At 59.3% G+C, this 57671-nt stretch carries 50 protein-coding genes, 1 tRNA gene and 1 pseudogene (2 of these 52 only partly in view); 12 read left to right on the forward strand and 40 right to left on the reverse strand.

The annotated features are described in order from the left end of the window. Positions 1-425 carry the 5' portion of a cytochrome c biogenesis heme-transporting ATPase CcmA gene (gene ccmA / locus BVH74_RS16180; RefSeq protein WP_080051102.1) on the reverse strand. The gene continues 214 nt to the left of window position 1, outside the view, so only the first 425 of its 639 coding nucleotides appear in the window; the start codon lies at positions 423-425; its stop codon lies beyond the left edge, outside the window. A gap of 228 nt (positions 426-653) precedes the next feature. Here ccmA and fliK point away from each other — a divergent pair, with 228 nt between their 5' ends. Both fliK and BVH74_RS16190 read left to right on the forward strand, forming a co-directional pair. Continuing rightward, positions 654-2168 carry a flagellar hook-length control protein FliK gene (gene fliK, locus BVH74_RS16185; protein ID WP_165443826.1) on the forward strand — a complete coding sequence of 505 codons (1515 nt, stop codon included), beginning with the start codon at positions 654-656 and terminating at the stop codon, positions 2166-2168. Then, complete coding sequence (locus tag BVH74_RS16190; protein WP_080051104.1) at positions 2168-2464, forward strand: EscU/YscU/HrcU family type III secretion system export apparatus switch protein; 297 nt, start codon at positions 2168-2170, stop codon at positions 2462-2464. The genes fliK and BVH74_RS16190 overlap by 1 nt, the downstream gene beginning before the upstream one ends. Before the next feature lie 23 nt (positions 2465-2487). Here the strand turns inward: BVH74_RS16190 and BVH74_RS16195 are convergent, their stop codons facing one another. The 14 genes from BVH74_RS16195 to flhA all read right to left on the reverse strand — a co-directional run bounded on the left by BVH74_RS16195 (position 2488) and on the right by flhA (position 16588). After that, on the reverse strand, positions 2488-2889 hold the full coding sequence (locus BVH74_RS16195) for a DUF2802 domain-containing protein (protein WP_080051105.1): 402 nt from the start codon (positions 2887-2889) through the stop codon (positions 2488-2490). Between the two features lie 5 nt (positions 2890-2894). Continuing rightward, entirely contained in the window at positions 2895-3374 is a 480-nt protein-coding gene (locus BVH74_RS16200; protein ID WP_080051106.1) for a chemotaxis protein CheW, read from the reverse strand. 86 nt (positions 3375-3460) lie between these two features. Then, on the reverse strand, positions 3461-4186 hold the full coding sequence (locus BVH74_RS16205; protein WP_080051769.1) for a CheW domain-containing protein: 726 nt from the start codon (positions 4184-4186) through the stop codon (positions 3461-3463). A gap of 63 nt (positions 4187-4249) precedes the next feature. Beyond that, on the reverse strand, positions 4250-5044 hold the full coding sequence (locus tag BVH74_RS16210) for a ParA family protein (protein ID WP_080051107.1): 795 nt from the start codon (positions 5042-5044) through the stop codon (positions 4250-4252). A gap of 85 nt (positions 5045-5129) precedes the next feature. Further along, positions 5130-5945, reverse strand: coding sequence for a flagellar motor protein MotD (motD, locus tag BVH74_RS16215; RefSeq protein WP_080051108.1), 816 nt, complete (start codon positions 5943-5945; stop codon positions 5130-5132). A gap of 4 nt (positions 5946-5949) precedes the next feature. Then, entirely contained in the window at positions 5950-6690 is a 741-nt protein-coding gene (locus BVH74_RS16220; RefSeq protein ID WP_080051109.1) for a flagellar motor protein, read from the reverse strand. Next, positions 6690-7784 carry a protein-glutamate methylesterase/protein-glutamine glutaminase gene (locus tag BVH74_RS16225; protein WP_080051110.1) on the reverse strand — a complete coding sequence of 365 codons (1095 nt, stop codon included), beginning with the start codon at positions 7782-7784 and terminating at the stop codon, positions 6690-6692. The genes BVH74_RS16220 and BVH74_RS16225 overlap by 1 nt, the downstream gene beginning before the upstream one ends. 59 nt (positions 7785-7843) lie before the next feature. Then, entirely contained in the window at positions 7844-10111 is a 2268-nt protein-coding gene (locus BVH74_RS16230) for a chemotaxis protein CheA (RefSeq protein ID WP_080051111.1), read from the reverse strand. Positions 10112-10125: 14 nt separating this feature from the next. Then, complete coding sequence (locus tag BVH74_RS16235) at positions 10126-10920, reverse strand: protein phosphatase CheZ (RefSeq protein WP_080051112.1); 795 nt, start codon at positions 10918-10920, stop codon at positions 10126-10128. Positions 10921-10940: 20 nt separating this feature from the next. Beyond that, complete coding sequence (locus BVH74_RS16240; protein ID WP_095624626.1) at positions 10941-11318, reverse strand: chemotaxis response regulator CheY; 378 nt, start codon at positions 11316-11318, stop codon at positions 10941-10943. A 177-nt stretch (positions 11319-11495) separates the two neighbouring features. Next, on the reverse strand, positions 11496-12233 hold the full coding sequence (locus tag BVH74_RS16245; protein ID WP_080051114.1) for an RNA polymerase sigma factor FliA: 738 nt from the start codon (positions 12231-12233) through the stop codon (positions 11496-11498). Beyond that, positions 12230-13057, reverse strand: a complete 828-nt coding sequence (fleN, locus tag BVH74_RS16250) for a flagellar synthesis regulator FleN (protein ID WP_080051115.1) — start codon at positions 13055-13057, stop codon at positions 12230-12232. The genes BVH74_RS16245 and fleN overlap by 4 nt, the downstream gene beginning before the upstream one ends. A 29-nt stretch (positions 13058-13086) precedes the next feature. Continuing rightward, complete coding sequence (gene flhF / locus BVH74_RS16255) at positions 13087-14439, reverse strand: flagellar biosynthesis GTPase FlhF (protein WP_080051116.1); 1353 nt, start codon at positions 14437-14439, stop codon at positions 13087-13089. Between the two features lie 22 nt (positions 14440-14461). Then, entirely contained in the window at positions 14462-16588 is a 2127-nt protein-coding gene (gene flhA / locus BVH74_RS16260) for a flagellar biosynthesis protein FlhA (protein ID WP_080051117.1), read from the reverse strand. A gap of 167 nt (positions 16589-16755) precedes the next feature. Here flhA and BVH74_RS16265 point away from each other — a divergent pair, with 167 nt between their 5' ends. Further along, complete coding sequence (locus BVH74_RS16265) at positions 16756-17958, forward strand: tetratricopeptide repeat protein (RefSeq protein ID WP_177344544.1); 1203 nt, start codon at positions 16756-16758, stop codon at positions 17956-17958. A gap of 2 nt (positions 17959-17960) precedes the next feature. Continuing rightward, the gene (locus BVH74_RS16270) at positions 17961-20294 is read left to right on the forward strand and encodes an EAL domain-containing protein (RefSeq protein WP_080051119.1); all 2334 of its coding nucleotides are present in this window, start codon (positions 17961-17963) and stop codon (positions 20292-20294) included. A gap of 1 nt (position 20295) precedes the next feature. Here the strand turns inward: BVH74_RS16270 and BVH74_RS16275 are convergent, their stop codons facing one another. Next, complete coding sequence (locus BVH74_RS16275) at positions 20296-20739, reverse strand: group I truncated hemoglobin (RefSeq protein WP_080051120.1); 444 nt, start codon at positions 20737-20739, stop codon at positions 20296-20298. 87 nt (positions 20740-20826) lie between these two features. Here BVH74_RS16275 and BVH74_RS16280 point away from each other — a divergent pair, with 87 nt between their 5' ends. The 5 genes from BVH74_RS16280 (at position 20827) to secD (ending at position 25922) form a co-directional block, all read left to right on the forward strand. Beyond that, positions 20827-21825 (forward strand): LLM class flavin-dependent oxidoreductase, encoded by a 999-nt coding sequence (locus BVH74_RS16280; protein WP_080051121.1) that lies wholly within the window; start codon positions 20827-20829, stop codon positions 21823-21825. Between the two features lie 68 nt (positions 21826-21893). Then, a tRNA-Gly gene (locus BVH74_RS16285) sits at positions 21894-21967 on the forward strand. A gap of 283 nt (positions 21968-22250) precedes the next feature. Beyond that, positions 22251-22988: a hypothetical protein gene (locus BVH74_RS16290; protein ID WP_080051122.1), complete on the forward strand. Its 738-nt coding sequence runs from the start codon at positions 22251-22253 to the stop codon at positions 22986-22988. Positions 22989-23192: 204 nt separating this feature from the next. Further along, complete coding sequence (locus BVH74_RS16295; protein ID WP_155121737.1) at positions 23193-23537, forward strand: hypothetical protein; 345 nt, start codon at positions 23193-23195, stop codon at positions 23535-23537. 57 nt (positions 23538-23594) lie between these two features. Beyond that, positions 23595-25922: a protein translocase subunit SecD gene (secD, locus tag BVH74_RS16300; RefSeq protein WP_080051124.1), complete on the forward strand. Its 2328-nt coding sequence runs from the start codon at positions 23595-23597 to the stop codon at positions 25920-25922. A gap of 18 nt (positions 25923-25940) precedes the next feature. Here secD and BVH74_RS16305 read toward each other — a convergent pair whose 3' ends face one another. The 4 genes from BVH74_RS16305 to BVH74_RS16320 all read right to left on the reverse strand — a co-directional run bounded on the left by BVH74_RS16305 (position 25941) and on the right by BVH74_RS16320 (position 31770). Beyond that, positions 25941-27506 (reverse strand): methyl-accepting chemotaxis protein, encoded by a 1566-nt coding sequence (locus BVH74_RS16305; RefSeq protein WP_080051125.1) that lies wholly within the window; start codon positions 27504-27506, stop codon positions 25941-25943. Between the two features lie 69 nt (positions 27507-27575). After that, the gene (locus BVH74_RS16310; RefSeq protein WP_080051126.1) at positions 27576-28772 is read right to left on the reverse strand and encodes a YbfB/YjiJ family MFS transporter; all 1197 of its coding nucleotides are present in this window, start codon (positions 28770-28772) and stop codon (positions 27576-27578) included. A 241-nt stretch (positions 28773-29013) separates the two neighbouring features. Further along, positions 29014-30675, reverse strand: coding sequence for an arylsulfatase (locus BVH74_RS16315; RefSeq protein ID WP_080051127.1), 1662 nt, complete (start codon positions 30673-30675; stop codon positions 29014-29016). 27 nt (positions 30676-30702) lie between these two features. Further along, positions 30703-31770 carry an SMP-30/gluconolactonase/LRE family protein gene (locus BVH74_RS16320; RefSeq protein WP_177344545.1) on the reverse strand — a complete coding sequence of 356 codons (1068 nt, stop codon included), beginning with the start codon at positions 31768-31770 and terminating at the stop codon, positions 30703-30705. Positions 31771-31963: 193 nt separating this feature from the next. Between BVH74_RS16320 and BVH74_RS16325 the strand changes: the two genes are divergently transcribed. After that, on the forward strand, positions 31964-32911 hold the full coding sequence (locus tag BVH74_RS16325; RefSeq protein ID WP_080051129.1) for a p-hydroxyphenylacetate 3-hydroxylase reductase component: 948 nt from the start codon (positions 31964-31966) through the stop codon (positions 32909-32911). A gap of 51 nt (positions 32912-32962) precedes the next feature. On the opposite strand, the gene BVH74_RS16330 is transcribed toward BVH74_RS16325, so the two are convergent. From BVH74_RS16330 to BVH74_RS16395, 14 genes are all read right to left on the reverse strand, one after another. After that, entirely contained in the window at positions 32963-33826 is an 864-nt protein-coding gene (locus BVH74_RS16330; RefSeq protein WP_080051130.1) for a fumarylacetoacetate hydrolase family protein, read from the reverse strand. Between the two features lie 74 nt (positions 33827-33900). Further along, entirely contained in the window at positions 33901-34749 is an 849-nt protein-coding gene (locus BVH74_RS16335; protein WP_080051131.1) for an alpha/beta fold hydrolase, read from the reverse strand. A 41-nt stretch (positions 34750-34790) separates the two neighbouring features. Then, on the reverse strand, positions 34791-35819 hold the full coding sequence (dmpG, locus tag BVH74_RS16340; protein ID WP_080051132.1) for a 4-hydroxy-2-oxovalerate aldolase: 1029 nt from the start codon (positions 35817-35819) through the stop codon (positions 34791-34793). 10 nt (positions 35820-35829) lie between these two features. Then, complete coding sequence (locus tag BVH74_RS16345) at positions 35830-36768, reverse strand: acetaldehyde dehydrogenase (acetylating) (RefSeq protein WP_080051133.1); 939 nt, start codon at positions 36766-36768, stop codon at positions 35830-35832. Between the two features lie 271 nt (positions 36769-37039). Continuing rightward, positions 37040-37825 (reverse strand): 2-oxopent-4-enoate hydratase, encoded by a 786-nt coding sequence (gene dmpE, locus BVH74_RS16350; protein ID WP_231705531.1) that lies wholly within the window; start codon positions 37823-37825, stop codon positions 37040-37042. Beyond that, positions 37818-38306, reverse strand: a complete 489-nt coding sequence (locus BVH74_RS16355; protein ID WP_080051135.1) for a GlcG/HbpS family heme-binding protein — start codon at positions 38304-38306, stop codon at positions 37818-37820. Before BVH74_RS16355 ends, dmpE begins: the two co-directional genes overlap by 8 nt. Further along, entirely contained in the window at positions 38303-40798 is a 2496-nt protein-coding gene (locus BVH74_RS16360) for an efflux RND transporter permease subunit (RefSeq protein ID WP_080051136.1), read from the reverse strand. Before BVH74_RS16360 ends, BVH74_RS16355 begins: the two co-directional genes overlap by 4 nt. A gap of 30 nt (positions 40799-40828) precedes the next feature. Further along, positions 40829-41890, reverse strand: coding sequence for a WD40/YVTN/BNR-like repeat-containing protein (locus BVH74_RS16365; protein ID WP_155121738.1), 1062 nt, complete (start codon positions 41888-41890; stop codon positions 40829-40831). 75 nt (positions 41891-41965) lie between these two features. Further along, entirely contained in the window at positions 41966-43345 is a 1380-nt protein-coding gene (locus BVH74_RS16370; RefSeq protein ID WP_080051137.1) for a DUF1329 domain-containing protein, read from the reverse strand. Between the two features lie 10 nt (positions 43346-43355). Then, entirely contained in the window at positions 43356-45038 is a 1683-nt protein-coding gene (locus BVH74_RS16375) for a DUF1302 domain-containing protein (protein WP_080051138.1), read from the reverse strand. A gap of 105 nt (positions 45039-45143) precedes the next feature. Continuing rightward, positions 45144-46361 (reverse strand): acyl-CoA dehydrogenase family protein, encoded by a 1218-nt coding sequence (locus BVH74_RS16380; protein ID WP_080051139.1) that lies wholly within the window; start codon positions 46359-46361, stop codon positions 45144-45146. 51 nt (positions 46362-46412) lie between these two features. Beyond that, on the reverse strand, positions 46413-46946 hold the full coding sequence (locus BVH74_RS16385; protein ID WP_080051140.1) for a flavin reductase family protein: 534 nt from the start codon (positions 46944-46946) through the stop codon (positions 46413-46415). Beyond that, the gene (locus BVH74_RS16390) at positions 46943-47830 is read right to left on the reverse strand and encodes an alpha/beta fold hydrolase (protein WP_080051141.1); all 888 of its coding nucleotides are present in this window, start codon (positions 47828-47830) and stop codon (positions 46943-46945) included. Before BVH74_RS16390 ends, BVH74_RS16385 begins: the two co-directional genes overlap by 4 nt. Positions 47831-47854: 24 nt before the next feature. Further along, positions 47855-48757, reverse strand: a complete 903-nt coding sequence (locus tag BVH74_RS16395) for a VOC family protein (protein WP_080051142.1) — start codon at positions 48755-48757, stop codon at positions 47855-47857. Positions 48758-49166: 409 nt separating this feature from the next. Here BVH74_RS16395 and BVH74_RS16400 point away from each other — a divergent pair, with 409 nt between their 5' ends. Next, a complete protein-coding gene (locus BVH74_RS16400) occupies positions 49167-51002 on the forward strand; it encodes a sigma-54-dependent Fis family transcriptional regulator (protein ID WP_080051143.1) in 1836 nt (611 codons plus the stop codon). Between the two features lie 14 nt (positions 51003-51016). Here the strand turns inward: BVH74_RS16400 and BVH74_RS16405 are convergent, their stop codons facing one another. The 4 genes from BVH74_RS16405 to BVH74_RS16420 all read right to left on the reverse strand — a co-directional run bounded on the left by BVH74_RS16405 (position 51017) and on the right by BVH74_RS16420 (position 55253). Beyond that, positions 51017-52381, reverse strand: coding sequence for an MFS transporter (locus BVH74_RS16405; RefSeq protein ID WP_177344546.1), 1365 nt, complete (start codon positions 52379-52381; stop codon positions 51017-51019). A gap of 81 nt (positions 52382-52462) precedes the next feature. Next, positions 52463-53038, reverse strand: coding sequence for a cysteine hydrolase family protein (locus BVH74_RS16410; protein WP_080051145.1), 576 nt, complete (start codon positions 53036-53038; stop codon positions 52463-52465). 26 nt (positions 53039-53064) lie between these two features. Further along, the gene (locus BVH74_RS16415) at positions 53065-53808 is read right to left on the reverse strand and encodes an SDR family NAD(P)-dependent oxidoreductase (RefSeq protein WP_231705532.1); all 744 of its coding nucleotides are present in this window, start codon (positions 53806-53808) and stop codon (positions 53065-53067) included. Continuing rightward, positions 53805-55253 (reverse strand): FAD-dependent oxidoreductase, encoded by a 1449-nt coding sequence (locus BVH74_RS16420; protein WP_080051146.1) that lies wholly within the window; start codon positions 55251-55253, stop codon positions 53805-53807. Before BVH74_RS16420 ends, BVH74_RS16415 begins: the two co-directional genes overlap by 4 nt. Positions 55254-55352: 99 nt before the next feature. On the opposite strand from BVH74_RS16420, the gene BVH74_RS16425 reads away from it, so the two are divergent. Beyond that, entirely contained in the window at positions 55353-56294 is a 942-nt protein-coding gene (locus tag BVH74_RS16425; RefSeq protein ID WP_080051147.1) for a LysR family transcriptional regulator, read from the forward strand. Positions 56295-56445: 151 nt separating this feature from the next. On the opposite strand, the pseudogene BVH74_RS16430 reads toward BVH74_RS16425, so the two are convergent. Both BVH74_RS16430 and BVH74_RS16435 read right to left on the reverse strand, forming a co-directional pair. After that, positions 56446-57273 (reverse strand): annotated as a pseudogene (locus tag BVH74_RS16430) (electron transfer flavoprotein subunit alpha/FixB family protein); the annotation flags it as partial. Next, positions 57270-57671 carry the 3' portion of an electron transfer flavoprotein subunit beta/FixA family protein gene (locus BVH74_RS16435; RefSeq protein WP_080051148.1) on the reverse strand. It continues 387 nt past the right edge of the window, so 402 of the gene's 789 nt are visible here — the last part of the coding sequence; its start codon lies beyond the right edge, outside the window — the gene reads right to left on this strand; the stop codon is at positions 57270-57272. The pseudogene BVH74_RS16430 and the gene BVH74_RS16435, both read right to left, overlap by 4 nt.

Raw genomic sequence — 57671 nt, forward strand, 5'->3', positions numbered from 1 at the left:
TGCTGCCCGGCCGAGAGGTTGTGGCACAGCACATCCTCAAAGCCCTTGAGCCCGACCTGGGCCAGGGCCGCCCAAATCTGTTCACGGCTGGCCGGAGTGCCAAGAGCACACAGCCAGGCCAGGTTTTCCTCAGCGGTCAGACTGCCCTTGATCGCCGGGGCATGACCGATGTACAGCAAGTCCTGGCGCCAGCGCTCGCGGCCACGGCCGCTCAAAATCGACTCGCCGGCATAACGAATATCACCGGCTACCGGCGGCATCAGCCCGGCCAGAATCCGCAGCAGGCTGGTTTTGCCCGAACCGTTGGGTCCGGCCACCTGCAGCACCTCACCAGCGGCCAGTTCGAAACTCAGCCCGGCGAACAGCTCCCGATGGTCGCGTTCACACGTCAGTCGCTCTACCTGTATCGGCTGTGGTTTCACCATTACTCCGCATCGGCCCGGATAAACAGGACAACCCTAATGCTTGCCCCGCTGCAGCCGCTATACTGTCTACGGCCGCGTCAACGGGGGCCATTATACATACAGCCTCTCACCAGAGGCCTCTGATTTATATCAACATGTGGCAGCATGAGCCCTGACTTTCGTTTACCTCCAACGGTCGCAAGCCCGCTAACCAGCGGGCTAAGCGGACAAACCAGCAACCCGGGTGCAGTGCCTCTGGAACTGCTGCGTCCGATTGACGCACAAGGGTTGCCAAACGGCGTTGAACTTCAGGCCCAGGTACTCAAAAGCGAGGCCAAGGGGGCCCACTTCGAGCTGCTGTTGCGGCTGGCCGCGCTCGCCGGCCAGCCACCGCGCGAGATCCTGGCCAACAGTCGCCAGGCGCTGCCCGAAGGCGCCCAACTACTGATTCAGTTGATCAGCCAGACCCGCGCTACGGCCAGCCTGCTGCCAGCCCAGGTCACTGCGCCTCTGACCCGGCTTGATCCGGCGCTGTTTCCGGCCGGCAGTCTGATCCAGGCCCGGGTGCTGAGTCAGCAGCCACTACCGGCCCAAGCCGAGCAGGCCCGCTTCGCTCTGCTTGTGCGCCTGTTGCAGGGCGGTGCCAGCGGTGCCCTGCTGAGCCTGGTCAGCAGCCGCGCCCTGGAACCCGGCAGTCTGCTGACCGCCCAGGTTGGCGCCGCCGGGGAACTGCGGGTGGTCGGCAGCCAGACCCAGCAGCTTCAGCTCGGCCTGATGCAGGGGCTGCGCGACAGTTTCATGGCTCAGGGTTCAGCCGCGCCCCTGCTGCGCCTGCTCGAAAACCTGAGTGCCCAGCCGCCAGCCGCTGGCCGCGAGCTGCAACCGGCCATGCGCCAGGTGCTGGAGCAGATCAGCAACCTCTCCCAACTGAACAGCGAAGCCGGCGTGAACCGGGCCATCCGCCAAAGCGGGATCTTTCTCGAAGCCGATCTGGCCCGTCTGGCCACGGCTCTGGGCAGCAAGGGCGACAACCTCCCGCCGCTGAACAAACTGCTGCCCCTGCTGGCCAGCATGACTCCGGCCAGCGATGCACCCGCCCTGCCAGGCAGCGATCTGAAGCTGGCCCTGCTCAATCTGCTGACCCAAATCCAACGCCAGCTGCCCGGCGCACATCTGCCACCATTACTGCCGCCACCCGGGCCATGGCAAGCCCTGCCCGCAGTCAGACCTGGGCTGTTTCCACTCCCGAACCGGGTGCTGAGCAATCTGGCCGAAGCGCCTGATCTGGGCAGCCTGCTGCGCTTGACCGCAGCCCTATTGGCTCGCATCCAGCACCAGCAGTTCCAGAGCCTGGGGCAGACCCAGAGCTTTGCCGACGGCAGCAGCCAGACAGTCTGGCAGCTGGATATCCCGCTGCGCGACGGCCAGCAGTTCCAGCATGTGCAAGTACGTATCCAGCGAGACGACCCGGCGCCAAATCGCAAGGCTCAGGAGTTGCAGCCGCAATGGGAAATCCGGCTGGCCTTCGACCTGGATCAGCTCGGCCCCCTGCACTGCATCAGCCGCCTGAAGGCCGGGCGGGTCAGCAGTGAATTCTGGACCGAGCAACCGCTCACCCTGGCGCTGCTGGAGCAGGAGCTGGGCCATTTGCGTACCCGGCTGCTCGGCAAGGGCCTGGAAGTTGCCGAGCTGAGCTGTCATGCCGGCCTGCCGCCGGAGCCACGCCAAAGTCTGCAGCAACGTTGGATCGACGAGGTGACCTGATGCATGACCCCAAGGAAGCCATCGCCCTGCTCTACGACGGTGAACAAGCCCCGACGCTGACGGCCAAGGGCGAAGGCGAGCTGGCCGAGCAGATCGTGCAACTGGCCATGGACTACGAAGTGCCGATCTACCAGAACGCTGACCTGGTGCGAATCCTGGCACGCATGGATCTGGGCGAGCAAATTCCCGAGGAGCTGTACCGCACCATCGCCGAGATCATTGCCTTTGCCTGGCATCTCAAAGGGAAAGCTCCAGCAGGTTTTGTATTTCCCGATAGGGATGATGCTGAGGGGTAGCGCAGGGCGCGCAGTGCTGGCTTTCAGTGCCGCCGGGCGGCGTGCAATTTGACGACCAGTTCGGCCTCAGCCTTGGACAGACCACAGGATTGGGTCAGATCTTCGACACTGGCGCCCATGCTCACCAGCCGAGCGGCCTGGTTGTAGGGCATGGTGTGCGGGTCCTGCTGTTCAAACTTGAGCTGTTTGTCTTCCAGGCGCTTGAGCTGCTGACTGACCTCCTGCAAAGTCTCACCCATGCGGATGCTGCCCTGCTGGAAGCTGGCCAGATCACGCGCCAACTGCTCCTGACGTTGACGCAGCGCCTGCTCCTGCTCGGCCAGGCGCCGACCCTGACGCCGCAGCCCCCAGCCCAGAGCCAGCAGACCAGCCAGCAACAGGCCCAGCAACAGCCCAGCCAGCAGCGTCTCCCAGGAGGTCATCATCCCGATCAGAAGCCTTGCAGTTCGGCCCACTCATCCTCGGTCATCATCTTTTCCAGATCGACCAGAATCAGCAGCTCGTTGTTCTTGTTACACACGCCTTGAATAAACTTGGCCGACTCGTCGGTCCCGACATTAGGTGCGGTCTCGATCTCGGACTGGCGCAGGTAGACCACTTCGGCCACGCTGTCGACCAAAATGCCAACCACCTGCTTGTCGGCCTCAATGATGACGATCCGGGTGTTGTCGGTGATCGGCGCCGAGCCCAGACCAAAACGCTGGCGGGTATCGATCACGGTGACCACGTTGCCCCGCAGATTGATGATCCCCAGCACATAGGCCGGCGCACCCGGAACCGGGGCGATCTCGGTATGACGTAGTACTTCCTGCACCTGCATCACGTTGATGCCGTAGGTCTCGTTATCCAGGCGGAAAGTAACCCATTGCAGAATCGGATCCTCGGCACCCTGAGCGGCGGTATTCTTCATTGTCATGTATCCCGGTCTAGATTGATGTGAGATTCAGCCGCGCGACCATGCTCAGGCTGTAGTTGTCTGATGTCATCCTAATGTTCCTACCGGCTATTGGCCAGCGCACGCGTCCCTGGCGCACTAATCAGCGTGGCCAGGGCGGAAACGTCCAGCAGAGCGCACATGTGCTCAATCACCGTACCGGCCAACCAGGGTCGCTTGCCCTGCTGGGAGCGCCATTTGACCTGCTCGGGAGTCAGCCGGATCGACTTGCTAACGCCATGCACGGCCATACCCCAGTCATAGCCCTGCACCGAAATTACAAAGCGCAGGCCGTCGCGCAGCGCTGGATCGTAACGTTCGGGCATGACCCAACGGGCAGTATCCAGCACCTTGAGGTTGCCCGCCTGGGTCGGCAGGATGCCAAGGAACCAGTCCGGCTGGCCGAACAACGGAGTGATTTCATCCTCCAGCGGATAAATACTGCCGAGCGATACCAGCGGCACCGCCAGGGTCAAACCGCCAACATCGAACAGCAGCGCCTCGAACGGCTCTTCGCGCCAGGCAGCCTGCTCAAGCACTGGCGGCACATGCTCAGCATCAGTGCTGAGCTCTACCAGTGCTTCAACTTGCAGTTCCTGCTCAAGCTCAGGCTCCGGTTCGGCAGGCACCACCACCGGCGCGGCCTCAAGCTGGGCTGGCGGTGCCAGCTCCTGAGTCTGCTGTTCAGCCAGAGCCAGTTCCTGGGCAGCATCCTGCAACAGCGAATCCAGATAGCACTGGATCGTCTGCTCGGGAACGAACTGCTGCACCGGTAGGGGTTTAGTCATCTCTTGCGCCATGTCGATCATCGGGTCGGGTCACTTAGCATATCGGCCAGTATCGGCCCAACATTAGGCTACCTGTTCCTTGCGCGGCAGCGACTGCGCCAACAGATAGCGCAATAACGCCCGGTAGGCCAGCACTCCGCGACCGTTGGCATCCATCCGCGACGGCACCATCCCGGCCAGACTGGCGTCACGCAGTTTGGTATCGATAGGAATGAAGGCTTGCCATAGATGATCAGCGTAGTCGCGGCGCAGCAGTTTCAGGGTATTCAGCGAAGCCTGGGTACGCCGGTCGAACAGGGTCGGCACAATGGTATAGGGCAGTTCCTGTTTGCGCGAGCGATTGACCATATTCAGGGTATGGACCATCCGCTCCAGGCCCTTGAGTGCCAGAAACTCGGTCTGAACCGGGATCACCAACTGCTCACAGGCGGCCAGGGCATTGATCATCGACACCCCGAGCAAGGGTGGGCTGTCGATAATAGCGAACTGATAGTCACCCCAAAGCTGGGCCAGGGCCCGGGAGATGACCAGGCCAAAGCCACCCTGCCCGGCCGACTGGCGCTCCAGGGTCGCCAGCGAGGTGCTCGAGGGCATCAGGCGGATATTTTCGTGGGAGGTATTGAGCAACAGCGCCTCGGCCAAACCGTCAGGAACCTGACCATTGTGCTGAAACAGATTGAATACGCTGCTGGTGAGATTGTCCGGGTCATGACCAAAATAACTGGTCATCGAGCCGTGCGGGTCGAGATCGACCACCAGCACGCGCTGCCCCTGGTCTGCCAACAGGCCAGCCAACGCCACCGCCGAAGTGGTCTTGCCCACCCCGCCTTTCTGATTGGCCACGGCCCAAACTCTCATGCCTTTCCTCCCGGGGTAGCGGTACTGCCGATACCCGTGGTTACTGCAAATGACGATAGATTGACACCCAAGCGGGCGTTTCGGGCTACTGTGCAGTTCCCGTGCCAGCCTGGCTCCGAGCCTGGCGCATGGCGTCGGCATCCTGAGCATCACCCTGCCAAGACTGGTGACGCTGATCAAGATAGCGCGAAACCAGCAAGACCACCCGCCGGTTGGCTCGCCGGCCGGCAGCGGTGCCGTTGTCGGCAACCGGCTTGAATTCACCATAGCCTACTGCGGCCATCCGTTCCGGGTTTACTCCACCATTGCCGAGCATGCGCACCACGCTGGCGGCTCTGGCAGCGGACAGCTCCCAGTTGGTCGGATACAGGCGCGAGCGGATCGGCTGATTGTCGGTAAAGCCCTCGACATGAATCGGATTCTCATAGGGCGCAAGGATCTCAGCGATCCGCTCGATCAGACCAAAAGCTTCATCGGTCGGCAGTGCATCGCCACTAGGAAACAGCAAACTGGAGTTGAGTTCGATCTCGATCCACAGTTCGTTGCCACGCACTTCCAGATCACCAGCACGAATCAGATCACCGAAGGCCTGCTGCATGGCCGTGGTGATGTCCACCAACGGATCGACAAGATTGTCGGCATCGCCGCCACTGATACCCTGGGTATCGCTGCGTTGCAAGCCACGCGGAATTTCCTCACCGATCTGGATCGGTTCGATAGAGCGCTGCGGCTGATTGAAGGCACCCACCAGCGTGTCAGACAGCACCTTGTACTTGCCTTCATTGACCGAGGAAATCGAGTACATGACCACGAAAAAGGCGAACAGCAGGGTAATAAAGTCTGCGTACGAGACCAGCCAGCGCTCGTGGTTTTCGTGCTCCTGATGCTGTCGCCGGCGCATCGGGCTACTCCAGGAAGCCTTCCAGCTTCATTTCGATTGAGCGCGGATTTTCCCCTTCGGCGATCGATAGCAGCCCTTCGAGGATCATTTCCCGGTAGCGTGATTGCTGCATCACTACCGACTTGAGCTTGTTGGCCACCGGCAGCAGAAACAGGTTGGCCAGCGCCACCCCGTAGATGGTTGCGACAAAGGCCACAGCGATGCCGCTACCCAGCGCCGAAGGATCAGCCAGATTGCTCATCACATGGATCAGCCCCATGACCGCGCCAATGATACCGATGGTTGGCGAGTAGCCACCCATGCTCTCATACACCTTGGCAGCGGCCAGGTCGTGATTTTCCCGGGTGATCAGCTCAACTTCGAGAATGCTGCGCAGCGCCTCCGGCTCACTGCCGTCAACCAGCAGTTGCAAACCCTTGCGGGCGTACAGGTCGGGTTCGGTATCGGCCACCCCTTCCAGCCCCAGCAAGCCTTCCTTGCGGGCCACATTGCTCCAGTTGATGACCTGGGTAATCCCCTGCTGCAGGCGACTGGTCGGCGGAAAGAAGATCCAGCCGAGAATCGCCAGCGAGCGTTTGTACACTGGCAGTGGTGTCTGGATGAAGGCCGCGCCCAAGGTGCCGCCGATGACGATCAGCGCCGCCGGACCGTTGATCAGCGCCGCAGCATGCCCACCTTCCAGGTAGTTGCCGCCGATGATGGCGACAAAAGCCAGAATGACGCCAATGACGCTGAGAATATCCATTAGCCGATCTCTGCCAGATAACGACCGATGTCGTCGAGACTGTAGATACCGTCAGCCAGATTGGCCTTGGCCACGGCCATCGGCATGCCGTAGATAACACAACTGGCCTCGTCCTGGGCCCAGACCGAGCTGCCGGCCTGCTTGAGCATCCGTGCACCTTCTCGACCATCGGCGCCCATGCCAGTCAGGACCACGGCCAGCACCTTGTCGCCAAAGGCCTTGGCGGCAGACCCGAAGGTTACGTCGACACAGGGTTTGTAGTTGAGCCGTTCATCGCCGGGAAGGATTCGGATGGCGCCGCGGCCATCGACCATCATTTGCTTGCCGCCCGGCGCCAGCAACGCCAGCCCTGGGCGCAGGATGTCGCCATCTTCAGCTTCCTTGACACTGATACGGCAGAGCTTGTCGAGGCGCTCGGCAAACGCCTTGGTGAACGCTGCCGGCATGTGTTGAATCAGCACCAGCGGCGCCGGAAAACTGGCAGGCAACTGGGTCAGGACTTTTTGCAGGGCCACCGGCCCCCCCGTGGAAGTACCGATCGCCACCAGTTTGTAACTGCGCTTGCGCGGAGCCGGACTGCTGGAGCGCGGTGCTGGAGGTTCACTACTGCGAGGCGCCGAGGCACTGCCGGTCAATGGCCGACTGGAGACTGACGGCGCACTGACCGTCGCCGGAGCAATACCCAACGAACGCCGGTTGGTGCGCGCCAGGGCATGTACCCGCTCGCATAGCAGTTGCCGGACCTTGTCCGGGTTGCGCGAAATGTCTTCAAAATTTTTCGGCAGATAATCCGCCGCACCGGCGTCCAGCGCATCCAGGCTGACCCGTGCGCCCTCGTAGGTGAGCGAAGAAAACATCAGTACCGGCGTTGGGCAGCGCTGCATGATCTGCTTGACTGCGGAAATGCCATCCATGACCGGCATTTCATAATCCATAGTGATTACATCGGGGCGCAGCGCCTGGGTCTGCTCGATAGCCTCCTTGCCATTGGTGGCCGTGCCGACCACCTGGATCTGCGGGTCACCCGCAAGGATCTCCGTCACCCGGCGGCGAAAGAAGCCTGAATCGTCCACCACCAGAACCTTGACCGCCATACACTCTCCTGAAAACCTTTACACACCCGCAGGCGGCTGAAAGGGCCACCCGGGCGCTATTAGATCCGCCGCGCGTAACGCTTGAGTAAACTGGGAACATCGAGGATCAGGGCAATGCGTCCGTCACCGGTGATGGTTGCCCCGGCCATGCCGGCTGTGCCCTGGAGCATCCGTCCGAGCGGCTTGATCACCACCTCTTCCTGCCCGACCAGTTGATCGACCACGAAGCCGACCCGCTGAGTACCGACCGACACTATCACTACGCTGGCGGCAGTGTGATCACTGCTGTCCTCGACACCGGGCATCAACCAGCGCTTGAGATAAAACAACGGCAACGCCTTGTCGCGGACGATGATCACTTCCTGACCGTCAACGATGTTGGTGCGTGACAGATCCAGACTATAGATTTCGTTGACACTGACCAGCGGCAGGGCAAACGCCTGATTGCCCAGCATCACCATCAGGGTCGGCATGATCGCCAGTGTCAGCGGCACCTTGATCGCGATCCGCGAGCCCTGGCCCTTGGTCGACTCGATATTGATGGTGCCGTTGAGCTGGGAAATCTTGGTCTTGACCACATCCATGCCGACCCCACGGCCGGAAACGTCAGAAATTTCGGTTTTGGTCGAAAAGCCCGGCGCCAGGATCAGGTTGAAGCACTCGGTATCGCTTAGACGGTCGGCGGCATCCTTGTCCATCATGCCCTTCTCTACCGCCTTGGCCCGCAGCACTTCCGGGTCCATGCCCTTGCCATCATCGGTGATGGTCAACAGGATGTGGTCGCCTTCCTGTTCGGCCGCCAGCACTACCTTACCAGTGCGCGGCTTGCCGGCCTGTTCACGCTCATCGGGCGATTCGATCCCATGATCGACCGAGTTGCGCACCAGGTGCACCAGCGGGTCGGCCAGTGCTTCAACCAGGTTCTTGTCCAGATCGGTTTCTTCGCCGATCAGTTCAAGGTTGATCTCCTTCTTCAGGTTACGCGCCAGATCACGCACCACGCGAGGGAAGCGACCAAATACCTTCTTGATCGGCTGCATGCGAGTCTTCATCACCGACATCTGCAGATCGGCAGTGACTACGTCGAGGTTGCCGACAGCCTTGCTCAGCTCTTCATCACCACTGCTCAAACCCAGGCGTACCAGGCGGTTCCGCACCAGCACCAGCTCGCCGACCATGTTCATGATGTCATCAAGCCGGGCGGTATCGACCCGCACAGTGGTATCCACAGCAGCATCAGCAGGCGCCGGTGCGCTGGCCTTGGCGGCAGCTGCTGGCGGCTTTTCGGCTTTGGCAGCAGGCGCTTTGGCGACAGCTTTGGGTGCAGGCTGAGCCTTGGCCGCAGCTGGCTCGGACGCCTTCGGCGCCTTGTGCTCAATCGGCTTGTCAGTCGAACTTTCAGCCTTGGCCGGCGCTGCAGCAACACCGTTGGCGGCCTCCGACTTGCCGGGGGCTGCACCCTTGCCGTGTAACTGGTCGAGCAGTGCTTCGAATTCGTCGTCGCTGATTTCATCACTCTCGGCGCTCACCGCCGCTGTAGCAGCCGCCACCACGTCCGGCGCTGCAGCCGGCTCGGAACTCAGGCCCGGAGCCGCACCTTTGCCATGCAATTGATCCAGCAGCGCCTCGAACTCGTCATCACTGATCTCGTCATTTGCTACTTCAGCCTGGGCGCTCTGCGCGGCGGCCTGATCAATACCCGGCCCCTTGCCGGGACCATGAAGTTCATCCAGCAGGGCTTCGAATTCATCATCGGAAATATTGTCACCCTGACCTGAAACCGACGATTCGGTCTCCGACTCTTCAGGCGACTGCAAGGCGTCGAGCAACTGCTCGAACTCGTCATCGGTGATATCGCCATCGCTGTCGGCTCCGGCGCTCACGGTTTCAGTAATGGAGTACTCAACACTCGCGGGGGCAGCGACTGGCGCCGCGCTGGCCGGCTGCGCCAGCAGCGAGAGGGCTTCAAGCAACCCGGGGTCGGCAGGGCTTGGCTCATCACGCTCGCGCACCTGGGCAAACATCGCATTGACGGCATCCAGCGCCTGCAACACGACATCCATCAACTCAGCGTCGACCTGGCGCTCACCCTTGCGCAGGATGTCGAAAACATTTTCGGCGATATGACAACAGGCTACCAAGGGGTCGAGCTGGAGAAATCCGGCACCACCCTTGACGGTATGAAAGCCACGGAAAATGGCATTGAGCAGGTCCATGTCGTCTGGGCGGTTTTCCAGCTCGACCAACTGTTCGGACAACTGTTCGAGGATCTCGCCGGCCTCAACCAGAAAATCCTGGAGAATCTCTTCATCCGCATCGAAACTCATGCACCTACTCTCCCCTAGAAGCCAAGACTGGACAGAAGGTCGTCGACCTCATCCTGTCCAGACACCACGTCCTCCCTTTTATCGGCATGAATCTGCGGACCTTCACCCTTGGAGGATGTTTTTTTCGGTGTTGCCCGCGTTTCGCCGTGTTCAATACCGGCAATTCGATCAACCTGACCAGCCATGCGCACCAGGCTGACCAGACTTTCCTCGACATCATGAACCAGGGTAATGACCCGCTTGATCACCTGACCGGTCAGGTCCTGATAATCCTGGGCCAGCAGAATTTCGTTGAGCTGCGAGCTAACAGCACTGCTGGATTGCTCGGTCTTGGCCAGAAAATCGCCAATGCGTCGGTACAGGTCACGGAACTCGGTGGCGGCGATCTCGCGGCGCTGCAGGCGCTCCCAGTCGGCGCGCAGGGTTGCCGCTTCCTGGCCAAGCTCAGAAACAATCGGCGCGCTGCTCTCAACCAGATCCATGGTCCGGTTGGCGGCCTTGTCGGTCAGCTTGACCACATAGTCGAGATGGTCGGAAGCATCGGTGATCTTGGAGCTGTCGTTGCCTTCTTCGAGCGCATGGGTGGTGTCGATCTGAAAATTGACGATCGCACTGTGCAGCGCCCGGGTGAGCTTGCCGACCTCATGGTACAGACCGCGGTCACGGGCCTGATTGATGGCATGGATGACCAGTACGGCTTCGGCAAACTCGCCATTCTCCAGGTAGCTGACCAGCTGCCGCGCATTTTCCTTGAGGGAATGTTCGAATTCCTGGGCGGTTTCCTGACCGGGATCCTTACTTAACGCCATAACCTTTACCCCGGGTTGTGTTATTTGGCCTGAACGCGCTCGAAAATCTTCTCGATCTTCTCTTTCAAGGCTTGCGCGGTAAAAGGCTTGACCACGTAACCGTTGACCCCGGCCTGAGCCGCTTCAATGATCTGGTCGCGTTTGGCTTCAGCGGTAACCATCAGCACCGGCAGGTGCTTGAGGCGCTCGTCGGCCCGCACTGCGCGCAGCAGGTCAATGCCGCTCATGCCCGGCATATTCCAGTCGGTCACCAGAAAGTCGAAGTTGCCACTTTGCAGCATGGGCAACGCCGTGGTGCCATCATCGGCTTCAGCCGTGTTGGTAAACCCCAGGTCACGCAACAAATTCTTGATGATGCGCCTCATCGTCGAAAAATCGTCAACGATGAGAATTTTCATGTTCTTGTCCAAGTAGACCTCCGTACAAACCAGGGGAAATGCAGGCTCGCTCGCTGCTCACCCGTTGCCATGTTCAAGCCTGTCGAACCACCTAAGGAAACACTGAAAACCCATATTGCCAGCTATCATCCGCCTTGCGTCAGGCCCAGGCGCATTGTCCGGATGCTGGCGATAAAATCAATCGTCGCGCCAATCGGCCAGGCGGGCCCGCAGACGAGCGGCGCACTGGCTGTGCAACTGACTGACCCGTGATTCACTGACCCCCAGTACGGCGCCGATTTCCTTGAGGTTCAATTCCTCGTCGTAATACAGCGACAGCAATAGGCGCTCACGCTCGGGCAACCCCTCGATCGCATTACTCAAGGCGACCCGAAAGCGCTCATCCTGAAGCCCGCCCAGAGGCTCAGCCTCGGCCTGAACATCGGTCGGTGCTCCGGACTCAAGCAAATCATCAAAACTGAATAGCTTGCTGCCGGCGGTATCGTTGAGGATCGCGTAATATTCCTCAAGACTCATCTCAAGTTCGGCAGCAACTTCATTATCTTTAGCGTCACGCCCCAAACGAGCCTCAACCGAGCGGATCGCATCGCTGACCAGGCGTGTGTTGCGGTGTACTGAACGCGGAGCCCAGTCACCCTTGCGCACTTCATCCAGCATGGCCCCGCGAATGCGGATGCCGGCGTAGGTTTCAAAGCTGGCGCCCTTGCTGTTATCGAACTTGCGGGATGCTTCGAGCAAGCCGATCATACCGGCCTGCATCAAGTCTTCAACCTGCACGCTGGCCGGCAACCGACCGAGCAGGTGATAGGCAATACGTTTGACCAGAGGAGCAAATTGCTCGACCAGTCGATCCTGATATTCGGCTGTGCTCTGCGCGCGGGTATACATGCTCACTCCACCAGCCAGTGCCGTCATGCGTCGGATCCGACTTGCTGAACCAGACGCTCCACGAAAAATTCCAGATGGCCGCGCGGATTGGCGGGCAAAGGCCAGCCATCGACTTTCTGGGCAATCGCCCGAATCGCCATGGAGGCCTTGCTGCGGGGATACAGGTCATATACTGCGCGCTGCTTCTGCACCGCCTTGCGCACCATCTCGTCAAATGGCACCGCTCCCACATACTGCAGGGCTACATCCAGGAAGCGGTCAGTCACCTTGGTGAGTTTAGCAAACACCGTGCGACCTTCCTGTGGGGTATTGACCATATTGGCCAGAACCCGGAAACGGGTCATGCCAAAATCGCGGTTGAGCAGCTTGATCAGCGCATAGGCGTCGGTAATAGAGGTAGGCTCGTCACAGACCACCACCAGCACTTCCTGGGCGGCGCGCACGAAACTCAGTACCGAATCGCTGATACCGGCGGCGGTATCGACGATCAGCACATCCAGGTCATCGCCAATTTCGCTGAAGGCCTGGATCAAGCCAGCATGCTCCTGGGCATTGAGATGGACCATGTGCGACACGCCGGAAGCGGCCGGTACCACCCGTATTCCACCAGGACCGGAGATCATGACATCCCTGAGATCACAACTACCTTCCAGCACGTCAGCCAGGGTAGCTCGCGGCTTGAGCCCCAACAGCACATCGACATTGGCCAGGCCAAGGTCGGCATCCAGCAGGACCACACGTCGCCCGAGCTCGGCCAGGGCCAGGCTGAGGTTGACCGACACATTGGTCTTGCCGATCCCGCCCTTGCCGCCGGTGACTGCGATCACTTGAACCGGATGTTTGCTTCCCATCTCGTTGTATACCTTGCCTTAGTAAAATCTCAACTTGCGCGTTGTTTATGCAGTATACCGGCAAAAACGTCAGCCATAGCCTGATCTGCGGGTGCTTCGTTGCTGGCCAGGCTTACAGCCCGGCTGACCAGTTGGTGCCCCACGGCCCGGTTGAGGTCATCGGGGATGCGCTGGCCATCGGCCAGATAGGCTACCGGTAAACCGTGCTCCATCGCCAGCCCCAATGCTTCACCCAGAGTAGCCGCCTCGTCCACCTTGGTCAGAATACAGCCTGACAGCGCGCAACGCTTGTATGTGTGATAGGCAGCCTTGAGTACTCGGTGCTGGCTGGTTGCAGCCAGTACCAGCAGTGTGCGCACTTGGCTGCCCTGGGCTGCCAACTCACTGAGCTGATTGTTCAGGTGCGGATCATTGGCCTGCAGGCCGGCGGTGTCGATCAGCACCAGACGCTTGCCGGCAAATTCGTCGAGCACCTCGCTCAGACTGTTCTGCTCATCGACGACCCGCACCGGCACATTGAGAATCCGTCCCAGGGTGCGCAATTGCTCATGGGCGCCGATGCGATAGGTATCCATGGTTACCAAGGCGACATGCTGGCTGCCGTGCTTGAGCACATAACGCGCGGCCAATTTGCCCAGCGTGGTGGTTTTGCCGGCACCAGTCGGTCCGACCAGAGCAATGGCGCCGCCCTGCTCGATTAACTCGTCATGCACGACCGGAATGCTATGGGCCAGATGGGCCAGCAGCAGCCGCCAGGCCTGACGGTTATCCGCCACATCGGCAACTTTGTTCAGCAGACCCTGGCACAGCTCCGCCGGCAGCCCGATCTGGGTCAGTCGACGCCAGAGACTGGCCTGACGCGGCTGGTGCTGGTTGACCTGCCCCCAGGCCAGGCTACCCAACTGAGATTCAAGCATTTCGCGCAGACCGGCAAGTTCTGCCCGCATGGCATTCAGGCCTGCTTCTTCAGCCGCCGGGTTATGGCTGTCGACCGGTTCGGCGGTCGCCGGAGCTGACTGCTCGGCGCGCTCGCGCTTAAGCCGAGCCAGCAGGTCGCGCGCCACTGGCGAGCCGTCTTCGGCAGCCTGTAGCATACTGTCGCCGAATAATTGACGATTGACCCGGGGCGCCTCCTGGGGGCGCTCCCCCAACTCCAGTTGCGCCCGGGCATTGACGATACGCTCCTGGGTCTTTTTCAGCTCCAGGCTCAGCCCTGGGGTCGGCGGGGTCAGACGCGGCGCCTCATAATCCAGCGCAGCGGTCAGCTCGATACCGCCGGCCACCCGACGATTGGCAATGATGGCGGCTTCCGGCCCCAGCTCCTCGCGTACCAGCTTCATGGCCTGACGCATATCGGCGGCAAAGAAACGTTTGACCTTCATGGCTGACCTCTAGATTGTTGGCTCAACTCTGACCGACCGTGGAAACGATGGTCACCTGCTTGCTGTCAGGAATTTCCTGGTACGACAGCACATGGGCTCCTGGGGTGGCGTAGCGAACAAACTTGGCCATCATGCCGCGGATCTGTCCGGCTACCAGCAGAATCGCCGGCTTGCCCTGAACTTCCTGACGCTGCACCGCGTCGGCCAGTGAGCGTTGCAGCTTCTCGGCCATACCCGGCTCCAGCAGAATCCCTTCGTCGCCACCCTGCCCTGCCTTCTGAAGGCTCTGAAGCAATATCTGTTCCAACTTGGGATCAAGAGTGATGACAGGCAGCTCGGAGTCAAGCCCGACGAGGCCTTGAACGATGGAGCGCGACAAGGCCACACGCACGGCGCCAATCAAGGCGCCGGGATCTTGACTCTTGCCCGACTGATTGGCGATCGCCTCGGCGATGGTGCGGATATCGCGAACCGGTACCTGTTCCTGCAGCAAGCCTTGCAGCACCTTGAGCAGCCCGGACAGGGAAATGATTCCCGGCACCAACTCCTCAGCCAGCTTGGGTGATGCCTTGGCCAGCACCTGCAACAACTGCTGAACCTCTTCATGGCCAATCAGCTCGTGGGCATGTTTGTGCAAGATCTGGTTGAGATGAGTCGCGACTACGGTACTGGCATCGACCACGGTATAGCCCAGTGCCTGGGCCTGATCCTTCTGCATCGCCTCGATCCAGACTGCATCCAGGCCGAAGGCCGGATCCTTGCCGGCAATCCCCTTGATTTCGCCGAACACCTGACCAGGATTGATCGCCAGTTCGCGGTCAGGATGGATTTCCGCCTCGGCCACCCCAACACCCATCAAGGTGATGCGATAGGCATTGGGAGCCAGATCAAGATTGTCGCGGATATGCACCGAAGGCATCAGAAAGCCCAGGTCCTGGGACAACTTCTTGCGCACGCCCTTGATCCGCGCCAGCAACTGCCCACCCTGGTTGCGATCGACCAGCGGAATCAGCCGGTAACCCACCTCAAGCCCGACCATGTCGACCGGCGTAACATCATCCCAGCCCAGCTCCTTGGCTTCCGGGCGCTGTACCGCGGGCAGCTCAGCCTGCTGACGCTCGACTTCGGCCACTTCCTTAGCCTTGATCTTCTGACGTTGGGCGATCCAGTAGGCCGCGCCGGCTGCCAGCGCACCCAGGCTGAGGAAGGACATGTGCGGCATACCGGGAATCAGCCCCATCACAATCAGGATCCCGGCCGCAATCGTCAGCGCCTTGGGCGAGGCAAACATTTGACGCTGGACCTGTTCGCCCATGTCTTCAGAGGTCGATACCCGGGTAACCATGATGGCCGCGGCGGTGGACAGCAGCAGCGAGGGAATCTGCGCAGCCAGGCCATCACCGATGGTCAGCAGCACATAGATACGCCCGGCGTCGGTGAAGGCCAGATCATGCTGGGCCATACCGATCGCCAGTCCGCCGATGATATTGATCGCCAGAATCAGCAGACCAGCCACCGCATCACCGCGCACGAACTTGCTGGCACCGTCCATGGAGCCATAGAAGTCGGCCTCCTGGGCAACTTCCAGGCGCCGGCGCCGGGCCTCGTCCTGATCAATCAGTCCGGCATTGAGGTCAGCGTCGATGGCCATCTGCTTGCCTGGCATAGCATCCAGGGTGAAGCGCGCACTGACTTCGGAGATCCGCCCGGCCCCCTTGGTGACCACCACGAAGTTGATGATCATGAGGATCGCGAACACCACCAGACCGACTACGTAGTTACCGCCGATTACCACCTCGCCAAAGGCCTGGATCACCTTACCGGCAGCATCACCACCCTCATGACCATTGAGCAGCACCACCCGGGTCGAGGCTACGTTCAGCGCCAGGCGCAGCAACGTGGCAACCAGCAGGATGGTCGGGAACACGGCAAAGTCCAGCGGCCGCAAGGCATAGGCACAGACCAGCAGCACCACCAACGCCAGAGCAATGTTGAAGGTGAAGAACACATCGAGCAGGAACGGCGGCATCGGCAGCATCATCATGCCGAGGATGACCAGCAGCAGGAACGGCACGCCGAGATTGCCGTGCCGCAGACCTGCCAGATTGGCCCGCATGGAAGTTACCAGTTGTCCGCGATCTACAGCCATGCCCTTGCAATTCCCCATCAATAATTTGACGCAAAACGTCCAATACACGGCTATACGCAAGAACCGTTCCAGCCTGGCAAGACTCTAAATAATCCGCACCCGGTGCTATGCTATTGCCGTTGGCTGTTTGCTCAATCGACGCATTGGCCCGTACCAGAAGAGAGTTCATGCGCACCTATTCCGTTCTGCTGCTGAGTGCCCTTGCACTGGCTCTTGCCGGCTGCGAGTCATTACCTGATCGTCAGGATACCGACGACAGATCCGGTGCCTGGTGGAGCAACACAGACAGGCTCCTGCGCCTGCTCAACGACGACCCACAACCTGAAAAAGCGCGCCAGGCGGAAGTCGAGGCCCTGTTTGCCCAGCCTTACATCGACCCACTGACCCGTTACCTGGAAACCCACGCCCAGGACGAGGATTACGCCGCCCAGCACCAGCGCGTTAGCAATGAACGTGATCGCCGCTGCGCTGAAGTCGCTGCCATCTACCGTCAGCGCCCAGCTAATCAGGACAATCTGAATCGCTACCGCCAGGGCTACCAATACTCCTGCCCCGAGGACGTCAAGCAGTTTGCCTCCCGGGTCGCTCAGCAGCGCCCAAGCCCCGCCACCGTCCAACCACAGGTCGAAGCAGGCCCCTCGCCCAGCCGCCAGCAAGCCAACGACTGCTATCTGCTGTTTACCATTCGCAATCTGCAACAGGCACGCCAAAGCTGTCAGGCGCCAGCCGAACAGGGCGACGCCCAGGCCCAGCACCACCTGGCCAGCCTGCATCACACCGCCAACGAGCATGCCAGCGCCTTTGACTGGGCCCAGCGCTCTGCCGCTCAGGGTTACGCTCCCGGGCAGTTGCTGCTCGGCCAGCTTTACCAGCAGGGACTGGGCGTGGAACAGGATGAGCGCCAGGCCCTTGCCTGGCTGGAGCGGGCCGCCAATCAACGCCTGGCCGAGGCGCGTCATGTTTTGGCCCTGGCCTACCGCCAGGGCCAGGGCACCGCGCCAGATCCGGACAAGGCTCAACGGCTGCTGACCCTGGCCGCCAATCAGGATTATCTGCCGGCCCAATTGCTGCTGGCCGAGCTGTATCAGACCGGCGAACTGGCCGGGCCCGGCAAGAGCCGCCAATGGCTTGAGCGCGCTGCCAATCAGGGTTCGGCCGAAGCCCAGTACCGGCTCGGCAACAGCTATGCGCAAGGCATCGACGGGCCGCGTGACAATCAGGAGGCTTATGTCTGGTATAGCCTGGCCCTACTCAACGGCGAGCAACGCGCACGACCGAGAGTCGAGCAACTGACCGGACAACTCAACCAGGAACAATTGCGCCTGGCCCAGGCCCGCATTCAGGCCACCCTCAACGGCAGGCGGCCCTGATCATGCTCGGCGTGCGGTCGGTGCGTCGTGGCATCATGTTGATCCTCGGTCTGCTGGTCGCGCTGTTCATTGCCGGCATGTGGTTGATGTCCAGCCTGAACCTGGGGTTTGCCCAACAGGCCATGTCGGACCTGCGTCAGCGCCAGATTGCCGACACCTTCTACGCCAACCTCGACCGCATCAATGCTCACCACCAGCGAATGGAACAGCACACCGCCGAACTCGCGCATCTGGGCGAGTTGCTGTATCGCCAGCGACGGGTGCTGCCGAACCCGCGCAGCATTCTTGATCAGACCCTGCGCGAAGCCCTGGGCGACTTTCCCGAGGCCTTTGCCGCCGGCTTGTGGTTCCAGACCGCCACGCTGACCGAAAGCCCCTTTGCCCTGTATGCCTGGCGTGAAGGCGAACGGATTCAGGTGCAGCGCAGCCTGAGTTCCTGGTACACCAGCGACTGGTATCAGCGCATCATTGAGCCCGCCGGCCAGCCTGATGATCAGACCGCACGTTTCAACTGGACACCCGCCTACTACAAGGCCCAGATCAACAATGTGGTCATCAGCCTTAGCACCCTGATGTACGATGACCAGCAGACCCGTATCGGCATGGCGTCCACCGACTGGCGCGCCGACCAGATCATTCGCCTGGTGAGCCGGGTGGAAGTCACCCCTGGCGCCTTTGCCTTCCTGATCGACAGCGAAAACCGCAACCTGTCCAGCCTGGCTCAAGCCGAAGACATTGAGCACGCACAGCGGCTGATGGACACCATTACCGCCAGCCAGTTGCACCAGCAACTCGGCACCCCGGTGCTTGATAACCGCATGTCCAGTCGCCAGTTGGCCTCACCAATGCAGACTCTGAGCCTGGTAGTTGACGACGAAGACTACGCCCTGTTCTTCTCCCTGACCCAGGCCGGCATGGTGTTTGGCATCGGCGTACCGCAAGTCGAGATCGATGCGGTACTAGCGCCCATGCGCCAGAGCAATCTGCGTATCGTCCTGCTGATCGGCAGTGTGTTGCTGCTGCTGTCAGGCTGGATTCTGTATCTGGTCGCCGGCACATTGCGCCAACTGCACACTTTGTATACCGACAGCCTGACCCGGCTGCCCAACCGCTCCAAATTGCTGCTAGAACTCGAACAAAGCGGGACCGGCTCGCTGATCCTGCTTAATCTTGATGCGTTCAAGGAGATCAACGATTTTTATGGTCATCAGTGCGGTGATTACGTTATCCGCCAGTTGGCCAGAGCCCTGGGCGAATATCTCGATAGCGCCCCTGGCTGGAACAACAGCCAGCTTTACCGCATGCCAGCCGATGAAATCGCCATCTGGCTGCCTGGACAGCACGGCCCGCAGGCCTTGCAGCAACGCCTGACTGCGCTGCAGAACTTCGTCAGCGGCCTGAACCTGATCTGGCAAGGACAGGATATCCCGCTGCACGCCAGCCTTGGCCTGGCCAGCAGTTGGCAAACCGACGGCAGCCTGCTCAGCGGCGAACAGTTGCTGACCTCGGCCAACATGGCGTTGAAGCTGGCTCGGATCAATCAGCGTCACTTCGTGGTGTATGACCCGGCCCACCGCGCCAGGGAAACCTACGAGCACAACCTGACCTGGGCCAACCGCCTCAAATTGGCTCTGGAGCAAGGACGGATCGTGCCGTACTTTCAGCCGATCATGGAGCTCAATAGCGGCCGCATTGAGAAATTCGAGTGTCTGACCCGGATGCTGGATGGTGATGGCGAGCCGGTCAGCCCCGGCCAGTTCCTGGCCGTCTCCAAACGGATCCGCCTGTACCGCTTCATCACCCGCAGCATGGTCGAGCAGTGTTTCCAGCGTTTTGCCGGCAACGACTACGAGTTTTCCCTCAACCTCTCCTGCGAAGATTTGCTGGATACCGGCCTGACCCGGTTCATTCTTGAGCACCTGCAGAACAGCCAGATCGCCCGGCGGGTCATCTTTGAGATCCTTGAGTCCGAAGGGATCGAGAACTACACCGCCGTACGCCAGTTCATCGACCAGGCCAAGGCTCTGGGCTGCCGGATCGCGATTGACGACTTCGGCACCGGTTACTCCAACTTCGAGCACCTGCTGCGCCTGAATGTCGATATGATCAAGATCGATGGCAGCCTGATCCGCCAACTCGGCAGCGACCCCAACGCCCTGACACTGACCCGCGGCATTGTCCGTTTTGCCAGGGAGCTGGGGATACAGACTGTGGCTGAGTTCGTTCACAGTCCGCAAGTACTGGAGCAAGTGCGGGATCTGGGCATCGACTTCGCTCAGGGTGCCAGCATCGGCATGCCGTCAGCCGAACTGATTACCCGGATAGAGGCTCTCTGAATCAGTGTGCGATGATGTCCCGACCCAGCGGCCGCAACCGGGTCAGCAGACGACGCTGGGTTGCTGGCGCAATCCCCTCCTCGTCCATCGCCGCCGCCAGATCCTCGAGCATGGCCTGGAACTCGGATTCGGTGATACTCATGCCGGCATGGGCTTCTGCCATGCTGTCGCCTTGATATTGGCAGGGACCGCCACTTTCGGTACACAACTGCTCGATCAGTTGGATACGTAAGCGCTCGAAGTCTGCTTCAGCGAAGTGATGCACAATGCGCTGATCATCAGCAATCCGGAACAACAGCCCGTCAACCACCCGACTGATACCGGCAAGCCCACCCAGTTCGACAAACAAGCTGCCATCCGGCGGCTGCGGCTGCGACTCCGGTGGCCCGGATCGACACCCCCACAACGCCAACAGACTGATCAGGATGATCGCCAAAACACGCATTTTCGTTTCCCGCCTCCAATTCCGGACTGGACTCAAGCCCGTCAACCGTTAGCATAGAGCATCCCGTTCGCGTAATCAGGAGTTTTCATGAGCGCCTCCGCCGTTCGCCTGTCCGTACTCGACTTGTGCCCGATAGTACAGGGCTCAACCCCGGCTCAGGCCCTGCGCAACGCCCAGGCTCTGGCTCGCCATGCTGAGAACGAAGGCTTTCAACGCTACTGGGTAGCCGAACATCACAACATGACCGGCATTGCCTCGGCCGCCACCTCGGTGGTCATGGGCTACCTGGCGGCCAGCACCGAACGCATCCGCATCGGTTCCGGCGGCATCATGCTGCCCAACCATGCTCCGCTGCAGATCGCCGAACAGTTCGGCACACTGGAATCGCTGTACCCCGGCCGTATCGACCTGGGCCTGGGGCGCGCGCCCGGCACCGACCCGGCTACAGCCGCAGCCTTGCGCCGCGGTCGCGCCGACGGTGAAGATTTCCCCGAGATGCTGGCTGAGCTGCGAGCCCTGTTCGCTCCGTCCCAGCCTGGGCAGCGACTGCAGGCAGTTCCCGGTGCCGGGCTGGACATTCCCATCTGGCTGCTCGGCTCCAGCACCTACAGCGCCCAACTGGCCGGCAGCCTGGGCCTGCCCTTTGCCTTCGCCGGACAGTTTTCACCGGACTATATGTACGCCGCGTTGAACGCCTATCGCGACCACTTCCAAAGCTCGCCAGATCTGCAACAGCCCTACTTCATGCTTGGCATCAATGCCTACGTCGCCGAAAGCACCGAGCAGGCCCAGTTCCTCGCCAGTTCTCACCAGCAGGCCTTTCTCAACCTGCGCCGAGGCCAGCCCGGCCCACTGCCGCCACCCGTTGCCGACATCGACAGCCTGTGGCAGCCGCATGAGCGCCACATGGTCCTCTCGACCCTGGCCGGCACCCTGATGGGTGATGAAGCTACGGTCGCCAACCAGTTAAGCGACTTGCTGGAACGGACCGGGGTCGACGAACTGATCGTCAACTGCAGCATCTTTGATCAGGCGCTGCGCCGTGAAAGCTACAGCCGGCTTCAGAAGGTGGCCGCGAAACTCTAGCGCCCCCTTCCCAGCCAGCCACAACTCTGGTAAAAAGAGCGCCTGCCGAATTCCGGCAGCGCTCCCAAGCGGGTGTAGCTCAATGGTAGAGCAGAAGCTTCCCAAGCTTACGACGAGGGTTCGATTCCCTTCACCCGCTCCAGTAACTCATTGATATTAAAAACTTATCAGCTCAAAAATCGCTAGATTTCGATAAAGTGTCGAAAAGCGGATTTATTCCCCATGCCAATCCATTCGGCAAATTTCTGCCAAGGCATCAAAGAAAGTCGGGCATCCGACTAGCTTTTGAAGGTCAAGACCTTTCATATCCATCTGCTTTGTTCCACTATGTTCAGCATTAGCAGGCCTTGCTGAAGACCTTGAAGACCTACCCACAACGCGCCCTATGGCTGATCACAGGGAAGGTAGCGCCCGAAGGAATGGACATGGATGAGCATCTAAAACGACAAATCGAAAGCTTGAAACCAAGCATTGATGACGCACCAACCAGAGTACGGAAACAAAAGAACAAAAGCCCCATAGGTATCTCGACCATACTGGCCATCAGTTTGATAGGTGGCATCATTTATATGGGCGACAGGAACGGATGGGCCGACCACCTAAAGCAGCATATAGCGCCACCCACGGCAGGCATGAAGCAAGAACATGCACCTGTATCGGTAACAGACCAGAGAATAAACATTGGTGAAGCCTCCGAAGCTGCCAAAGATATTTACCTGGAACAAGTGAACAAGATGCTTCACCAGAGTACCGAATGGGGACTATGTGAGGCCTACAAGAGCAGCCAGTCGGAGCTAGGCAAGGCTATCAGGCAACAAAACTGCAAGCCTAACCCAGTAGCTGAAATTGAATGGATAGATAACACCACAGGAAACAGCTCTGAAAGACAAACGGTATTCACTGATGAGAACTATCGACCATCAGGGACAGTAAACACAATCAGAATGCCGAGACCTGAAGCTGCTCAGCAAAGCACACCTCAGCGTACACAGCCATATGTAACGGTAGTAAAGGAGACGAAGTTTAGCTGTGGACCATTCAGAGAAGGGTCACCAGAGTGCAGGCAGCATAAAGCAAGGATGCAACAGCACTGGCGAAGGGCATGCGATATCAATCAGAACTCACATGCATGTACACAAGCAAACCGCTATGACCTCAGGTAAATCACATTCAGCATGAGGCTGTCGAAGAAGTGTTGAACACACTTGCAGTCTGACTGCATCCGAACACACTCAGTCCGGCTCCTGACCACAGACACACTGTCATTATCCACCCCGATAGCTTAGTATTCACGGGTGTCTCTTGAGTAAATCACCCCCATGGGCCAGGCAGTGCACCCCAAAATGACAGCAGTCCCGCAACGGTCGATGACCAGGCTGGCTTTCGCCTGGCTGTTGCTGTGCGCCATGCTATTTGGGCTCAATGCCACGGCTCTGGGCGTGCAGGCTGGGGCTGGCAATGGCTTTGTCAGCCAGGCCGAACAACTGTTCTTTGCCTCGCATGCCGACAACATCCGGCTGATCAATGACACTCGGTCCACAAGCCCGACAAGTGATGGCTTGCCCGACCTGCTAGAGCAGGCCCTGATTGCCGCCCTGATCCTGACGGCACCGGCCCATCGAGCCAGCTTCCCTTATGTCACCCAGCACGCCAACCTCCCGGCAGCGGCCCACTACCTAAGACCCTCCCCACGCGCGCCCCCAGCAGTCTGATCCTCGCAGCTTTACCCCCTTTACGCGAATAAACGACGTCAACGTCGAGGATTAGTCATGAAATCATTGTCTTCACGGGCTGTTATCTACAGTCTGTTGATTCTGTTTGGGCTGCTGTGCGCCATGCCCAACATCCTGCCGACACAACTGTCACAGCGGCTACCGGCCTGGTACACCGACAGCACCCTGGCCCTGGGGCTGGATCTGAGTGGTGGCTCGCATCTGCTGTTGGAAGTCGATACCCAGGAATTGCTGATCAATGCCGAAAAGGCCCAGGGCAACGAACTTAGTGCTGCCCAGCGCCAGGCGCTGACCAGTGACGCGGTCGAGCGCAGCCTGGAGGTAGTACGGCGCCGGCTGGACGAAAGCGGTCTGGTCGAACCCAGCATCACCCGTCAGGGCAACGACGGCATTCTGGTACAGATGCCGGGCGTGGCCGACCCCAGCCAGATCCGCGAGCTGCTCGGCACCACCGCCAAAATGACCTTCCACTGGGTGGTCGATGGCGAGCGCCCCAACGGCCCGGTCATGATTGTATCGGGCGATGCCGAAGGCAGTTCCTACCGGCTTGAACAACGGGTAGCACTGGAAGGCAAACACATCAGCGATGCCCAACTGGCGTTCAACCCTGACAGCGGCCAACCGGTGGTTACCTTCAAGCTCGACAAGGACGGCGCCCGACGCTTCGCCGATCTGACCCAGCGTAATATCGGCCGGCCGCTGGCCATCGTGTTGGATGAGCAGGTCATTACTGCCCCAGTGATCCGCAGCGTGATCGCCGGTGGCAGTGGCGAAATCAGTGGCAACTTTACTTCCAGCGAAGCTAGCAACCTGGCATTGCTGCTGCGGGCCGGCGCCTTGCCTGCCCCGCTGAAGGTGATCGAGGAGCGCACTGTTGGCCCGGACCTGGGCAGTGATGCCATCTCCATGGGCATCAGCACCGGACTACTCGGCGCGGCTTTGGTGATCGGCTTCATGCTGGCGATCTATGGCCGCTGGGGCCTGATCGCCTGTGCCGGTCTGGCAGTCAATGTCGGGCTGGTTTTCGGCGCTCTGACCCTGCTCGGCGCAACCCTGACGCTGCCAGGCATAGCCGGGATTATCCTCAGCATCGGCATGGCGGTGGACGCCAATATTCTGATTAATGAACGCATCCGCGAAGAGGCTCGGCGCGGCAAGTCGGCGATGCTGGCCCTGCGTGAAGGCTTCGACCGCGCCTACGCCACCATTCTCGACTCCAATGTGACCACTCTGATCGCCGTCAGCCTGCTGTTCATGTTCGGCAGTGGGCCGGTGCGAGGCTTTGCCGTGACCATCGGCATTGGCCTTTTGACCTCGATGTTCACCGCCATTGCCGTAACCCGGCTGCTGATGGAGTGGCGGGTACGCAAGCACGGTCGCCGACCGCTGGTGATGTCAGGCATGCGGCTACTGGACTGGTTCAACGGTCGGCCGCTGAATGTGATGCGTGGACGCTTTTTCGGGATTGGCCTGTCACTGCTGCTGTCTCTGGCTTCGGTTGTGCTGTTCGTCAAACCCGGGCTCAACTACGGGATCGATTTCAGCGGCGGTACTGTGGTTGAGGTCAACGCGCCGGGAACAGCGGTAGACCAGCTACGCACTGCCCTGCAGCAGCAAGGGCTGGGCCAGGTAGCAATTCAGGAGTTCGGCGATGGTGGGCACTATCTGGTCCGGCTGCCACAAACCAGCGCAGAGCAGGTAGCCAGCGGCGCGCCGGTCGACACCCTGAAAAGCACCGTCCAGAGTCTCAGTGAGCAGGCCAGTTTCCCTCGGGTGGAAATGGTCGGCCCCAGGGTTAGCGGAGACTTCAGCCAGGCCAGTATTCTTGCCGTGCTACTCGCCGGCGCCGGGATGCTCGGCTATCTGTGGCTACGCTTCGAGTATCACTTCGCCCTGGCCGCAACCCTGACCATCGCCCTGGATCTGACCAAAACCATCGGTTTCTTCGCCCTGACCGGGATCGAGTTCAACCTGACGGCGGTAGCGGCGCTGCTGGCCTTGATCGGCTATTCGATCAACGACAAAGTGGTGGTATTCGACCGGGTGCGGGAGAACCTGCGACAAACACCGGACAAGCCATTACTGGAGTTGCTCAACCAGAGCATCACCTCGACCCTGACCCGCACGCTGTTTACTTCGGTGACCACCTTCCTGGCCTTGTTGCCGATGGCCATCGCCGGTGGCAGCGCGGTGGCCAGTTTTGCCCAGCCAATGCTGTTCGGGATTGTCATCGGCACCAGTTCATCAATCCTGATCGCCGCGCCGATCCTGTATTTCCTCGGTCAATGGCGCAACCGCCAAGGGCTGAGCCAGTTGCGACCCAGCGCCGAGGAACTGAAGAAACAGCTGGAGGCTATTCCCTGAAAACATTGACGGGCAGGTTCAACTGTTGAACCTGTCCGTCAGGTTGTGCAGATCGGCCGCCGTACGCTCCAGTGACTGCCCCCGATTACCGGTATCGCGGGCCATCTCCAGGCTCTGGTCAGCGGCTTGGGCGATCCTGCTGATCTGCTCGGAGATATCTTCGGCTACTGCGCTTTGCTCTTCCGCCGCGGCCGCCATCTGCTGAGTCATCTGCGAGATGCGCTCCATCACCGCGTCGATGCCACGCAGAGCTTCCTGGGTCAGAGTTACCTGTTCAACCCCCTTCTCCGCCTCAAGATCACCACTGCGCGCTACATCCACAGCCTCCTGGGCGCGCTGACGCAAATTGCCAATCACCGACTTGATCGACTCGGTCGAGTCGCGGGTTTTCTGGGCCAAAGCGCGCACCTCATCGGCAACCACAGCGAATCCCCGGCCCTGCTCACCGGCTCTTGCTGCCTCAATGGCGGCATTGAGTGCAAGCAAATTGGTCTGGTCGGCAATCGACTGGATCAGGCTGGCGGCGGTATTGATATGCTCGGTTTCCGCCGCCACGCTGGCGGCGGCCTGATTGATGCGCTCGACGGTCTCAGCCAGGGCGGAAATCGCCCGCAACGTCGTTTCGGCGACCTGGGTGCCATCACGTACCAGTCGCCTGGCGTTCTCAGCCTCGCCGGCGGTCTGCTGCACATGATTGGAGACTTCATGAATGGAAGCCGCCATCTCGTTCATCGCCGTAGCCGCCTGGTCCGCTTCCTGACGCTGGGCCTCCAGTGCCACCGTGGTACGGGTCGCCAGGCTACAGGCCTGACTGGCACCACTGCTGGTTTGCGCCGCATAATCGGACAGTCGCGTCAGGGCTGTGCGAATACGCGCAGCCTCGCTGATCAGCACCATGCGCAGGCGACCGATCATGCCATCATCATTGGCAAAGGCCAGTGCCGCGATCTCGTTATCAAACGCATTGGGAATACTGTGCATGGCCTCGGCCACCGCCCGCTCAGACAGCCACAGAGTCAGGTAGCCACCCAGCAATACGGCAATCGCCGCTACCGCTCCCAGCGGCCAGGTACCGCGCCAACCGATCACCAGCAAGGCAATCAGCGCAACAACCAGCGCCGGCACCAGTTTTTGCAGCAGATGCTGGGTTTCCAATACATGGCTGTGGGCCGGTTTGCCACTGCGAATCCGCTTGTAGAGTGCCTCGGCGCGCTGCACCCGATCACGAGCCGGCAGGGTGCGTACCGACTCGTAACCGATAACCTTGCCCTGCTCGACAATCGGCGTGACATAGGCCTCGACCCAGTAGTAGTCGCCATTCTTGCAGCGGTTCTTGACGATGCCCATCCAGGTCTTGCCGGCCTTGAGATAGGACCACATGTTCTCGTAGACCGCAGGCGGCATGTCCGGGTGACGGACAATATTGTGCGGGCTGCCAATCAACTCTTCGCGGTTGAAGCCGCTGATGGCGACAAATTCATCATTGCAGTAAACGATCTTGCCGACGGTGTCGGTGGCAGAAATCAGACGCTGCTTGGCGTCGAACGTCCTTTCGCGGTCAGTGACCGGCTGATTGTTGCGCATGGCGAGTTCCCTTCGTAAGCGACACTGTCCTCCAGTGTAGATCGCCTGTTACAACGCGCCAGCCGAGTGTCACTCCGGGCAGACAGCCGTCACGCAGGCATCACGCCGTTCGACCCATTTCAGGCCCACCAACAGCACAGCGCCCAGCAACATTACCGCCGCAGCGCACCAAAGTCCGATGGCATAGCCCCCAAAGCGGGTGGCCAGCACGCCAACCAGGGCCGGGCCGATAATCTGCGCAACGCCATAAGCCAGAGTCATGCGCCCCATCATGCGCGCCGGGCGTGTCGGGTAATAACGCCCGGCCATGGTCAGCACCAGGCTGACCATACCGATGAAGGTTGCGCCGAACAGCCAGGCCCCGGTCAGCGCTGCCCACAGGCTGTGGTGCAGCACCGGCAACAGGATACCCAGCACCTGCAGCAGCGCGGCCAGGATCAAGGCATTCAGCTCCCCCGTACGCCGCGCGACCAGATCCCAGAGAATGCAAGCCGGAGCCGCACCGATGCCAAGCAGCAGGAAAGCCAGATTGCCGCGCCCGCCCAGCCCCGGCAGTTGCTCGACGATGGCGACAATGAAAGTAGCACTGACCACATAGCCCACCCCGGTACAGAAATACGCCGCCATGAACACTTGCAAATACAGCCGGCTTGGCGGATTGTCGGGCATCGCCGCACCGGTGGTGGTCTTGCCGCTGGTATCCGGCGGCGGCAGCCAGCGCAGCGCCGGCACCGCCAACAACAGCCCGAACAGGGTCAGCATCAGCCATTGCTCACGCCAGTCCAGCCATTGATCGAGCAGACCAACCAGCGCTGCGCACAGGGCAATACCAAGCCCGATCCCGGCAAAATGAATGCCCAGTTCACTGCGCAAGCCGTGGCGCATCAGCCAGTTGAGAATCAGCGCGCTGCCCAGCAACATGCCAGCGGCGCTGCTCAGGCCAGCGACAAAACGCGACAACGCCCAGACCCATAGCTCGGTGCTAAGCGCCATGACCAGGGTACTGAGGATCGCGACCAGAATGCCCCAGCGATACAGCCGGTCTTTCAGGCGCAGGTCACTGATCAGCGAGGCCAGCAGCGCCCCACACAAATAACCGACATAGTTGATGGCCGCCAGCCAACCGGCGTCAGCCAGCCCCAGGCCAGCCTGGGACTGCATTAGCGGCAACAGCGGAGTGTAGGCAAAGCGCGCCACACCGAGCGTCAGCAATAAGCTGAAAATACCGGCGCAGAGCACTCGCAGACGTTGAGTGGCAAGTGTCATGGGGCGAGTATGCCGATCCCGACGCCGACTTGCCAGTAGACGCCAGTCGTATTCTCAGCAACGTTCCTCGCTCAGCTTAACCTCGAACATTGGCGCAGGCGACACCACCACTACCGCTGGTTTGTCCAGCAGTTGCTGCTGCAACTCACGGAGAGCTTCCAGTGATGAGCCCGGAAGGTCGACCTGGGTTGCGCTCGCTACGCAAAAATACTCCCTGCCGCCTTACCTGCGAAAGCCCGTTTCAGCGCTGCACTTCCGGCTCAACGATCCCCACCCGATCGACATGCTGGCGCCACAGCTGCTCGAGTTCTTTCACTTTTAGCGGATACTGTCCGGCCAGATCATGAGTTTCACCCCGGTCTTCTGCCAGATTGAACAGTTGCCATTGATAGGGTCGGTTCAGATCAGGAACCCGACCATCCGGCGCATGGGCTGAGCGTAACTTCCAGTCGCCGGCACGCACGTAGGCCTGAGCGAACATTTCACCGGCCAGCACCCGAGACTCTGCGTGTGAACTTCCGGTCCAGACCGGTAACAATGAAATCCCGGTAATGGGCGCTCGGGGCTGTCCCTGATACAGATTACCCGGATCAGCTATCCCTACCAGGGCGAGGAAAGTAGGTAGCAAATCATCAACTCGGGCTACGGCCTCCACCACCCGCCCGGGCTCGCCCTGATTCAGGCTGGCGGGAAGACGAACGATCGCCGGAGAACTGATGCCGCCCTCGGCCGTGGTCCCCTTGACCAAACTGAAAGGTGTGGCACCTACCTCGGCCCAACGATAACCATAATTGACGTTGGAACCACGCCGACCAATATTGCTCAGGCTGTTGTCAGTCAGCGCATCATCGGGTGAGTATCCACGCGCATGATCCTCACCGGCAGCCCCATTATCGGAAACAAAGATGATCAGGGTATTGTCATAGCGCCCGCCCCCCTTCAAGTAGTCGAACAGCCGACCGATATTGGCATCCATGTGTTCAACCATGGCTGCGTACACTTCCATTTTGCGCGCCTGGATGGCCTGTTCCTCATCAGTGAGTTCAGCCCAGCGCCGGGAAGGCACCTGTGCTGGCTCGGCGGCGACAAATCCCGAGGCAATCAGACCCCGCTCCTCCAGACGCCGCAGGCGTTGCTGGCGAATGGCCTCGTAACCCTCGTCATAGCGCCCTTGATAACGGTCGATGTAGTCATCCGGGGCATGCAAGGGCCAATGTGGCGCAGTGTAGGCCAACCAGGCGAAGAAGGGTTTGCCGCTGTCGGCATCAGCCTTCAGGTAATCGATCAGCCGATCCGTGTAGTAGTCAGTGGAAAAGAAGTCCTCTGACACCTCAACATCCTGGCCATTTTCACGGTAACTGACATTCTCCACTCTGACACTGCTGCCCGGCAGCGGTTGGAAGTGACTGGCCCCACCCTGTAACAGCACGAATGCCTGGTCAAAACCAAACCGATGGGGGTCTTGGGCCGGGTCGGTACCCAAATGCCATTTACCGGACATGAAGGTCGAATAGCCGGCATCCGCCAGCAAGCGGGGCAGACTATGAGCTTTATCGTTTATGTGCCCTTCATAACCAGGCTGCCCTTGCAGATGTGGTGCAAAAGGCAGCACCTCGGCCATGGTGCCCAACCCGACAAGATGGTTATCGGTACCAGACATCAGCATCGAACGGGTTGGCGAGCAGGTCGGTGCGACATAGAAGCTGGTCATACGCAGCCCCTCACTAGCCAACTGATCCAGATTGGGCGTGGCAATCTCACCACCATAACTGCCCAGATCGCTGTAACCCAGATCATCAGCCATGATCAGCAGAATATTGGGCCGTTCACCAGCGTGCCCCAGCCATGGCAATAGCAACAACGTCAAAGCGCACCATTTCAGCAGGAGTTCAGATTTTTTCATCTCGGCTCTCGTTTATTAGACTGAGCATCACTCGCCAGTCAGGCGCAACAACCGATCACTGGTAAATGTGCCGACATAGATATCACTCCCAACCTCTACTGCTACCGAAGCACCAGCCAGTACCCCGGGCCCGGTAGTGAACAGGACTTCATGGCCGACAGGCTCTGACGTTGTGTCCAGAGCTGAAACCGTGATGCCCATAGCACAGTGCTCGGTATGCTCAATGAAGCACTGGATGAACTCATTGACATCATTGATGCCTGCCCCTAGCAAGCGTCCGTCCTGCGCCCAACTGAGGTTATCAACCATGTACCCCACCGGGATCCGGCTCACCACCCGGTTGCTTTCCAGGTCGTACTGCCAAATTTCACTGGCCGTCCAGGCTGCAAACCAGGCGTGCCGGCCATCTTTTGATACTTGTATACCATTGGGGAATGGTGCCCGACTACCAGCCAGCTCAGTCAAAGGCTTGCCTGGTGCCCAAGTCATCAGGTAACCCGTTTCACGCCCGTCCAGTAGCTGCTCCAGCGCCATCGGTGGCTTCATACTTTCAGATTCAAACATCACGGTCGCCACGAAACCGCCATCGGGGGTCGCGGCCACATCATTGAACTTGCCCAGACCGGTGTTTTCCACGCAACCACGCCAGACCGCCGTCCAGCCATCCTGGATCGGCAGCACTTCGACAAACTCGATGGCTTCACGCCCATCATGATTGACCACCAGCAACTGCTGACGACCATCGGGACGCTCAGACAGGTGGATGCCGTGCGCACCCAGTGCTTGTGGCGGTGTCGGGCATGTTGCCTCTCCCCAGCCTGCTTCCGGCTCGACAGCAACATCCAGGTCACGGGCCTGATGAGTCTGCAGGTCCATGATGCGCAACCGCGGGCGATGCTGTCCGCCAAGACCCGGAGTGATACTCATGAACAGGTGACGTGCATCCGCGGCCAATTCCATATCTTCAGGCGGGGCAATACCACATACAGGCTCATAACCCGGACCTGGTTCACAGGGCGGCGCATCCGCTCCAGCCATCGTGGTAAACAGCAACGCCATTACCCCAATCGCAGGGTGCGCAGGACGGTTAAACATGGTCATTCCCCTTTTTGTCATTGTTAAGGCACTTGCAAGACCCTATCAGGACTGTACCGGCACGCCAGATAAACCAACTGAAAAGTGCATTCGCTTTAACGCCAATGAAGCCTTTGCCAAGGCTGTCTAGCATGGGGACACAGACTACTACCACAAGGCCAGGGGCTTGCTCCTGACCCAGCTGGAGCCACGAATGAACAACTCAGCCCCACTTATGGACCCCCGTCAGTTCCGCCGTGCCCTAGGCAACTTTGCCTGCGGTGTGACCATCGTTACCGCCTGTGGACCCAATGGCCGCAAGGTCGGCGTCACAGCCAACAGCTTCAACTCGGTATCGCTGGAGCCCCCGCTGATCCTCTGGAGTCTGGACAAGCGTTCAAGCGCTTGGAATACCTTCAAAGACGCCAGCCACTTTTGCGTCAACATCCTGGCTTCGGACCAGATCGAACTGTCCAATCACTTCGCCAGGCCACAAGAGGACAAGTTTTCCGGCATCAGCCACCTTGAAGGCCTGGGCAAGGCACCAGTATTCGAAGGCTGCTCCGGCAACTTCCAGTGCGCCAATTACCAGCAGATCGATGGCGGCGATCACTGGATCATGATCGGTCAGGTAGAACACTTCGAAGACTTCAGCATGGCGCCTCTGGTTTATCACCAGGGTGGTTACGCCATGGTCCTGCCACACCCACGCGGACGCCGTCCGGAAACGGGTACCAAAGTCTGCGAGTCTTCTGACCTGCTGCACACCCGGTTGGGCGACAACCTGTTCTATCTGATGATTCAGGCGGTAAACGCCAGTCACCCGCGCTTCGTCCAGCAGCACCTGGCTTTGGGCATGCGCAACAGTGAGTCGCGCCTGCTTATGGTGCTCGACAGTGCGCCCAATGCCAGTCTGGCCGATTTGCAGCAGGCAGTATCGATGCCTGTCCGTGAAGTCGAGGACGCACTGGCGACCTTGCAGGCCAAGGGTTTCCTGCAGCTTGACGACGGAAAACGACAGGTAACCCCAGCCGGTCACAGCATGCTCGAACAACTCTGGAATACTGTGCGCAAAGCCCAGGAAGAGCTTTTCAGCGAGCTCAGCGAGGGTGAGCTGGAGGTATTCAAGAAAGCATTGAAGCTAGCCATGGCGGCACGCTGAAGACAGCCTGCATGAGCCACCGACCTGCGGTGGCCCAGGCCATTCCTGCGTTTATTTTTCGGCCACCACTCGGTTCTCGATGTAGCCCAGGCCTTCCACCTCAATCCGCACCACATCATCTACAGCGAGAAAGCGCTTAGGATCGAATCCAACACCAACACCCGCTGGCGTCCCGGTAGCCAGGATATCACCCGGCTCCAGGGTCATCACGGTCGAAAGATAAGCAATCTGCTCCCAGATGTTGTAGATCATGTCGCCGGTATTGGTTTCCTGTCGTAGTTCACCATTGACCCAGCAGCGCATCATCAGGTTGTGCGGGTCTGGAACCTCGTCGGCAGTTACCAGCCAGGGGCCAATCGGTCCGTGGGTATCGAAGGACTTGCCCAGCGTGAAAGTCGGGCTGCGCATTTGCCAGTCACGCACGCTGACATCGTTGCAAACCAGATAACCGGCAACTACCGAAGCGGCCTCAGCGACTGACACATGCCGACAGCGCTTGCCAATCACCACCCCCAACTCAGCTTCGTAATCCAGCTTGTCCGACACTTTTGGCATCTCGACCGGATCAAAGGGACCGTTCAGACAGGACACCTGCTTGTTGAACCACAACTGTGATTTCGGAATGGGCACACCATTACGTGCGGCTTCTTCGGCATGAGCCTTGTAGTTCATACCGATGGCCAGATATTTCTGTGGATCAGTCACCGGCGGCAGCAACCGGATCTGCGTGAACTCCAGCGCTTCATCATCAACCTGAACACGCTCAACCTGTGCCAACACCTCGGCCCCTGCCGCCAGCAATGCTGCCATGCTGCGCGGCAGTTCAGGCAAAACCTGATTCAGGGGAATCACCCGCTCACCAACGACCTTGCCCAGCCCACGCTGCCCAGCATATTCATAGCTCACCAGTTTCATCTAGCGCCCTCATGCATCATCGTCATCCAGTAAAAAAGGGAGGCCGCAGCCTCCCCTACCGATCCAAGACTGCCTCAATGCTTGATGAAGTCAATCACCAGGCGATTGAAGGGCTCGGCATGCTCCCATTGGGCCCAGTGACCGCACTGGCTAAACACATGCAGCGTGGAGTTAGGAATCATGTTGAGGAATTTCAGACTCCAGTCAATCGGCACGAAACGGTCGTCACGGCCCCAGGTAATCAGGGTTTTGTTGGGAATCTTGGGCAGCTCATTGGTGTAATCACCCAAATTGAACTGACTCATTTCCACACTCTTGAGGAAGTTAGGCAGGTGATGAGCATTTTCCATCATAGCCTTGTAACGCAGCTCAATCAGCTCATCTGTCAGCGCACTGGGATCATACACGAATACATCCAGCATCCGGCGCAGGCTTTCGATCGACGGGTTCTTGTAGACATCGAACAACAGCTTGATGCCTTCCATCGGCAGCGGCGTGAAGATGCTGGTCTTGCCCACCCCGCCAGCCCCCATCAGGATCAGTTTGCCGACCCGCTCGGGATGCCGAGTGGTGAGTGCCAGGGCACTGCCACCGCCCATCGAATTGCCGACCAAATGCGCCTTGTCGATATCCAGCGCATCCATCAGTTGCAGAGTGGCGCGACCGTTGACGTCAAAGCGCGGCTCACCGGTAACGATCGAATCGGATTTCCCCCAGCCCGGATAGTCCGGCAGAATCACCCGATAGCCGGCCTCCACAAAGGCATCGACATTACGATGGAAGTTGGCCCAACCGGTAGCGCCGGCTCCTGAGCCATGCAGCATGATGACCACTTCATCACCGCTGCCGGCCTCGTTGTAATGCAGCTTCCACTCTTTGGTCTGTACAAACTTGCTGGTGTTTTCTTGCGTGTACTGGCTCATTGTCGTTTTCCTGTGTGTGCGCAAATAGGTAAATACTGGGGTCAGGCCTGTTGCTGCTTGAGCAGATCCAGTGCCACATCGACGATCATGTCTTCCTGACCGCCGACCATACGGCGCTTGCCCAGTTCGACCAGAATGTCGACGGTCTTCAATCCATACTTCTGGGCCGCCACTTCCGAGTGACGCAGGAAGCTGGAGTAGACGCCGGCATAGCCCAACGCCAGGGTTTCACGGTCGACCCGTACCGGACGGTCCTGCAGCGGACGCACGATATCGTCAGCGGCATCCATCAGGGTGTAGAGGTCAGTGCCGTGCTCCCAGCCGAGGCGCTCGGCGGCGGCAATAAAGACTTCCAGCGGTGCATTACCGGCACCGGCGCCCATACCAGCCAGGCTGGCGTCGATGCGGTCACAGCCCTCTTCCACTGCGGCAATGGAGTTGGCTACGCCGAGGCTGAGGTTGTGGTGGGCGTGCATGCCGGTCTGGGTTTCAGGTTTGAGTACGTCTTTCAGCGCGCGGAAACGATCACGGATATCCTGCATGCCCATGGCGCCGCCGGAGTCGACCACATAGAGGCAGGTGGCGCCGTAGTCTTCCATCATCTTCGCCTGCTGAGCCAGGCCCTGCGGGGTCTGCATGTGGCTCATCATCAGAAAGCCGACGGTGTCCATACCCAGCTTGCGTGCGTGCTCGATGTGCTGTTTGGATACATCGGCTTCGGTGCAGTGGGTGGCGACGCGGACGATGCGGGCGCCGGCGTTGTAGGCGTTATCCAGGTCGTGGATGGTGCCGATACCGGGCAGCAACAGGGTGGCGATCTGTGAATGGGTGACCACTTCAGCCACTGCTTCGATCCATTCCAGGTCGGTGTGCGCGCCAAAGCCGTAGTTGAAGCTGGAGCCTTGCAGGCCGTCACCGTGGGCGACTTCGATCGAGTCGACCTTGGCCTGGTCCAGGGCACGGGCGATGTCCTGGACATTCTTGATCGAGTACTGGTGGCGGATGGCATGGCTGCCGTCACGCAGGGTGACGTCAGAGATATAGAGTTTCTTGCCGGGATTGAAGGTCATGATGGTCTCCTCAGGCCTGGGTCATCGACTGCGCCATACGCTCGGCGGTAGCCAGCGCAGCGGAGGTCATGATGTCGAGGTTGCCAGCGTAGGCTGGCAGGTAATGGGCAGCGCCTTCGACTTCGAGGAAGATCGAGGTTTTCAGCCCGCTCAGGTGACCAAGGCCGGGGACATTCAGCGGCTGGTCTTCGGGGATGACGTCGAACTGCACCTTTTGCTTCAGGCGGTAGCCGGGTACGTAGCTGTTGACGGCCTGGACCATCTCTTCCACCGAGGCCTCCACCGCGGCCTGGTCAGCCAGTTCGCTCAGTACATAGACGGTATCGCGCATGATCAGCGGCGGCTCGGCCGGGTTCATGATGATGATTGCCTTGCCACGTTTGGCGCCACCGATCACTTCAATCGCCTTGGAGGTGGTTTCAGTGAACTCGTCAATGTTGGCGCGGGTACCCGGGCCGGCTGACTTGCTGGAAATCGAGGCGACGATTTCGCCGTAGTGCACCTTGGCCACCCGCGAGACCGCCGCGACCATGGGGATGGTGGCCTGGCCACCACAGGTGACCATGTTGACGTTGGTTTCGTTGATATGTTGCTCAAGGTTCACCACCGGCACGCAGTAGGGCCCGATGGCCGCTGGGGTCAGGTCGATGATCCGCAGGTCCGGCTTGTGGCCGCGCAGAAACACCTCGTTGTGCCGGTGGGCACCGGCCGAAGTGGCATCGAAGATAAAGTCGATGTCGGCAAATTCCGCCATCTTGACCAGGCCATCCACCCCTTCATGGGTGGTGGCCACGCCCATGCGCGCAGCGCGCGCCAGGCCATCGGATTCGGGGTCGATGCCGACCATCGCGCCCATGGCGATATGCTCGCTGTTGCGCAGGATCTTGATCATCAGGTCGGTGCCGATGTTGCCCGAGCCGATGATCGCGGCTTTCAGTTTCTTGCTCATGTTTATGCCCTCGTTGGGGTAATACTTGTTCTGTTGTGGTGGCTGGCATTGCCTGCGCCATGGATTGCTTCGCTACGCTCGCAATGACGCTGGAGGACTCCGTAGCACTTCACCGTCATTGCGAGGGCCATAGGCCCGTGGCAATCCAGTCAGGAGCCCGGCTGGGCTCAGGTCGCCAGCCATGGATTGCTTCGCTGCGCTCGCAATGACGACAGAGAGACCGGTAGCACTAGCTCGTCATTGCGAGGGCCGCAGGCCCGTGGCAATCCATTCAGCCAAAGCGCACGCTGGCGCCGCCAATCCCCGCCAGGTGCATACGCAGGTTGTCGCCGGCGGCCACCGGCACCATCGCCGACAGCGCGCCAGACAGGATCACCTCACCGGCTTTCAGGCCCATGCCCAGTTGCCCCAGGGTGTTGGCCATCCAGGCCACCGCGGTGACCGGTGAGCCCATGGTCGCGGCACCTGCACCGGTACCAACCACCCGGCCGTTTTTCTCCAGCACCATGCCGGTGCTGTAAAGGTCGAGTGTGCGTGGATCAACCAGCCGGTCGCCGAGTACGAAAACACCGCAAGAGGCGTTGTCGGCCACGGTGTCCTGAATCCGGATCTGCCAGTCACGAATACGCGAGTCGACGATCTCGAAGCAGGCCATGACCCCTTCGGTTGCGCGTAATACATCGGAGGCGGTCACACCCGGGCCGGTCAGGTCGCGTTTGAGAACGAAAGCAATTTCACCTTCGGCCTTGGGCTGGATCAGGCGGCTCATGTCGATGCTCTCACCCTGGTTGACCACCATGCGGTCGGTGAGCTGACCGAAGTCCGGCTGATCGACCTTGAGCATGTCCATCACCGCCTGGCTGGTGACCCCGATTTTCTTGCCGATGATCCGCTCACCTGCTTCCAGGCGACGGGCAATCAGGTGTTGCTGGATGGCATAGGCATCCTCAATCCGCAACTGAGGAAAGCGTTCGGTCAGCGGTGCTACCATGCGAGCATCGCGCAACGCTGCAAACAGTTCGTCGCCGAGTTGATCCAGATTAGGGGTATCAGTCACAAGCCTTCTCCTGAACATTACTTTCAAGCGGTTGAACGCACTGGGCGATAGCCTCACGTCCAGCATTGGCACAATCCATGTCTTCTTCTTCGCTGGCCCCAGATACCCCGATTGCTCCCACCAGTCGATCACCAAGCAGCAGTGGAAAGGCGCCACCCATGGCAATGATGTCCGGACGCAACATCAGGTTCATGCGGATACGCTCGCTAGCGCTGTCAACCATGTCAGCCAGCGTGCTACTGGGCAAAGCGAAGGACGCTGAAGTGCGAGCCTTGTCGATGGCCAGATCAATGCTGTGCCAGGGCGTACCGGACACTCGTGCAAAGGTGAGCAGATGGCCGCCCGAATCGACTACGGCGATACTGACCTGCAGCGCCCGGCTAATGGCATAGGCGACTGCTGCATCCATCGCCGCTTGCGCCATTTCAAGCGGCAGGTCACCACTACGAATCCGTGGCAAGGGAATTCCGTTGCCGCTCATACCGGCACCTCCTGCTCTCGACTAGCCTTCTGCTCAGTGTCAGCCGACACCAGGTCGGAGCTTTTCTCTGGAGTTGAAGTAGCGTTCTCACGCCCCTGTGGGAAGTGACGGGGCTGCAGCAGGAAGCAAGCCAGGGCCGGCACCAGCACCAGCGCCACCAGCATGTTGCAAAGGAACATGAAGGTCAGCAGCAGGCCCATGTCAGCCTGGAACTTGATTGGGGACAGTACCCAAGTGATCACGCCCAGCGACAATGTGATCCCGGTAAACACCACCACTCGCCCGGTAAAGTTGAGTGCATGAAAATAGGCCTCTGACAGAGTGGAGCCACGCTTTAGCCAGAACAACATCACACTGATGATGTAGAGCGCGTAATCCACACCGATGCCTACCCCCAACGCCACGACAGGCAGGGTAGCTACCTTGAGCCCCATACCCAGCTTGACCATCAAGGCTTCAGCCAGGATCGAGGTCAGCATCAGCGGCAAAATAGCGCAGACTGTCGCTCGCCAGGAACGGAAGGCGATCAGACACAACAGGCTCACCGCAAGGTAGACGCCAATCAGCATCTGCGTATTAGCCTGCTTGACCACAATATTGGTGGCGCTCTCGATCCCGGCATTGCCAGCGGCCATCAGAAAGCGGACCTCGTCGCTGTTGAACTGATCGGCAAAGCTGCCAGTAACACTCACAACAGCATTGAGCGTGTCGGCCTTGTGGTCCTTGAGGAACACATAGATCGACAGCAGATCGCAGGTATCGTTGAACAGCTCTCGCGGCGAGCGGTTGGCGGCGGCATTGATCATCGCCTGGTTTGGCGGCAGCTCATTCCATTTGAGCAACCCTTCATTCATCCCGACGTTAACCCGACGCGCCACCCCGGCGATCGAACTGGTTCCATCCACCGCAGGCAACTGGCGCAGCCGCCATTCGAGTTCTTCGACCTTGCGCAGCGTTTCATAGTTGACGCATTGCCCGGTCTCGGTTTCAACCATGATCACAAATACATCGCTACTGGCCTGGTAGTTGCCGATGATGAAAGCGTTGTCTTGGTTGTAACGCGAGTCGGGCCGCAGCTCCGGAGCGCCAGGATCAAGGTCGCCAACCTGCAGATCCTGACTGGTCCACAAGGCCCAGCCGCCCAGCATCAGCGCATGCACCAGGGCGAAGACCGCCATGCGTGGCTTGGTGAAAAGATCCAGAATCCGCATGAACGCCGGTGTACTGGCCGAGTTGTGCTGAATGTTCTGCTCGGCATGCAGGCGACGCTCGGCAGCCCTGGCCGAGACACCGGTATAGGACAGCAGGATCGGCAGCAGGGCCAGGTTGGTGAACACCAACAGTGCCACCCCCAAACTGGAGATGATTGCCAGGTCCTGAATCACCGGAATATCGACCAACGTCAGGACGGCAAACCCCACTGCATCGGCCAACAGAGCTGTCATCCCCGCAGCGAACAGGCGGCGAAAGGTATAGCGTGCTGCGATCAGCCGATGAGTACCCCGACCAATGTCCTGCATGATGCCATTCATCTTCTGCGCACCATGACTGACCCCAATCGCGTAAACCAGGAACGGCACCAGAATTGAGTAGGGGTTCAGTTCGTAGCCCAGCATCGGCAGAACGCCAAGCAGCCAGACCACGCCGGTCAGGGTGCAGCCTTGGACCACCAAAGTACTGCGCCAGCAGCGAGTAAAGCGCAGCAGGATGAAGGTGGAGATGAATACGGCGAAGGCAAAGAACACCAGCATGGCATACAGGCCGGATATCAGATCGCCCATAACTTTGGCAAAACCAATGATATGGATGTCCACGCCCTGCGCTTCATAACGCTCGCGGATCTGCTCCAGAGCATCGGACAATTCCTTATAGTCCAGAGCCTCGCCGGTATTGGGATTAATATCTAGCAGCGGCACCAGAATAATGCTGGAGCGAAAGTCCGGCGCAACCAACTGGCCGATTTCGCCCGACAACTCGACATTGCCACGTAGAACCTCAAGATCTGCTGCCGAACCACTGAATCCATCCGGCACCACAGTGCCACCGTCAAAGCCGTGCTCGGTAACACCTTGCCAGCGGGTCAGAGGCGTCCATAACGACTTCATGAAGGCGCGATCAACCCCAGGCACCAGATACACCTCGTCGTTGATCTGACGCAACAGTTCCATGTAATCGGCACTGAAGATATCCCCTTGGTGCTCTTCGGGTAACGCTATGGCAATACGCAGAGCATTGGCCGAGCCTTTGAGTTCTTCGGCATGCTTGAGGTAGTTGAGCACGAACGGATGGCTGGCCGGGATAGTCTTGAGAAAGCTGGCATTGAGTTTGAGCTGACTTGCTGACACGATGAACACCGCTGTCAGCAAAGCACAAAGTGCGATAACCCAGCCTCTATAATTGAACAGTAAGCGTTCGAGACGATTGCCCGAATACTTGTCGAAGTCGGCGAGGGATGCGATGGTTTCGAACCCGTCAGATACTTTTTTACCCATGATAGTTACCTTGCAATGGCCTACTGCGCTTTAGCGCAGCCCTTCGGGTTTGAACCAAGTGATGCCGCGCTGCCCTACCGCCAGGACCCGGCCGTCAGCGATCGGTAACAATGCGGTAAAGGGATACTGACGTTCAGGCCGCACGCGACTGAAACTATGGCCGTTGTCATCGCTGAGCCAGCCAGTTCCGGAAACATCAGTAATCAACACCCGGCCATCGGGCAGTCGGGTACCAGCAGTCAGGCTTTGCGTAGCGTCAAGCATTACCGGTTGCCAACTCTGACCGGCATCGGAAGAACGAAACAGGTGACCGCGCAGACCAAAAGCCAGCAAGTTGCCGTCCCTGGTGTCAGTCAGGGCAAAGAAGCTGCCCTCATAGGGCTCATCGAGGTTATGTGCATGTCCTTGCTGATCAAGGCGAAACAGCCCACCCATTTCCCCAGCGATGTAGAGCCCATCGTCATGCTCCAGCAGATAATTCAGATGCCGCTCCGAGGTAGCCTCCAACACAGCTGAAAGCCCCTGCCAGCTCTGACCACCGTCGCGAGTCATAACCGCCATGCCAAAGGCTCCAACCGCCAGCGCCTGGCTGGCACTCTGGCAATGGATCGCAAGCAGTGGCTTGTCTGCCCCATCCTCGACCAGACGCTCGGCGCTCATCACCAACTGAGGATCACGCGCCTGGGCATCCTTGAGTAGCGCCGCAGCGACGCCATTGCCATCCAGCTGCAAGTTCCAGGTCTCCCCACCATCAGCGGTAGCCAGAATGGCCCCCCTGTGGCCGGTGGCCCAGCCATTTAGCTCGTCAGCGAAACACACGGCAGTCAAGGTCACACTGACCGGCACCGAGGCCTGACGCCAGCTGTTGCCTTCGTCGTCGGAGAGAATGATATGACCGCGTTCACCCACGGCAACCAGGCGCTGTCCGGCCCGGGTAAGATCAGCCAGCATGGTTCGATGAGCCAGCTCGGTTGCGACTGCGGGTTTGTTGAGAGTATCCGGCAGCACGCTCGCAAGGACGGAGCCACCGGCCAGAGGCTGCAGTAGTGACAGCGTCAGCAGGCAGGCCGCAGTTTTCAAGGACTTGTTCACCTGAGCACACTCCGCTCGTGGTTTGTTGTTATCAGCGCCGGCGTCCGCCTAAGCGGACGCCGGCGAAGTGCCAGGTTAGCGGCCGCTCATCCGCAACAGCGATTGCGGCGAGAAGTAGCTTTCCGAGCGGCGGTTGACCATCTTGAACTGGTCTCCGGCAATGTCGTTCCCCATGGCACAGTTGTAGACCCAGGCCTTGGTCCGGTGGTCATGGAAGAACCCATTGCAATAATTGACCGTGGCCGGAATATCCGGAGCCACAAACGGGGTGGTCATTGCTGTACGCCACAGCGTTCCTTCGGCGTCCCAGCCATCCAGAATCGCAGTTCCCCAGTTGTCTTCACTGAAATAGAACTTGCGCTTAGGCACCGCATGACGGCTACCCGGTTTGAGATTGGCCTCGACCTCCCAGACCCGGTGCAATTCCCAACGCACATGGTCTGGATTGGCGTGGCTACGGCCGAGTACTTCAGCGTCACTGTTGGCCAACAGCGCGTTGTTGTTGTACGGAATGTACATTTCGCGCTTGCCAATCAATTTCCAGTCGTAGCGCTCCGGCGAACCACCGCCACCAAAGGTCTCATCAACGAAGTTGACCCCGGAAGCCACGACGTTGGGGGTATCGAAGTTGATACTCGGAGCCTGACGTACCCGACGCTGACCGACCAGGTACTGCCACAAAGTCCGGCCCTGGGCATAGTCGAGCACGTTGTGCACCATCAGCGCTTCACCGGCCCGGAATGCTGGTTCATAGGCCAACTGGATAGCCAGCATGTAACGCGGATTCGAGACGCTTGCATCCCAGGCGCCATCCTTGTAGAAGTAGGGATATTGGCCATAGTCCACTGCAGCTGTAGCCAGGATGCGCCGACCTTCAGCGGTCGTGGTCCAGACCTGATACTTGGTATCTGTCGCCTCGCCACGCCATTGCATCTGGTGGTTCCAGTACAACTCAATCCCAGTTTTCGGAATCGGGAACGGCACACCACCATAGGCACCACGTACGGTCAGCCCATCGTTTTCCAGGGTCGCCTCAGTGGCATTGCGGAAGGTGTTGTCGTAAACCCATTGCGGCGCGGCAGCAGTACGGCGGGTCGGATACACATCAATACGGAAACTGTCTGGATTGTCGCGGAACAGTTGAACAATACCATCGGCCAACTTGTCCTGATGTTCTGCCAGATTGGCCGCCGTAATCGAGAAAAGCGGCTGATCGCCAGCGAACGGATCAAAGTTGCGGTAACCATTGCGAAAATCTGCCGGCACCTTGGTGTAGCCACCATCCCAGGCAGGGATGCTGCCGTCGGCATTACCGGCACGTTCGGCCCCGAGCGGGGTCAGGGTTGTTTTCAGTTGAGCCGCTTCCTGCGGACTGACCGCAGCCAGCGCAGAGCTGACGCCAAGCGCCAACAGCGATGCACAGAGGACGGAACGATGAATATTCTTGTTATGCATGGTCTGAACCTCAGAACGTGTAGGATGCATTCAGGGAGATGAAATCGCGGTCGCCGTTGGTCTGCTTGTAGGTCTTGACCCCGGTTACAGCCCCGATCGCCGGTACAAACTCAGGACGGCTGGTACGGTCGCTCGGACCATAGAAGCCGTTGTAGCTCAGAGATACTGTCACCCGCTTGAGATACTCAGCCGAGACGCCGACGTTGAACCCGCCCCCTTTGGCCTGACTGAAACCACCAACGGCCGAAGAACGACCATCCAGGCCATAGCTCACACCCATGGGCACCGAGAGATCAACGCCATCGAATACCTGGAAGTAGGTTGGAGTGAACACCACACGCATGGCGGTTGCGTCACGGGTGTTGTTTGGATCCAGCCACTCGCGATTTTTGGTGACACTCAGAGTACGGTTCCAAGCAACCTCACCCAGCAAGGCGGCGGTATCCCAGAACTGGCCTTTGGGCAGAATGGTGATCATGTTGATTTGCGCATGAGCGGTATTACCCACGGCATACAAAGGATTGCTACGGTTGTCACGATTGCCTGCCAGATCGGTCACAGTCAGGCTGACCAGCGGTGCATTGCGACGGGTAGAAGCCTCAAAGCCTACGTTGGCAGAACCAATCCCCCGGTTGGCACTGAAACCGTAGGCCTTGATGTCTTCCGGGAATACCAGCATGTATTCGCCAACCACCAGATCACCCACCTGCCCTGGCTGAGGTGGCCCCGCGAATGGACGGGTCTGCACCTGGAAGTTCTTGTCGTGGTAGCGAATCGCGTACAACCCAAACTCGGTACCGATCTGATCAGCCCGGTAGCGCAGTTGCATACCCCACTGGCCAGAGTCGCGCGCCTCAATATCCTTGGTACGGTACAGCGAAATCTGCGGATCGCCGGCAACCGCCAGAATCCGCTCACCACCACCATCAAGCAGGTCGGCGGGGCTGAAATAGCTGCCAGCAGCAGGAATACGGGTACGTTCCCACTCCAGTTGGTAATAGGCACCCACCGACAGCGCTGGGGTCAGTTGCAGCTCACCCGACAGTTGCTTGACCGGCAGCACTAGTTCCTTGAACTGGGAATTTGGTACCGACAGCGCCTGGATCGCATTGATCGGCATCATGCCGCCAGCGATACCATTGTTGCCAAAAAACAGGCTTTCGCCGTACAGCAGAGAGTGCTGGCCGACACGCACCACACCCCAGATGTCGTCAGTCAGGTCAAAATCACTGTAAACAAAGGCGTCACGAATCTCCGCATCACGGCCATGCAGATCGCGCGTTTCCTTGGTGAACTCGTTGTAACGAACGCTCAGACTGTTGGCGGTACCTGGATTGTCGTGGTCATTTCTGCGGTTGTAGACACGGTCATACCAGGCCGCGCCGCTCACGCGCGCGCCCATACCGCGGTAGTTGACGTCAAATTCGGAGAACAGGTCGAGACGGTTGTTGATCATCGAACCCTTGTCGAAGTTGCGGTCGCCATCATCCAGCGTCGGATCAGCAATCAACCGGTTCATCTGATCTTTCACCCGCCAGGCGGCGGTGTATTTGACGTTGGTATCCAGCCGTACTCGCAGGTCGGAATTACCGGTGTCAAACTGAAAAGCCTGCGCGGGCAGCGCAGTGCAGAGCAAAACGGCAGCACTCAATGCAGAAAGCGTAAAGGTCTTGTTCAGACTTTGGTGAGACATGAAGCACCTCAAAGGGGCGTTAGCCCGCCTTTTATTTTTATTTCCGTGGTAGCGGCCTGGTGCCCGCCACCACGGTACCAATGGGGAAAACCCCCAAACTCAGACTCAGCCGTTAAGTGAGACCGGCTCCAGACCAAACACCATGGGCGGCAGCTGCTGTCCCAGCAGATAGGCTCCGAGCATGCCCGCGGTATCATCGGCGTTCTGGGTGATATGGTTGGAAGCGGCGATCACGTCGCGCAGGATGCGCTGCAGCGGATTGCTGAGATAAATACCGCGGGCCGAAGTAGCCTTGAACAACAGCATTACAGCTTCTTCACAGTCACGCCCGACGCGGGCAATATCCAGCATGTGATGAACGCGGTCATAGTTCGGCACCAGTTCCCGGCGCTCAACGATTTCGGTAGTCTCCGCCATCATCTGCAGCAGACGGGCACGTGCCGAGCGTACCCGCACCACGGCGTTGCCAAGGCGATCCTTGACATACGGGCTCAGCGCCGCGCTGCCACCATCGGTGGTATTGGTGCGCACGCTCATCTGGCGGATGTACTCGTCGATCCCGCCCTGCGCCATGCCGACGATCAGCGCCGATACAGCGCCGAAGAAGATCTGGTTGAACGGATACAGATAAGCTGTGCCACGCTCATCGTAGTGGTACTGGATCAGGCTGTGGGCACGGTGATAGGGAACAAAGCTTTCCTTGACTACCAGGCTCTTGCTACCAGTACCGGCCAGGCCGAAGGTGTGCCAGTCATCCTCGATGTCGTAATCGGTCGCAGGCACCAGCATCGACAGACGGTCGATGATATTGCCCTGGGCGTCGCGGCGCAGGCCGCCCAGAAATGCCCACTGGCCATGGTCACAACCACTGGACGTTTTCCAGGTGCCGCTGATCAGGTAACCGCCTTCAACCTCTTCAACCTTGCCGAAGGGTGGGTACGAAGAAGCGATGATGGTCTTGTCATCTTCACCCCAAACATCCTGGCAAGCCTGATCTGGCATACTGCCGAATTCCCACTGATGCACACCAAGGATCATCATGTTCCAGGCACTGCTGCAGCAGCCACGGCCCAGCTCCATCAACACCTTGTAGAACACCGCCGGGTTCATTTCCCACCCCCCGAACCGAGCAGGTTGGAGAATCTTGAAAAATCCGGCATCAACGAAGGCGCGAATGGTTTCTGCCGATACCATGCGGTTCTTCTCGACTGAGTCGGCCTTCTCCAACAGCATCGGGATGAGATCCCGTGCACGCTGCAGTAGCTCGGCTTCGGAAGGAACGCTACCGGCCTCAAGGGCATTTTTTTTCAGAGCATTAGTCATGTTGGATCTCGCTTTTGTTGTTGTCTGGACCATGGCGCGCAAGACTGCAGCTCAGACCAGCGCCGCAAACTGTCCGTTGAAGTAGATAAGGGGGTCTTCCTGACTCATCTGTCCGGCCACCTCAATGACCTCGCAGAGAAACATGTCGTGAGTACTGGCCGGAATCGCCTCCACTACCCGACACTCAAAACTGACCAGCGCATCGCCTAACACCGGTACCCGACTGATACCCAAAGCCCAGGCACCTTCGGCAAAACGCTCTTCACCACTGACCCCCTCCACCATCCCGGCAAAGCGTCGTGCGATCTGCTCCTGGTTGCTACCCAGGACATTCACACTGAGATGGCGCTGCTCGCTGATCACACCATGGGCATACACATTGCGGTTGACGCAGACCAACAGACGCGGCGGATCAGCAGTGATGGAACAGACTGCAGTGGCAGTCAGGCCAGCACGCTGCTGCTCATCACCACTGGCTATCACCACACAGTGCCCCGCCAGGTTCCGCATTGCCGTGCAGAAACGAGCCGTATCCACCGGAGCATGTGCGCGCCGGCTTTGCATGGTTGCTAACTGGGCATTCATTCGGCCACCCGCCCGGTCGAGAGAAACTCGACCATCACCTGATTGAACTCCTCGGGTGATTCATATTGCGGCCAGTGCCCAGCCAGTTTCTTCATCACATACAACTGGCCACGTGGCAGGCTCGGCAAAGCAGCTTCGGCAGCCGCCACGTCATGAATCGGGTTGTGACTGGTCCACAGCAACAGTGATTCGCACTGCACCTTTTCCAGCTCGATCATGTCCGGCTTGGCACCGTCCTGGTTGACCTTGCGCAGCCGTGCATAAACCAGAGGGGCGCTGGCCTGGAAATCCTCCCGCGAATAAATCGCCAGGCGTGAACCAACCAGCTCCTCGTTGAGCAAGTTCCAGTTGCCTTCGTACAAAAGCCACTGCATACGCGCCAGCACACTTTCGTAACTCGGCTGCTGACCGGCGCTTTTGGCCGACAGCTCACCCAGCGCGCGGAGATCCGCATAGCCCTTCTCGCTGACGATCGGGATGCCACCAGTAGTGTTGAATACCGCTCGCAGAATCCGCTCGGGATAGCGCACGGCAAAACCACCAGTTACCACGCCTCCCAAAGACTCGCCGGAGATGTGTGCACGCTCGATGTCCAGCACATCCATCAGTTCACGCAGTTGCTCGACGTAATCACTGATCGAATACTCAATATCGAGCTTCTTGGCCGACAGCCCATGCCCGACATAGTCAAAAGCAATCACATGAAAGTGCCGACCCAACGCCACTACATTCTTTGCATAGGCCTCCAGATGACCACCGATGCCATGCATCAGAATCAGCGTTTCGGCCTTGTCATGCCCTGCTTCGGCAATGCGCGTACGTCCATAGGTCGGCAGGTCGACATAGCGAACTTCAGCGCCGAGAAAATCCAGCCAGATACTCATACAGGTGCTCTCCTCGCTACAGGCTCAGGCCTGCGAAACCGGGTTGCGCTTATGGCCCCAATCGCTCATTTGGTGATAGGTCTTGACCTCCCAGTTGCCTTCGTCGATGACGATTCCGCCCCAGCCGAACTCGAAGTTGAAACCTGAAGGGGTCTGGGCATAGAAGGAAAACATCTTGTCGTTCGGGTGATGGCCCAACTCCAGAACGATTGGTACACCGGCAGCCACCGCGCGGTCATAGGCCAGACCGACATCATCGATGTCCTCAACCTGCACCATGAAGTGATTGAGCACCTTGGGCGACGGTGCCTGAGCAGTAGCAATCGAGTGGTGGCGACCGGTCTTGGTGTGGAAGAAAGTCGCCTCGACAGTCAGGCCCGGCTGGACCTCCTGGCGGATGTAATCGCTGACCCGAAACTTGAGCACATTCTTGTAGAACTCAACGGTTTCAGCCCCGTTATTACGATTGGCGAACGGCAGAATGTGCCCAACACCAAGCTCACCGGTAATAAATCGGCTTTTCAGCACGCTGGAGCGGAATTGATCTTTGAGCAAGGCGACGCCATGGCCGAAGAAGAACTCATGGTCAAAACCATTTGGGTCCTGGCATCTGTAGCCTTTCTCGATATGACGCCGCGCACATTGTTCAGCACTCAGCGCCTGCAACTCGATACCCTTGTCACCCAGCTCGGCAACATAGCTCTCAAGCTCCTGCTCACTGGTGAACTCCCAGCCAGCGGCGATGATGTCATCGGCATCGCTTTGCTCGAGAAAGAAGCGCTGACAGTATTCGTCCATACGCAGGGTCATGCTGGAGGCATCACGTCGTCCTACCTGCATGCCAAGAATGTCGGTGGCAAAAGTCTGCCACTTGTCGAGGTTGCTGACGCCGAAACCGACGTAGCCCAGAGAAGAAATCTCAGCCACTGCACTATCTCCGTTATTCTTGTTTTCAAGTCCGGTCATCCGGCCTCGGTGTAAACAGAACGCTTGCTGCGTTGTAAGGGAGTTAGAGCAACAGCTGTGCCAGCTTCATGAAACCCACTACATAGAAACAAAAAACTCTTTATATACAAACAGATAAAAAGAAGCCCAGAACCTCATGGAAGAAACACTTGAGACAGTAATAAAAAATGACTCTTAATACTTTTCTGAACTTTCATAATTTTCTACAACAAAATTCGCCACACTTTTCGTGATAACCGAAAAGTCTATTCAGCTATCATTGGTCGGGATGGCTCAAACAGACAGCCTTCCTCTTCTGTTAAGATGACGTCGCCCCCACACCGGTAGTAACACGACCAATCATTACAAATACAAAACTCATGGTAAGTACATGTCCGTATCGAACGACAACAAGAGCAGCAGCTCGCATTCACTCAAGGACGTGATCACTGACCTGCGTTTTCCAGACATGCAGGACCTGGCCGAGCATTTGTATTTCAACCCGGAAGAAGGCCTGATCTGGCTGGGAGAAAAACGCATGCTGATGCTGCATGCCGAAGCATTCGGCTCGCTGCGTCAGGAGCTGCTGGAAAGTCTTGGCGTTGAGCAGACCCGTGGCCTGCTTACCCGCATTGGCTACCTGAGCGGCACCCGGGATGCCGAGCTGGCCATCCGTACCCGGCAAACCGGTACTCAGCTCGATATTCTCGCCGCCGGCGCACAGATACGATCATTGTGCGGCCTGATCAAGGTTGAGCCAGTACGTATAGAAGTCGATCAGCATCAGGGTTATCTGTACGGAGAGTTCATCTGGAAGCAGTCGATCGAAAGCGATCAGCACCTGGCCATGAGCGGCCATAGCCACGACCCCGTATGCTGGATGGAAACCGGCTACAGCTCAGGGTTTCTAACCCAACTGATGGGCAAACGCATCTTGGTTCGCGAGGTGGAGTGCGTGGCACGGGGCGACGAGTCCTGTCGCGCAGTGGCGCGTCCGGTAGAAGCCTGGGAGGATGCCGATAACGACCTGCAATATTTCCAGCCACGCTCGTCTGTCAGACAGCACCCGCAACCTCCCAGCCGCAGCGAGTTTTCTGGCATGCAGCCCGGCAGAGCACCGTTTGGTCTGGCTTTCCAGCAGCAAGACGCCATAGAGCTGGATCGACCCGTCGGCAGTTCGGCAGCCTATCACGCGGTGCTGCACAAGATTCTCCGGGTAGCCTCTACCAATGCCACAGTTCTGTTGCTGGGCGAAAGCGGGGTCGGCAAGACCATGTTCGCCCATGAAGTACATGCAAATAGCCGACGTGCCGGCGCGCCTTTTATCGAGATCAACTGTGCGGCAATCCCAGACACCCTGATCGAGTCGGAGCTGTTCGGCGTTCAGCGTGGCGCCTACTCCGGCGCCACCGAAGCACGCCCAGGGCGCTTCGAGATCGCTGACGGCGGTACCATTTTTCTCGATGAAATCGGCACCCTTAGCATGACCGCCCAGGGCAAGCTGCTGCGGGTACTGCAAAGCGGTGAGCTGGAGCGTCTGGGTAGCACCAAGACCCTGAAAATCAACGTACGAGTCATCGCCGCGACCAACGAGGATCTGGCCGAAGCTGTAAAGCAGGGGCGTTTTCGCAGCGATCTGTTCTATCGGCTGAACGTTTTCCCGGTCACCATCGCTCCGCTGCGCGAACGCAAGGATGACCTCCCGCTGCTGCTTGAGCGTTTCATCAATCGGTTGTGTCAGCAACATGAGCGGCAACTAAGTGGCATCACCCCAAGAGCCCTGCAACGCATTCTTGACTACCCCTGGCCGGGCAATATCCGCGAGTTCGAGAACGTCATTGAGCGCGCAGTTATTCTCGCCGACGATGGTGAAACCCTGGACCTAAGGCATCTCTCTGGTATCGAGGAAGCCCAGCGCGAAACCCACAAGGGCACGGTAAGCTGGGATCAGGCTCCCGGGATCGGCATCCGCCTGCCCGAGCCCAAGGCCACAGCGGAGGATGGCAGCGTCCCACCCGTTAGCGGACCGCCATTGGATCAAACGGCCTTACGCCTTCTACAGCAGCAACCGCTCAATCTGAGTGACATCGAGGATGCCTTCGTCCGCGCGGCAATGCATCTGGCTGAGCAAAACATCACTCGCGCCGCCAGCCTGCTCGGGCTGACCCGCGCCCAAATGGACTACCGGCTTAAAAAGATGGCCAACCACAACGCTCCCGAGCCTTGAACCTCTCCAGTCTCTCAGTCGCTGGCGCGTAGATTCATACGTCTTGCAGCGAACAATGACGCCAGAAACAACAGCGAAATCAGCGCAAACAACACCCGATACGGCTGGTCGGGTGTTTGCGCCAGAGGTGCAACCACCCCCTGCGTCAGGCTGGCCAGCAGCGCACCAATCAGCGTAATACCCAACGCACCTCCAGCCTGCCGAGTCATGGTGGTGACTGCTGTCCCCCGACGCAACAGACTGTCCGGTACCGCCCGGGCCATGCTGGTATAGAGACCTGGGATGATCATGCCCAGGGCAAACCGACTGATCACAATCCCGGCAGCAATACTGCCAAGCCCGCCCGGCCAGGCCAACAGCAAGCTCGATACCGCAAAGCAGGACAGGCCAATCGAGACCACCAGGTGCGAAGAGAAACGATCCACCAGCCGCCCAGCCAGAGGAATACTTACGGCCAGCGCCACCCCACCGAGCAGCAACAGATTACCGGTAGTCACCGCCGACTCACCCAGGCCGTTTTGCAGCAGCAATGGAATCAGAAAGATTGAACCGTACATGCCAACACCATAGGCCAGCGTTACCAGCAACCCGCTGAAATATGCGGGATGACTCAATAGCGCCGGCTCGATCAACGGCTCTTCACGCACTTGCATCTGCCGCCAGAAAACTCGAACCAGACAAAGCCAGATCAAGGCCATCAGCATGGCCAAACCTGAGGAATGCTCCAGCAGCAACGGCCAGAGAAACACCATGGCAACCAGCATGGCGAGAAACCCCAGCCCGGCAAAGTCAAGCCGACTGGGTGTCGTCACTACTGCACGCTCCTGCGGACGGCGCCAGACAATCAGCCCCAGAGCCACCATGGCAGGCGGCACGCCCAGCCAGAAAGTATGACGCCAGTTGGCATGCTCAACGACAAAACCGGCCAGAGTCGGACCCAGTGCAGGTGCCATTACCACTCCCAGACTGAACATCGACAGGGTACGACCTTGACGGGCCGGGTTGGCCGATTCCAGCACCAGAAACAGCGACAAGGGCTGCATGATACCGGCACACAGTCCCTGTACGGCGCGCGCCGTCAGCATCGCGGCAAAGCTGTCGGACAGCCCGGCCAGTAGCGAAACCAGCAGATACAGCAGCAACAGTCTGGCGAACACCCGCCAGGCTCCAAAGCGGTCAGCCAGCCAGGATGCCAGCGGCGCGCAGACGACTGTCAGACCGAGAAAAACCGATGAAAAGGATTGCGCCAGGCGGTGACTGATTGCGAACTCGGCCATCATCGGCGCAATCGCCACATTGATAGTGGTCGCCGACATCACTACGGCGAAACTACCGATCACCAGGGCGGCAATGCTGGTTGCTGAGGCGTGCGTACTCACCCGGCTCTCCTGAAAGAAAAAACCCGGCCTCATGAGCGAAGACCGGGCAGCAAATCATTCTGGACCCAAGGGCTCAGCGATTTACTCAAAGGCCGTTTCAGATGTGGCCACGGAGCAAAAGCGGGCGATGCTGGCAAGCGAATTGGCATGTTCCTGCTCATTCGGGCCAGCGCAGCAGTCTTCCAGCACCACAACATCGTAATCACGGTCATGGGCATCGCGCACAGTAGCCTGGACCACCGCCTGGGTACTGACGCCGCTGCAATAGATACGCTCAATTCCTTCACGCTTGAGCAGCAGCTCAAGTTTGGTTTGGTAGAACGGCGACACCCGGTGTTTGACAATATCCCAGTCACCTGCCTGTGGTGCCAGCGCTTCATGCACCTGACCACCCCAGGCGTTCATTTTGAGAATGCCGTTTTTGGCAATAGGGCCAAACACCTGCGAGCTGGGATTAGCCTCGCGGTGATCGTCCGAGAACGCCACGCGCACATAGGCAACAGGAATACCCTTAGCCCGAGCACGGGAAATGGCGCTGGCGGTGCGCTGGATCACCTCGCGAGCCTGAATATCGGCCTGCATCGGAGCCTTGCCGCTGGCACCATCGGCGTGCACCAGGTCGTTCTGCATATCCAGAACCAGGTAAATACTCTTCATTGAAGTCGTCCTTATGGTTGGTGAACTCAGTCGCACCAGAGTGCGCCATTGACATCGAGAATCTCGCCACTGATGAAGCCGGAACGCTCATCGAGCAGAAAGTGGATTGCATGGGCAACCTCCTCCGGGGTACCCATGCGCCCCGCTGGGACCAGTGCCCGCAGGCTTTCGGGAAAGCTATCGGTCATCTGCGTGGCAATCGGACCAGGAGCTACCGCATTGACCCGAACTCCCTGGGGTGCCAGCTCCTTGGCCAGGAACCCGGTCAGGGTATGAATGGCTGACTTGGACATGCCATAGGCCACGTTACCAGCCCGATCCAGCTCATTCGGGTCCAGCCAGGGCCGGGCATTGCCGGCATTCTTGCCAACCACCGAGCCGATATTGACGATGGCACCGCGCCCACGTGCGGCCATACGCTGCCCCACCTGCTGACAGACAATCAGAGTCCCCAGGACATTGATGCGCCAGACCCGCTCGACCTCGGCCACCGGCAGGTCTATAGCCCGGCCCCGAGATACCACACCAGCTACATTGACCAGCGCGGTAATTTGCCCGTAGCGCTGTTCACCCTCACTGATCAGCCGGCTGACTGCCTGCTCGTCGGTAACATCCAGGCCACGAAATGACACTGCTGCGGGCAAAGACGAACCAGGCTGCATGTCGGTGGCCAAGACCTTGTAACCTTCGGCCAGCAAGCGCTCACAGGTGGCCTTGCCGATGGCGCCACAGGCGCCGGTCACCAACGCCAGCCCCTTGTCGGTGCTCATGCCGTCACCTGTGCAGCGGTCTGACCAGCACGGCGGCCAAAGACCAGACCACGCAGTACCGAGGTGCCGCCACAGTAGTTGCCGAAATACATCGCAGCAGTTTCGCCCGCGGCATACAGATTGGTAATCGGTGCGCCGTCGACGCTTACCACCCGGGCATGCTCATCGATCTTCAGGCCGCCAAAGGTAAAGACATTGGCCGAAATGATCGGGTAAGCCATGAACGGCCCCTGATCAACGGGTAGCGCCCAGTTGCTTTTTGCCGGGCTCAACCCCTGGGTCGCAAGACCGTCCAGCTCCAGCGGTTTCCAGGTGCCTGGGCGGCAAGCAGCGTTGTACTCGGCCATGGTTTGGTTGAACTGATCAACAGGCAGCTCCAGACGCTGAGCCAGTTCACCGAACGAGTTGCCTTCAATCGCTGGCTGATCGGTGCGAATGCCCAGCCGATAATTGGGAATATCCTTAACCTTCTGGTCCAGGATTACCCAAGCGATACCGTCGGTCTGGGCCAGAATCTTGCGTGTTACCCGCTCATACCAGGCATCCACCGTACCGGGTGCTTCATCGGTAAAGCGCTTACCTTCGCGGTTGACCAGCACGCCATAGGGAAAGATAAAGATCGATGGTTCGGAAATCCCAGAGCGAGGGTCTACCGGTTCAGCATGAAAGTTACCGAACTCGCCCGCCCCTGCTGCGCCGATATCCAGGGCCATCTGAATGCCTTCGCCGCGGTTGTAATACCCCCCCTTGCAGACCGGGCGCATGAAAGCAGCCTTGGGCCCCATGTAGCGGCTGAGCATTTCCAGGTTGCCTTCAAACCCGCCGCAGGCCAGAGTGACTGCGCCGTGAAAACGCAACTCGCCACGTTCGGCTGACCAGGCATGCAGACCACAGACCTGGTTCAAGCCACTGGTGATCAGTGCTCGGGCAGTAGTTTCATAGAAGAACTCAGCCCCCAGCGCTTCTGCTCGCGCAGCCAAACATTCGACGATGGCCTCACCACCACCGACCGGTAGCAGGCGCGGCTGGGTACTGGTCAGAAACTGGGTAGGCAGGAAATCAAAACGTACCCCCTGCTCTTTCAGCCAGTTGATGGTGTCAGGCACGCTGTCGGCAAAGGTGCCGATTACGTTAGCATCGATAGCAGCCAGGCTGCGTGCCTGGACCGACCAGTCCGAGCGCTCACGTAGGCTTTCAGCTACGAAATCCGGGTCCTGGTAAAAACCGGAATTTTCCGCGAGGAAGGCGTCGAAATCGTCAGTGACCTGGTCATGACTCTGCATCCGCAGGTAGGCTTCGGTCCAGCGCGTCTGACCACCGCGTTCCTCGGGTACCGAGCGCTCCAGAACGGCAACCTTGAGACCCTGCTCAGCCGCCGATACTGCTGCCGACAGACCTGCCGCACCGCAGCCCACTACTATCAGATCGAAATTCAGTTCAGTCATTTTTGTACCTCCCTCAGGTGGTTGGTACTATAGAAAGCCACCCTGAGGGGTTCGAGACTTGCTGAGCTAATGGGGTTTTAGAAAAACATGAAGAACCGAATGGACAAGCTCTGGGCCATGCAGGTCTTTACCCGCGTTGTTGAATGCGGCAGTTTCAGCCGCGCGGCAGAATCACTGGATATCGCCAATGCCACCGTCACAGCCAGCGTACGCAACCTGGAAACCTACCTGGGGGTCACGCTGCTCAGCCGCAACACCCGCACCTTGCGCCTGACCGATCCGGGCGAACGATTCTTTCGTCACTGTGTGGAACTGCTGCGTCAGGTCGAGGAAGCAGAAGCGGAAGTCATGGAGCAGACCGGCAACATTCAGGGACAGTTGCGGATTGAGTCGCCGGCCGCCTTCGGCAAGGATGTAATCGCCCCGCTGCTGGCCGACTTCTGTCGCCAGCACCCAGACCTGCAGGTTGCCCTGCGTCTGACCGACCACCCCGAAGGCCTGATTGAAAGCGGTACCGACGTAGCCATCCGGATCGACTCGGTCAATGACGCCGACCTGGTTGCCAGGCCGCTGTACCAGGCACATTACGTTGCCTGCGCCACCCCCTCATTTCTGGAGCTAGCCGGCACCCCGCAGCATCCGCGCGAATTGCGCGCCGCCCGCTGCCTGGGCCTGTTTCGCAAAGCCAGTTTCAGCCCGGCAGTCTGGTCGTTCAGCCTTGACGGTGAACACCATGAACTGTTGCCCGAAGGCCCGTTGCATTTCAACAGCACCGACGCCTTGATCAATGCCGCGCTGGCCGATCAGGGCTATATCTATGTACTTGACGTTTTTGTCAACCGACTGATTTCTGAGGGAAAACTGGTGGAGTTGCTGCCGCAGTGGAGCACCTACGGCCGCACTTTTTTCAGCGTAACGCCCAAGTCACGCTTCGTGGCGCCACGTACGCGGGCGTTCATCGACTACATGATGAGCAGCCTTGACGCCCAGCGCCGGGTGCCGGTGGGCGTACGTATTGGCCTGCAGCACGGCCGTCAGTGAACTCCAAAGTCTACGCGGGGAGTCGCTCCAGCAAAGCTGGCAACATTTGCTCCCAGTCCACCACAGCGCCGAGATTGGCAACCTTGAAAATGTCCGCTGCCGGGTCGCTGTTGATCGCCACGATGCGACTGTCATGGCTGATCCCGGCCAGGTGCTGTGGAGTACCGGAAATCCCTACCGCCAGATAGACATCGGGGCTGACGAACTTGCCGGAGACTCCGACCTGACGCATCACCGGCAGCATACCGGCATCCACCGCCGGCAGGCTGCCGCCTAGACTGCCACCGAGTTTCATCGCCAGTTGTTCCAACAACGCAAACCCAGCCTCATTGACGCCGCGACCACCGGAAACCACGATACGAGCGCTTTCGACCGGCGGCAGGGTCTGCCCGCTGCTGCTCTGCTCGATCTCGAACATGGCCGGCAGTGATTTGCCCAGTTCGATAATTAGAGGCTCAAGCACATTAGCGTGCGCCGGCTGCTGTTGCAGTTTGCCGGCTCGCAGGCAAGCCACCGCCAGACTGGTCTCAATCTGGAGACGCAACGTCAGCCGCCCACCCCAGCAAGCGCGCTCAAACTCAAGACCGTCAGCCTTCCAGTCCAGTCGCGCACAGCGCCCAAGCCAGGTTGCGGAAAGACACGCGGCCAGACGAGCCCCCAGCTCTTCCCCTTCACTGCCCGGCGGCAGCAGCAACAGTTGCTGACCGGACTGATCCAGTGCCTGTGCGGCGGCTTCGGCCAGTGCCTGGAGATTCTCACCATCGCTCAAGGCAGCATGTACGGCATAAACCAGCTCAACCGCACCAGCAGCCCCCGCCATATCTGTCAGCCAGGCAGCAGGAGCGGGGCCAAGCGCCAGTACCGCACACGCCAGAGACTGTTGATGCGCCACTTGCCGGGCTGCAGCCAGCGCCTGTTCGGCAGCCTCCTGACCCCAGGCCAGCGGGATCACCGCTATAATTCGTTGCTGCATCGTCATGCCGGCACCTCCCCGCTGTCACGTACATAAGCCAAAATGGCGTCGGCCTGGCTGCCAACATCGCCCGCCAGCATGCGACACTGGCCGCCACGCTGAACATCCCGAGCCACCTCCAGTGCTTTCAATCGTAATGGGCTACCGTCAGCTGCTGCAGTCACAGCATCGAAACCGAGTTTTTTCGCCATCATCACGTTTTTCATCAAGGGGTGGCGCAGCTTGTTGCGCCGATCATTGGTCACCGTCGCCAACACCGGACCCGGCGGGCGATACCACTGCTGGCGTATGCCACGTTCGCGCAAAAGACACAGTTGACCATCCTGCCACTGCGCATACTGGGTCAGCGCGAACAGCGGCAAACTCAAAGCAGAAGCCAGCATCACCGGCAAGCCGCCTTCATC

Source organism: Halopseudomonas phragmitis (assembly GCF_002056295.1).
GTDB lineage: Bacteria > Pseudomonadota > Gammaproteobacteria > Pseudomonadales > Pseudomonadaceae > Halopseudomonas > Halopseudomonas phragmitis.

What these genes read in the sequence shown, in the direction of transcription:
- BVH74_RS16235 (WP_080051112.1), bottom strand. Translation starts at nt 10,920, where the DNA reads ATGGCGTTAAGTAAGGATCCCGGTCAGGAAACCGCCCAGGAATTCGAA.
- BVH74_RS16245 (WP_080051114.1), bottom strand. Translation starts at nt 12,233, where the DNA reads ATGACGGCACTGGCTGGTGGAGTGAGCATGTATACCCGCGCGCAGAGC.
- BVH74_RS16200 (WP_080051106.1), bottom strand. Translation starts at nt 3,374, where the DNA reads ATGAAGAATACCGCCGCTCAGGGTGCCGAGGATCCGATTCTGCAATGG.
- BVH74_RS16375 (WP_080051138.1), bottom strand. Translation starts at nt 45,038, where the DNA reads ATGTCTCACCAAAGTCTGAACAAGACCTTTACGCTTTCTGCATTGAGT.
- BVH74_RS16315 (WP_080051127.1), bottom strand. Translation starts at nt 30,675, where the DNA reads ATGAAAAAATCTGAACTCCTGCTGAAATGGTGCGCTTTGACGTTGTTG.
- BVH74_RS16420 (WP_080051146.1), bottom strand. Translation starts at nt 55,253, where the DNA reads ATGACTGAACTGAATTTCGATCTGATAGTAGTGGGCTGCGGTGCGGCA.
- secD (WP_080051124.1), top strand. Translation starts at nt 23,595, where the DNA reads ATGAAATCATTGTCTTCACGGGCTGTTATCTACAGTCTGTTGATTCTG.
- BVH74_RS16385 (WP_080051140.1), bottom strand. Translation starts at nt 46,946, where the DNA reads ATGAATGCCCAGTTAGCAACCATGCAAAGCCGGCGCGCACATGCTCCG.
- BVH74_RS16305 (WP_080051125.1), bottom strand. Translation starts at nt 27,506, where the DNA reads ATGCGCAACAATCAGCCGGTCACTGACCGCGAAAGGACGTTCGACGCC.
- BVH74_RS16370 (WP_080051137.1), bottom strand. Translation starts at nt 43,345, where the DNA reads ATGCATAACAAGAATATTCATCGTTCCGTCCTCTGTGCATCGCTGTTG.
- BVH74_RS16205 (WP_080051769.1), bottom strand. Translation starts at nt 4,186, where the DNA reads ATGACTAAACCCCTACCGGTGCAGCAGTTCGTTCCCGAGCAGACGATC.
- BVH74_RS16310 (WP_080051126.1), bottom strand. Translation starts at nt 28,772, where the DNA reads ATGACACTTGCCACTCAACGTCTGCGAGTGCTCTGCGCCGGTATTTTC.
- BVH74_RS16380 (WP_080051139.1), bottom strand. Translation starts at nt 46,361, where the DNA reads ATGACTAATGCTCTGAAAAAAAATGCCCTTGAGGCCGGTAGCGTTCCT.
- BVH74_RS16240 (WP_095624626.1), bottom strand. Translation starts at nt 11,318, where the DNA reads ATGAAAATTCTCATCGTTGACGATTTTTCGACGATGAGGCGCATCATC.
- BVH74_RS16400 (WP_080051143.1), top strand. Translation starts at nt 49,167, where the DNA reads ATGTCCGTATCGAACGACAACAAGAGCAGCAGCTCGCATTCACTCAAG.
- BVH74_RS16335 (WP_080051131.1), bottom strand. Translation starts at nt 34,749, where the DNA reads ATGAGCCAGTACACGCAAGAAAACACCAGCAAGTTTGTACAGACCAAA.
- BVH74_RS16265 (WP_177344544.1), top strand. Translation starts at nt 16,756, where the DNA reads ATGCGCACCTATTCCGTTCTGCTGCTGAGTGCCCTTGCACTGGCTCTT.
- flhA (WP_080051117.1), bottom strand. Translation starts at nt 16,588, where the DNA reads ATGGCTGTAGATCGCGGACAACTGGTAACTTCCATGCGGGCCAATCTG.
- motD (WP_080051108.1), bottom strand. Translation starts at nt 5,945, where the DNA reads ATGCGCCGGCGACAGCATCAGGAGCACGAAAACCACGAGCGCTGGCTG.
- BVH74_RS16325 (WP_080051129.1), top strand. Translation starts at nt 31,964, where the DNA reads ATGAACAACTCAGCCCCACTTATGGACCCCCGTCAGTTCCGCCGTGCC.
- BVH74_RS16425 (WP_080051147.1), top strand. Translation starts at nt 55,353, where the DNA reads ATGGACAAGCTCTGGGCCATGCAGGTCTTTACCCGCGTTGTTGAATGC.
- BVH74_RS16360 (WP_080051136.1), bottom strand. Translation starts at nt 40,798, where the DNA reads ATGGGTAAAAAAGTATCTGACGGGTTCGAAACCATCGCATCCCTCGCC.
- BVH74_RS16390 (WP_080051141.1), bottom strand. Translation starts at nt 47,830, where the DNA reads ATGAGTATCTGGCTGGATTTTCTCGGCGCTGAAGTTCGCTATGTCGAC.
- BVH74_RS16290 (WP_080051122.1), top strand. Translation starts at nt 22,251, where the DNA reads ATGGATGAGCATCTAAAACGACAAATCGAAAGCTTGAAACCAAGCATT.
- BVH74_RS16320 (WP_177344545.1), bottom strand. Translation starts at nt 31,770, where the DNA reads ATGTTTAACCGTCCTGCGCACCCTGCGATTGGGGTAATGGCGTTGCTG.
- fleN (WP_080051115.1), bottom strand. Translation starts at nt 13,057, where the DNA reads ATGGGAAGCAAACATCCGGTTCAAGTGATCGCAGTCACCGGCGGCAAG.
- flhF (WP_080051116.1), bottom strand. Translation starts at nt 14,439, where the DNA reads ATGAAGGTCAAACGTTTCTTTGCCGCCGATATGCGTCAGGCCATGAAG.
- BVH74_RS16355 (WP_080051135.1), bottom strand. Translation starts at nt 38,306, where the DNA reads ATGAGCGGCAACGGAATTCCCTTGCCACGGATTCGTAGTGGTGACCTG.
- BVH74_RS16410 (WP_080051145.1), bottom strand. Translation starts at nt 53,038, where the DNA reads ATGAAGAGTATTTACCTGGTTCTGGATATGCAGAACGACCTGGTGCAC.
- BVH74_RS16295 (WP_155121737.1), top strand. Translation starts at nt 23,193, where the DNA reads ATGACCAGGCTGGCTTTCGCCTGGCTGTTGCTGTGCGCCATGCTATTT.
- BVH74_RS16330 (WP_080051130.1), bottom strand. Translation starts at nt 33,826, where the DNA reads ATGAAACTGGTGAGCTATGAATATGCTGGGCAGCGTGGGCTGGGCAAG.
- BVH74_RS16195 (WP_080051105.1), bottom strand. Translation starts at nt 2,889, where the DNA reads ATGATGACCTCCTGGGAGACGCTGCTGGCTGGGCTGTTGCTGGGCCTG.
- BVH74_RS16270 (WP_080051119.1), top strand. Translation starts at nt 17,961, where the DNA reads ATGCTCGGCGTGCGGTCGGTGCGTCGTGGCATCATGTTGATCCTCGGT.
- BVH74_RS16275 (WP_080051120.1), bottom strand. Translation starts at nt 20,739, where the DNA reads ATGCGTGTTTTGGCGATCATCCTGATCAGTCTGTTGGCGTTGTGGGGG.
- BVH74_RS16345 (WP_080051133.1), bottom strand. Translation starts at nt 36,768, where the DNA reads ATGAGCAAGAAACTGAAAGCCGCGATCATCGGCTCGGGCAACATCGGC.
- BVH74_RS16220 (WP_080051109.1), bottom strand. Translation starts at nt 6,690, where the DNA reads ATGGATATTCTCAGCGTCATTGGCGTCATTCTGGCTTTTGTCGCCATC.
- BVH74_RS16415 (WP_231705532.1), bottom strand. Translation starts at nt 53,808, where the DNA reads ATGAGCACCGACAAGGGGCTGGCGTTGGTGACCGGCGCCTGTGGCGCC.
- BVH74_RS16210 (WP_080051107.1), bottom strand. Translation starts at nt 5,044, where the DNA reads ATGAGAGTTTGGGCCGTGGCCAATCAGAAAGGCGGGGTGGGCAAGACC.
- BVH74_RS16225 (WP_080051110.1), bottom strand. Translation starts at nt 7,784, where the DNA reads ATGGCGGTCAAGGTTCTGGTGGTGGACGATTCAGGCTTCTTTCGCCGC.
- BVH74_RS16190 (WP_080051104.1), top strand. Translation starts at nt 2,168, where the DNA reads ATGCATGACCCCAAGGAAGCCATCGCCCTGCTCTACGACGGTGAACAA.
- dmpG (WP_080051132.1), bottom strand. Translation starts at nt 35,819, where the DNA reads ATGACCTTCAATCCCGGCAAGAAACTCTATATCTCTGACGTCACCCTG.
- BVH74_RS16230 (WP_080051111.1), bottom strand. Translation starts at nt 10,111, where the DNA reads ATGAGTTTCGATGCGGATGAAGAGATTCTCCAGGATTTTCTGGTTGAG.
- BVH74_RS16280 (WP_080051121.1), top strand. Translation starts at nt 20,827, where the DNA reads ATGAGCGCCTCCGCCGTTCGCCTGTCCGTACTCGACTTGTGCCCGATA.